At 45.0% G+C, this 57,671-nt stretch carries 60 protein-coding genes and 3 pseudogenes (1 of these 63 running past the window's edge); 24 read left to right on the top strand and 39 right to left on the bottom strand.

The window, feature by feature from the left end:
• The 6 genes in view from ABF87_RS08175 to ABF87_RS08155 are tightly spaced (at most 43 nt apart) and all read left to right on the top strand, a layout consistent with a single transcriptional unit that may run on beyond the window.
• A protein-coding gene (locus tag ABF87_RS08175; RefSeq protein WP_160828646.1) for a conjugal transfer protein TrbH crosses the window boundary here: on the top strand, positions 1-397 show its 3' portion. The gene continues 74 nt to the left of window position 1, outside the view; the window shows 397 of its 471 coding nt (coding positions 75-471); the start codon falls outside the window, past its left edge; it ends in the stop codon at positions 395-397.
• A gap of 9 nt (positions 398-406) precedes the next feature.
• On the top strand, positions 407-1,807 hold the full coding sequence (locus ABF87_RS08170; RefSeq protein ID WP_160828645.1) for a TrbI/VirB10 family protein: 1,401 nt from the start codon (positions 407-409) through the stop codon (positions 1,805-1,807).
• Positions 1,808-1,822: 15 nt separating this feature from the next.
• On the top strand, positions 1,823-2,623 hold the full coding sequence (gene trbJ, locus ABF87_RS08165) for a P-type conjugative transfer protein TrbJ (RefSeq protein ID WP_160828644.1): 801 nt from the start codon (positions 1,823-1,825) through the stop codon (positions 2,621-2,623).
• A gap of 23 nt (positions 2,624-2,646) precedes the next feature.
• Positions 2,647-2,823 carry a hypothetical protein gene (locus tag ABF87_RS14675; RefSeq protein ID WP_164503192.1) on the top strand — a complete coding sequence of 59 codons (177 nt, stop codon included), beginning with the start codon at positions 2,647-2,649 and terminating at the stop codon, positions 2,821-2,823.
• A 43-nt stretch (positions 2,824-2,866) separates the two neighbouring features.
• Positions 2,867-3,964, top strand: coding sequence for a P-type conjugative transfer protein TrbL (gene trbL / locus ABF87_RS08160; protein ID WP_160828643.1), 1,098 nt, complete (start codon positions 2,867-2,869; stop codon positions 3,962-3,964).
• The gene (locus tag ABF87_RS08155) at positions 3,961-4,380 is read left to right on the top strand and encodes a conjugal transfer protein TrbN (RefSeq protein ID WP_160828642.1); all 420 of its coding nucleotides are present in this window, start codon (positions 3,961-3,963) and stop codon (positions 4,378-4,380) included. The genes trbL and ABF87_RS08155 overlap by 4 nt, the downstream gene beginning before the upstream one ends.
• 48 nt (positions 4,381-4,428) lie before the next feature.
• On the opposite strand, the gene ABF87_RS08150 is transcribed toward ABF87_RS08155, so the two are convergent.
• Positions 4,429-4,830, bottom strand: coding sequence for a hypothetical protein (locus ABF87_RS08150; RefSeq protein WP_160828641.1), 402 nt, complete (start codon positions 4,828-4,830; stop codon positions 4,429-4,431).
• Positions 4,831-5,259: 429 nt separating this feature from the next.
• Here ABF87_RS08150 and ABF87_RS08145 point away from each other — a divergent pair, with 429 nt between their 5' ends.
• A complete protein-coding gene (locus ABF87_RS08145; protein WP_160828640.1) occupies positions 5,260-5,862 on the top strand; it encodes a hypothetical protein in 603 nt (200 codons plus the stop codon).
• A 78-nt stretch (positions 5,863-5,940) separates the two neighbouring features.
• Here ABF87_RS08145 and ABF87_RS08140 read toward each other — a convergent pair whose 3' ends face one another.
• On the bottom strand, positions 5,941-6,504 hold the full coding sequence (locus ABF87_RS08140; RefSeq protein WP_160828639.1) for a recombinase family protein: 564 nt from the start codon (positions 6,502-6,504) through the stop codon (positions 5,941-5,943).
• Between the two features lie 128 nt (positions 6,505-6,632).
• Here ABF87_RS08140 and ABF87_RS08135 point away from each other — a divergent pair, with 128 nt between their 5' ends.
• The gene (locus ABF87_RS08135; protein ID WP_160828638.1) at positions 6,633-6,959 is read left to right on the top strand and encodes a WGR domain-containing protein; all 327 of its coding nucleotides are present in this window, start codon (positions 6,633-6,635) and stop codon (positions 6,957-6,959) included.
• Here ABF87_RS08135 and ABF87_RS08130 read toward each other — a convergent pair.
• The 5 genes from ABF87_RS08130 to ABF87_RS08110 all read right to left on the bottom strand — a co-directional run bounded on the left by ABF87_RS08130 (position 6,925) and on the right by ABF87_RS08110 (position 10,250).
• Positions 6,925-7,293 (bottom strand): transcriptional regulator, encoded by a 369-nt coding sequence (locus ABF87_RS08130; protein ID WP_160828637.1) that lies wholly within the window; start codon positions 7,291-7,293, stop codon positions 6,925-6,927. The genes ABF87_RS08135 and ABF87_RS08130 overlap by 35 nt on opposite strands.
• Positions 7,290-7,664 (bottom strand): DUF6516 family protein, encoded by a 375-nt coding sequence (locus tag ABF87_RS08125; protein ID WP_160828636.1) that lies wholly within the window; start codon positions 7,662-7,664, stop codon positions 7,290-7,292. The genes ABF87_RS08130 and ABF87_RS08125 overlap by 4 nt, the downstream gene beginning before the upstream one ends.
• A 270-nt stretch (positions 7,665-7,934) precedes the next feature.
• Positions 7,935-9,311, bottom strand: a complete 1,377-nt coding sequence (gene chrA / locus ABF87_RS08120; protein WP_160828635.1) for a chromate efflux transporter — start codon at positions 9,309-9,311, stop codon at positions 7,935-7,937.
• Between the two features lie 374 nt (positions 9,312-9,685).
• On the bottom strand, positions 9,686-10,027 hold the full coding sequence (locus ABF87_RS08115) for a type II toxin-antitoxin system PemK/MazF family toxin (RefSeq protein ID WP_160828634.1): 342 nt from the start codon (positions 10,025-10,027) through the stop codon (positions 9,686-9,688).
• Positions 10,014-10,250: a CopG family transcriptional regulator gene (locus ABF87_RS08110; RefSeq protein ID WP_160828633.1), complete on the bottom strand. Its 237-nt coding sequence runs from the start codon at positions 10,248-10,250 to the stop codon at positions 10,014-10,016. The genes ABF87_RS08115 and ABF87_RS08110 overlap by 14 nt, the downstream gene beginning before the upstream one ends.
• 169 nt (positions 10,251-10,419) lie before the next feature.
• Between ABF87_RS08110 and ABF87_RS08105 the strand changes: the two genes are divergently transcribed.
• Entirely contained in the window at positions 10,420-11,379 is a 960-nt protein-coding gene (locus ABF87_RS08105) for a tyrosine-type recombinase/integrase (RefSeq protein ID WP_160828632.1), read from the top strand.
• Positions 11,380-11,403: 24 nt separating this feature from the next.
• Here the strand turns inward: ABF87_RS08105 and ABF87_RS08100 are convergent, their stop codons facing one another.
• Together ABF87_RS08100 and ABF87_RS08095 are read right to left on the bottom strand one after the other, a co-directional pair.
• Positions 11,404-11,667, bottom strand: a complete 264-nt coding sequence (locus ABF87_RS08100; protein WP_160828631.1) for a Txe/YoeB family addiction module toxin — start codon at positions 11,665-11,667, stop codon at positions 11,404-11,406.
• Positions 11,664-11,906, bottom strand: a complete 243-nt coding sequence (locus tag ABF87_RS08095) for a type II toxin-antitoxin system Phd/YefM family antitoxin (RefSeq protein WP_160828630.1) — start codon at positions 11,904-11,906, stop codon at positions 11,664-11,666. Before ABF87_RS08095 ends, ABF87_RS08100 begins: the two co-directional genes overlap by 4 nt.
• Before the next feature lie 312 nt (positions 11,907-12,218).
• Between ABF87_RS08095 and istA the strand changes: the two are divergent.
• Positions 12,219-13,585: pseudogene (gene istA, locus ABF87_RS08090) on the top strand (IS21 family transposase); the annotation flags it as partial.
• Positions 13,578-14,387, top strand: a pseudogene (istB, locus tag ABF87_RS08080) (IS21-like element helper ATPase IstB). The pseudogenes istA and istB, both read left to right, overlap by 8 nt.
• A 319-nt stretch (positions 14,388-14,706) precedes the next feature.
• On the opposite strand, the gene ABF87_RS08075 reads toward istB, so the two are convergent.
• The 7 genes from ABF87_RS08075 to ABF87_RS08045 all read right to left on the bottom strand — a co-directional run bounded on the left by ABF87_RS08075 (position 14,707) and on the right by ABF87_RS08045 (position 23,979).
• On the bottom strand, positions 14,707-17,841 hold the full coding sequence (locus ABF87_RS08075; RefSeq protein WP_160828627.1) for a CusA/CzcA family heavy metal efflux RND transporter: 3,135 nt from the start codon (positions 17,839-17,841) through the stop codon (positions 14,707-14,709).
• 1 nt (position 17,842) lies between these two features.
• Positions 17,843-19,432 (bottom strand): efflux RND transporter periplasmic adaptor subunit, encoded by a 1,590-nt coding sequence (locus tag ABF87_RS08070; RefSeq protein ID WP_160828626.1) that lies wholly within the window; start codon positions 19,430-19,432, stop codon positions 17,843-17,845.
• A 24-nt stretch (positions 19,433-19,456) separates the two neighbouring features.
• Positions 19,457-20,779, bottom strand: a complete 1,323-nt coding sequence (locus ABF87_RS08065; protein WP_160828625.1) for a TolC family protein — start codon at positions 20,777-20,779, stop codon at positions 19,457-19,459.
• 198 nt (positions 20,780-20,977) lie between these two features.
• Complete coding sequence (locus tag ABF87_RS08060) at positions 20,978-21,364, bottom strand: hypothetical protein (protein ID WP_240143597.1); 387 nt, start codon at positions 21,362-21,364, stop codon at positions 20,978-20,980.
• Positions 21,365-21,433: 69 nt separating this feature from the next.
• A complete protein-coding gene (locus ABF87_RS08055) occupies positions 21,434-21,787 on the bottom strand; it encodes a hypothetical protein (protein WP_160828624.1) in 354 nt (117 codons plus the stop codon).
• Positions 21,788-22,137: 350 nt separating this feature from the next.
• Positions 22,138-22,521 (bottom strand): hypothetical protein, encoded by a 384-nt coding sequence (locus tag ABF87_RS08050; protein ID WP_160828623.1) that lies wholly within the window; start codon positions 22,519-22,521, stop codon positions 22,138-22,140.
• A 582-nt stretch (positions 22,522-23,103) separates the two neighbouring features.
• A complete protein-coding gene (locus tag ABF87_RS08045; RefSeq protein ID WP_160828622.1) occupies positions 23,104-23,979 on the bottom strand; it encodes a LysR family transcriptional regulator in 876 nt (291 codons plus the stop codon).
• 332 nt (positions 23,980-24,311) lie between these two features.
• Between ABF87_RS08045 and ABF87_RS08040 the strand changes: the two genes are divergently transcribed.
• Both ABF87_RS08040 and ABF87_RS08035 read left to right on the top strand, forming a co-directional pair.
• Complete coding sequence (locus ABF87_RS08040; protein WP_160828621.1) at positions 24,312-24,512, top strand: hypothetical protein; 201 nt, start codon at positions 24,312-24,314, stop codon at positions 24,510-24,512.
• Between the two features lie 210 nt (positions 24,513-24,722).
• Positions 24,723-25,622, top strand: a complete 900-nt coding sequence (locus ABF87_RS08035) for a sulfotransferase domain-containing protein (protein ID WP_160828620.1) — start codon at positions 24,723-24,725, stop codon at positions 25,620-25,622.
• Between the two features lie 237 nt (positions 25,623-25,859).
• Here ABF87_RS08035 and ABF87_RS08030 read toward each other — a convergent pair.
• The 9 genes and pseudogenes from ABF87_RS08030 to ABF87_RS07990 form a co-directional block, all read right to left on the bottom strand.
• Positions 25,860-26,175 (bottom strand): annotated as a pseudogene (locus ABF87_RS08030) (IS1595 family transposase); the annotation flags it as partial.
• A gap of 122 nt (positions 26,176-26,297) precedes the next feature.
• Positions 26,298-26,963 carry a protocatechuate 3,4-dioxygenase gene (locus tag ABF87_RS08025; protein ID WP_160828619.1) on the bottom strand — a complete coding sequence of 222 codons (666 nt, stop codon included), beginning with the start codon at positions 26,961-26,963 and terminating at the stop codon, positions 26,298-26,300.
• A 152-nt stretch (positions 26,964-27,115) separates the two neighbouring features.
• A complete protein-coding gene (locus ABF87_RS08020; protein WP_160828618.1) occupies positions 27,116-28,231 on the bottom strand; it encodes an NAD(P)-dependent alcohol dehydrogenase in 1,116 nt (371 codons plus the stop codon).
• 30 nt (positions 28,232-28,261) lie between these two features.
• A complete protein-coding gene (locus tag ABF87_RS08015) occupies positions 28,262-29,806 on the bottom strand; it encodes an FAD-binding oxidoreductase (protein ID WP_160828617.1) in 1,545 nt (514 codons plus the stop codon).
• Between the two features lie 12 nt (positions 29,807-29,818).
• Positions 29,819-30,763, bottom strand: a complete 945-nt coding sequence (locus ABF87_RS08010; protein ID WP_160828616.1) for a hypothetical protein — start codon at positions 30,761-30,763, stop codon at positions 29,819-29,821.
• Between the two features lie 12 nt (positions 30,764-30,775).
• Positions 30,776-31,108: a cytochrome c gene (locus ABF87_RS08005; RefSeq protein WP_160828659.1), complete on the bottom strand. Its 333-nt coding sequence runs from the start codon at positions 31,106-31,108 to the stop codon at positions 30,776-30,778.
• A gap of 74 nt (positions 31,109-31,182) precedes the next feature.
• On the bottom strand, positions 31,183-32,004 hold the full coding sequence (locus ABF87_RS08000) for a class III extradiol ring-cleavage dioxygenase (RefSeq protein WP_160828615.1): 822 nt from the start codon (positions 32,002-32,004) through the stop codon (positions 31,183-31,185).
• Positions 32,005-32,028: 24 nt separating this feature from the next.
• The gene (gene wrbA, locus ABF87_RS07995) at positions 32,029-32,628 is read right to left on the bottom strand and encodes an NAD(P)H:quinone oxidoreductase (protein WP_160828614.1); all 600 of its coding nucleotides are present in this window, start codon (positions 32,626-32,628) and stop codon (positions 32,029-32,031) included.
• A 626-nt stretch (positions 32,629-33,254) separates the two neighbouring features.
• Positions 33,255-33,587, bottom strand: a complete 333-nt coding sequence (locus tag ABF87_RS07990; protein ID WP_160828613.1) for a WGR domain-containing protein — start codon at positions 33,585-33,587, stop codon at positions 33,255-33,257.
• 118 nt (positions 33,588-33,705) lie between these two features.
• On the opposite strand from ABF87_RS07990, the gene ABF87_RS07985 reads away from it, so the two are divergent.
• Positions 33,706-33,966, top strand: a complete 261-nt coding sequence (locus tag ABF87_RS07985; protein ID WP_160828612.1) for a hypothetical protein — start codon at positions 33,706-33,708, stop codon at positions 33,964-33,966.
• Between the two features lie 207 nt (positions 33,967-34,173).
• Here ABF87_RS07985 and ABF87_RS07980 read toward each other — a convergent pair whose 3' ends face one another.
• From ABF87_RS07980 to ABF87_RS07925, 13 genes are all read right to left on the bottom strand, one after another.
• Positions 34,174-35,445, bottom strand: a complete 1,272-nt coding sequence (locus ABF87_RS07980) for a Y-family DNA polymerase (protein WP_160828611.1) — start codon at positions 35,443-35,445, stop codon at positions 34,174-34,176.
• A gap of 59 nt (positions 35,446-35,504) precedes the next feature.
• A complete protein-coding gene (umuD, locus tag ABF87_RS07975) occupies positions 35,505-36,122 on the bottom strand; it encodes a translesion error-prone DNA polymerase V autoproteolytic subunit (RefSeq protein ID WP_160828610.1) in 618 nt (205 codons plus the stop codon).
• Positions 36,123-36,206: 84 nt separating this feature from the next.
• Positions 36,207-36,617: a hypothetical protein gene (locus ABF87_RS15010; protein ID WP_240143596.1), complete on the bottom strand. Its 411-nt coding sequence runs from the start codon at positions 36,615-36,617 to the stop codon at positions 36,207-36,209.
• 224 nt (positions 36,618-36,841) lie between these two features.
• On the bottom strand, positions 36,842-38,989 hold the full coding sequence (locus tag ABF87_RS07965) for a zincin-like metallopeptidase domain-containing protein (protein WP_164503190.1): 2,148 nt from the start codon (positions 38,987-38,989) through the stop codon (positions 36,842-36,844).
• 4 nt (positions 38,990-38,993) lie between these two features.
• Positions 38,994-40,562 carry a recombinase family protein gene (locus ABF87_RS15005; protein ID WP_160828609.1) on the bottom strand — a complete coding sequence of 523 codons (1,569 nt, stop codon included), beginning with the start codon at positions 40,560-40,562 and terminating at the stop codon, positions 38,994-38,996.
• Positions 40,498-40,809, bottom strand: a complete 312-nt coding sequence (locus tag ABF87_RS15000) for a hypothetical protein (RefSeq protein ID WP_160828608.1) — start codon at positions 40,807-40,809, stop codon at positions 40,498-40,500. The genes ABF87_RS15005 and ABF87_RS15000 overlap by 65 nt, the downstream gene beginning before the upstream one ends.
• A gap of 166 nt (positions 40,810-40,975) precedes the next feature.
• The gene (locus ABF87_RS07950) at positions 40,976-41,431 is read right to left on the bottom strand and encodes a hypothetical protein (protein WP_160828607.1); all 456 of its coding nucleotides are present in this window, start codon (positions 41,429-41,431) and stop codon (positions 40,976-40,978) included.
• Complete coding sequence (locus ABF87_RS14670; RefSeq protein WP_164503189.1) at positions 41,415-41,723, bottom strand: hypothetical protein; 309 nt, start codon at positions 41,721-41,723, stop codon at positions 41,415-41,417. The genes ABF87_RS07950 and ABF87_RS14670 overlap by 17 nt, the downstream gene beginning before the upstream one ends.
• A 28-nt stretch (positions 41,724-41,751) precedes the next feature.
• On the bottom strand, positions 41,752-42,033 hold the full coding sequence (locus ABF87_RS07945; RefSeq protein ID WP_160828606.1) for a hypothetical protein: 282 nt from the start codon (positions 42,031-42,033) through the stop codon (positions 41,752-41,754).
• 9 nt (positions 42,034-42,042) lie between these two features.
• Positions 42,043-43,797, bottom strand: a complete 1,755-nt coding sequence (locus tag ABF87_RS07940; RefSeq protein ID WP_160828605.1) for a type IV secretory system conjugative DNA transfer family protein — start codon at positions 43,795-43,797, stop codon at positions 42,043-42,045.
• Positions 43,798-43,825: 28 nt separating this feature from the next.
• The gene (locus ABF87_RS07935; RefSeq protein ID WP_160828604.1) at positions 43,826-44,479 is read right to left on the bottom strand and encodes a vWA domain-containing protein; all 654 of its coding nucleotides are present in this window, start codon (positions 44,477-44,479) and stop codon (positions 43,826-43,828) included.
• Between the two features lie 14 nt (positions 44,480-44,493).
• Positions 44,494-45,474, bottom strand: coding sequence for a hypothetical protein (locus tag ABF87_RS07930; protein ID WP_160828603.1), 981 nt, complete (start codon positions 45,472-45,474; stop codon positions 44,494-44,496).
• Positions 45,475-45,478: 4 nt separating this feature from the next.
• Positions 45,479-45,793, bottom strand: coding sequence for a hypothetical protein (locus ABF87_RS07925; RefSeq protein ID WP_160828602.1), 315 nt, complete (start codon positions 45,791-45,793; stop codon positions 45,479-45,481).
• Positions 45,794-46,102: 309 nt separating this feature from the next.
• Here ABF87_RS07925 and ABF87_RS07920 point away from each other — a divergent pair, with 309 nt between their 5' ends.
• The 5 genes from ABF87_RS07920 (at position 46,103) to ABF87_RS07905 (ending at position 51,423) form a co-directional block, all read left to right on the top strand.
• The gene (locus ABF87_RS07920) at positions 46,103-46,423 is read left to right on the top strand and encodes a hypothetical protein (RefSeq protein ID WP_160828601.1); all 321 of its coding nucleotides are present in this window, start codon (positions 46,103-46,105) and stop codon (positions 46,421-46,423) included.
• Between the two features lie 93 nt (positions 46,424-46,516).
• The gene (locus ABF87_RS07915; RefSeq protein ID WP_160828600.1) at positions 46,517-48,154 is read left to right on the top strand and encodes an ATP-binding protein; all 1,638 of its coding nucleotides are present in this window, start codon (positions 46,517-46,519) and stop codon (positions 48,152-48,154) included.
• Positions 48,155-48,160: 6 nt separating this feature from the next.
• On the top strand, positions 48,161-50,248 hold the full coding sequence (locus ABF87_RS07910; protein ID WP_160828599.1) for an ankyrin repeat domain-containing protein: 2,088 nt from the start codon (positions 48,161-48,163) through the stop codon (positions 50,246-50,248).
• A 247-nt stretch (positions 50,249-50,495) separates the two neighbouring features.
• Complete coding sequence (locus ABF87_RS15275) at positions 50,496-50,627, top strand: hypothetical protein (protein WP_275689457.1); 132 nt, start codon at positions 50,496-50,498, stop codon at positions 50,625-50,627.
• A gap of 37 nt (positions 50,628-50,664) precedes the next feature.
• The gene (locus ABF87_RS07905) at positions 50,665-51,423 is read left to right on the top strand and encodes a hypothetical protein (RefSeq protein WP_160828598.1); all 759 of its coding nucleotides are present in this window, start codon (positions 50,665-50,667) and stop codon (positions 51,421-51,423) included.
• A gap of 1 nt (position 51,424) precedes the next feature.
• Here the strand turns inward: ABF87_RS07905 and ABF87_RS07900 are convergent, their stop codons facing one another.
• Positions 51,425-51,880, bottom strand: coding sequence for a hypothetical protein (locus tag ABF87_RS07900; RefSeq protein ID WP_160828597.1), 456 nt, complete (start codon positions 51,878-51,880; stop codon positions 51,425-51,427).
• Positions 51,881-52,039: 159 nt separating this feature from the next.
• Between ABF87_RS07900 and ABF87_RS07895 the strand changes: the two genes are divergently transcribed.
• The 5 genes from ABF87_RS07895 (at position 52,040) to qatD (ending at position 57,380) form a co-directional block, all read left to right on the top strand.
• On the top strand, positions 52,040-52,672 hold the full coding sequence (locus ABF87_RS07895; RefSeq protein WP_160828596.1) for a recombinase family protein: 633 nt from the start codon (positions 52,040-52,042) through the stop codon (positions 52,670-52,672).
• A gap of 139 nt (positions 52,673-52,811) precedes the next feature.
• Positions 52,812-54,572 carry a P-loop NTPase fold protein gene (locus ABF87_RS07890; protein WP_160828595.1) on the top strand — a complete coding sequence of 587 codons (1,761 nt, stop codon included), beginning with the start codon at positions 52,812-52,814 and terminating at the stop codon, positions 54,570-54,572.
• Complete coding sequence (locus ABF87_RS07885; RefSeq protein ID WP_160828594.1) at positions 54,572-55,378, top strand: hypothetical protein; 807 nt, start codon at positions 54,572-54,574, stop codon at positions 55,376-55,378. The genes ABF87_RS07890 and ABF87_RS07885 overlap by 1 nt, the downstream gene beginning before the upstream one ends.
• Positions 55,372-56,634 carry a Qat anti-phage system QueC-like protein QatC gene (qatC, locus tag ABF87_RS07880; RefSeq protein WP_160828593.1) on the top strand — a complete coding sequence of 421 codons (1,263 nt, stop codon included), beginning with the start codon at positions 55,372-55,374 and terminating at the stop codon, positions 56,632-56,634. The genes ABF87_RS07885 and qatC overlap by 7 nt, the downstream gene beginning before the upstream one ends.
• Complete coding sequence (gene qatD / locus ABF87_RS07875; RefSeq protein WP_160828592.1) at positions 56,625-57,380, top strand: Qat anti-phage system TatD family nuclease QatD; 756 nt, start codon at positions 56,625-56,627, stop codon at positions 57,378-57,380. Before qatC ends, qatD begins: the two co-directional genes overlap by 10 nt.
• Positions 57,381-57,671 lie beyond the last annotated feature (291 nt).

Here is a 57,671-nt window from a genome sequence, read left to right as displayed (position 1 = left end):
TGGCAATTTCATTCAAAACCCATCGCTGCAAGCTAGTCAGTCCATGGCAATGGATGCCGCAGCCCAGATTGATCGGCTCTATCCGGCTGCCACGACGCAATTCTCGATAGCTCATGCAGTTAATGATGCTTTTGGGCAAACGCTGGTTGAGAAACTGCGGGTTTCAGGATTTGCCGTGCAGGAAATCCCTGAATCATCGATTGAGCAATTCTTGTTTGTCGCCCCTCAATTAGATGCAGAACACAAAGCCGGTCTTCGGTTGAGCTACATCGTGGATCAATCGGATGATCTCTATCACGCCAATCTGATGATTGGAGATACGCGCTTGTCGCGTGCATTTGTGGCCCGCGCCGACAGTATCCATCCCGCCGGATTATGGGTTAAGAAAGAAGAGTAGGGGGACAGAATGTCAACGCAATCGAACCTCCTATCTCAAGACCGCGCACCGGGTAATATTGTTAAATCTGCCGGGGTTCGGCGCGTCAATAATCTGCCGATCGTCATATTTGGCGCAATCATGCTGGTTTTTATGCTGCTCATGATGATTGTAGCGATGAATCGCGCAGCCGAGCGCAATCAGCCACCCCCTGACACTACTCAAGATGTGCAATCGAGCCAATCGTTTGCCTCACTCATCGCAAAAGATTATGTCGGCGGTATGATCGAGCCTAAAAACCCACCGGCAGTACCGGATTCCAAAATGCCCCTGCCGGGGCTCATTATCGAGCGGCCCGCTGATCTGGATCGACCTCCGTTGCCGCCTGGAGTAGGCGTCCAACCTTCCAATCCAGCACAAAACCCAGATCTTGCACACATCCGCATGCTCAAACGCCAGCAACTGGAAGAGGCCATCAAGGCTAAAACCCAGGTCAATGTCGTTGCTCCTCGAAGCAGCACATCCTCACCCAATACCACACCGACGCGCGATGAAATGCTCGCTGAGATGGCCTCTGTGCGGCATCAGATCGATTCGACGTTGCGTGAGGATCCAACGACGGCGTATCAGGCGCGTTTGGCTAAATTGCGCATGAATGGTCATGGAAATAGGGGAGATGTGAGAGGCTTGGGAGCGGGGAGGGGAGAGGAGGTTATGGATGATATGGCACCCCGCTTGGTGGATGATGAGCAGAAAAAACAAGCACAGGATTATTCACGCTTTGATTCGACTGATGGTGAAAAACGCTGGACATTAAATAGTGACGTGCAAAAACCCGCATCGCGCTATGTATTACAAGCAGGATTTGTAATTCCGGCCACCTTGATCTCCGGTATCAATTCCAGCCTGCCGGGGCAGATCATGGCCCAGGTGAGTCAACACATCTATGACTCACCCGTGGGTCGCTGGCGCTTGATACCGCAAGGATCCCGGCTGGTTGGCACCTACTCCAGTGATGTGGAATACGGCCAGGCAAGGGTTTTGGTTGCCTGGCAGCGCATCATCTTCCCAGATGGCAAGACGATGGACATTGGCGCCATGCCCGGTGCTGATGGGCTGGGGTATGCCGGATTTAACGATCAGGTGAATAACCATTACCTTCGAATCTTTGGCTCAGCACTGATCATGTCGGCGATTGTGGCGGGTTCAACCTATAGCCAGCGCGATGCGGGAAGTACGTTTGGACGGCAGAACGCTGGCAGCATCATGAGCCAGGCACTGGGGCAGCAATTAGGACTGGTCACGGCCAATCTGATTCGCAAAAACCTCAATATCTCACCAACGCTCCAGATCAGGCCGGGATATCGATTCAACATCATAGTAACCAAAGATCTGAGATTCTCTAAACCGTATCAGTCCTTTGATTATTAATACAGGAGAATGCCAATGGTAAATGCTGGAAGTAAACCCATTCGATTCATCATGATGCTGCTGGTCATCATGAATGCAGGGCTTACATCAAATGCTCGTGCAACGGGGATTCCTGTCATCGATGCGGCCAATATCGCTCAAAGCATTGTTACCGCAACAGAAAGTGTGGATCAAACCCTTATACTCATAGATCAATACAAAAAACAGCTCGAGCAATACGAAAACATGGTCAGAAATACCTTAGCGCCTCCAGCATATCTTTGGGCGAAGGCCCAGTTCGCAATGAACAAACTCATCCACCTGACCAACACGATACGCTATTACGAGCAGACCTATGGAGGGATAGACGGTTATATGCAGCGGTTTCGTAATGTCGAGTATTACCGCAGCTCACCGTGTTTCAGTGTCGAGGAAAAATGCAATGAAGCAGCCTGGAAATTACTGCAGGACGGTCAAAATACCAGCACCGATGCCCAGAAGAAGGCTAATGATGGGCTTCTGACCGGTTTGAGTGAGCATCAGAGTCAGATGCCGGTTGATGCTGCGCACCTGCAATTATTGCAACAGAGAACTGAAACAGCCGAAGGGCAGATGGCAGCACTGCAATACGCCAATCAACTCGCGGCATTCCAGGCTAATCAGCTGTTACAGATGCGTCAGATGCTGATTGCGCAGCACAATGCACTGAATACACAAGCCCAGGCTGAAGTGGATCTGAAGGCTATGCAGCAGGCTGCGCGGGGAGTGGCGATTAAGCGATTGAGTCCTGAGATACTACCTGTGGGTAGGAGTTGGTCGGTTAGAGATGGGTTTTAATAAATTAGCTCAAGGAGAAGACAATGAAAATACGTGATTTAAGCATTGCAGTGGTGGGGTTATCGGCTTTTTTGCTGTTATCGGGTTGTTATAAGGATGGTGATGGCAAGCTGGAGATGAAAGAGCCTAAGAAGGAGTTGAGTGAGATGCCGGAAAGGAAGAATTGGTCTGTTAAAGATGCAGAAGGCTTCGGCGAATAAATAGCAGTAATCAATTACATGTAACTCAACCTGGGGATTACAAATGCAAAAGTTTAATTTAGGCACCGTTTTAATCCTATTTTTCTTTATGTGCTTATCAACAAGCGCATTTGCTGAGTTGTCTTATATAGATCCAACATCCAATCAAAGCGTGCTGGATCAGGTAGTGCAGAAATTTGGCGGAAAAGTTAGATCATGGAAGAACATTATTCAAGCTGCAGCAGAACGTTTATTCTGGACGCTAGTTTTGATTTCCATGGTATGGACTTTCGGCATGATGTTGTTACGCAAAGCGGATATAGCTGATTTCTTTGCTGAGTTTACGCGCTTTATTATTTTTACGGGACTGTACTTCTGGCTGCTTACCAACGCAGTTTCAGGACACAATATCGCCGGTACAATCATCTTGTCGATGGAAGATCTAGGAAGAACTGCAGCAGGATTACCTCAAGGTGCAAGTCATTCCAGTGTCATAGATACCGGTGTTTTGATCTGGACTCAGGCCACAAATAATCTCACCTTACTACAACCTGTAGATAGTTTAATCGCGATGATTATCTCGCTGATCATCCTAGTTGTTTTGGCCGTCATTGCGGTCAATATGCTGCTATTGATGATTTCTTCCTGGGTACTGATGTATGCGGGGATATTTTTTCTGGGATTTGGTGGGGCACGCTGGACAACGGATATTGCCATCAATTACTTTAAAACAGTGCTGAGTATTGGCGTTCAGTTATTTGTAATGCTGCTGATAGTAGGTATCGGTAGCGATCTGTTGACCAGTTTTTACACCAAGATGGGCAAGAATGTGCTCAATTATGAAGAATTGGCGGTGATGCTGATTTTTTCGATTGCGTTTTTTGTGTTGATATCCAAGTTGCCGCCATTATTGGCGGGGATTATTACGGGCAGTTCCATAGGATCGAATGGTGGAATTGGTGGTTATAGTGGGGGCAATTTCCTAGCAGGGGCAGGGACTGCGGCAGCGGTTGCCTCTTATGGCGGGTCACTGGTTGTCAGTCGGGTTGCAGCGGCTACATCTTCACGATATGGAACGGAGGCTTTGAGAAATGCCATAGAGAAAGGCCAGGCATATGAGGCAGCAAGAGGTGGGAATATTTCGGGTGGAAGAGACTTATGATGGATTTGCCTCCGGACATGCAGGAGCGTGTAGTTTGTTCGGTCGCTGCTGCTATCAAGTATGAGATACCTGCCAATATCATGCTCGCCATAGCGGAAAAGGAGGGTGGTAAACCTGGGCAGCGGGTGCGAAACAGTAATGGTACGTATGATTTCGGCTCGATGCAGTTCAATACAGCATATTTAAAGGATTTATCCAAATATGGCATTAAACCTGATCATGTGTCAGCTGCGGGTTGTTATGCTTTTGACTTGGCCGCTTGGCGTATACGGCTACATATCAGGAATGATCAAGGGGATGTCTGGACTAGGGCAGCGAATTATCATTCACGAACGCCAAAATATAATGCGACGTATCGGGCTGACTTGATAGCTAAGGCAATTAAGTGGGCGGAATGGTTAGAGAAGAGGGATTGATAAATTGCTTAGCTTAAGTTATTAAGCAGTTAGGTTGATCTTCGGAGTTTATAAATATTGAGGTATATGGAATTCTGTCTCCTCCCTTTTACCGTTTGGGGTTTTCTCAGACCCACACGAGAATTGAGGTTGAACAAATTCTATTTTTTGATTAATTCCATTGGTTACGTCATACACTACAATATTACACGTTGCAGCTTCATCGGTAATATTTACAATTGTTTTATATTTTCTATCGGGATTAGGTTGAAAATAACCATAAACTGAACAGCTTCTCATTTCGAAAGACCTACCTTCGAAATAATCAGATCGAAAAGCAAATACTTCATGAGCAGATATTTTAATTTGCGGAATTTCTCTGACTGACTTATATGAAAAACCTGCGCTTCTACCAACGAGAGATCCATAAGAAGAATTTTTACAGGTATCTTTATTTATTGCAGAGACCACTACTGAGTTACTTATACCACGTGAACTATAACTGTATACATCAAGTGAAAACTCAGATGATTCAATGTTTGGAGGAAATTAATGAGTTGAAGAACAAGCAGATACTAAAATTATTATGGTCAAGCTAATAATTCGAAGAAAGCTCATAATTGGCCTAATTTCTATTAATTCATAGCTTTGATACGGTGCCAGATTAGCTGAGTTTAACCTTAAAGCGAGATTTCAATCCAGTCATTCCACAATTTTTGATTTTAATTTAAACAATTCCCATAATCCTGGATGTATTCTGCGTTCACCGGCTTCCCATCTATGCCATGCTCGCTCTGTGCAGTAGATTAATTCACCGGATTTTTATCGGATAACCCTATAAATTATCAAGCGTTTTTAATTAAATGCACATAATAAAATGCCTTCCGATAAGAGGGAAATATGCAAACAAACTTAAAAAAAATCCGCGTTAAATTTGCTACGGTCTATTATCACGAAGTAATTGACGGCCTTTATGAGTCTTCAGTAAACATGAGAAATCAATTAATGAAAAACTTACAACGGCAAGCTGCTGAAATAGAAGCGGACGATACGCTCGATCCAGACGATAAGGAGCAATTACTTAGTTCTTTAGATGATGAACGCTACATAGCTCACCTTACGACAGAACTTGCAGGAGAGATGATGATCGTTGCATTATTTAAGACATCTGAAATCTCCATAAAAGAAATGGCAATTGCAAGTGAGCTTTTTACGAAAAACCAAATCAATAAATTTCTTAAATTTTGTGAATGGGATGTAAATCTTAAGGAAAAATTATGCGATATAACTACGCTCAATAACTACAACTCATACGATGAGCTTAGGTTGATTAATAATTGCATAAAACATAGCGGTAAGGTTAATAAATCGCTTGCGAGTTATCCAGGGTGGATAAAAGGTAACAAGCTAGATGAACTGGATATGCATTATCACCGCCTAAAGGGTGGGGTCATTAAGTTTGTTAATGAAATTCAAGATGCGATCATAAGAAAAATTCCATGATTAAAGCAAATAGGGGTAAAACAAGCAGTTGTGTCACCAGCCGCCATTTGCTGGAGTTGCCTTGCAGCGTTTAAATGCCTAATTTGAGATTACAGGAGCCTTTTCAATTGCTCTATAAAGGGTTCGCACAGAAACATTGAGGGATTTAGCTACGATACTTATATGCTCCTGCCCTGCTAGCAGCTTTCTAGCATGTTCAATCTGTTGTTTAGATAATTTTGGTTTGCGCCCCATAACTACCCCGCGAATTTTGGCCGCCTCCCGTCCTGCTTTGGTGCGCTCAACGATTAGCGAGCGTTCCAGCTCTGCCATAATGCCGAGCATCTGCCACATTGCCCGGCCTGTCGGTGTTGTCGTGTCAATTGCTTCTGTAACCGATTGAAAAGCAATTCCCCGCGCTTTTAATTCATCCAGCAGAGAAATGATGTCGCCGAGCGATCGTCCTAGCCGGTCGAGTTTATAAACTGCCAGCGTATCGCCTTTGTTTAAACTCTTAAAACAATTTTGTAGTTGTGAGCGTTTAGCATTAGCTCCGGTGGCCGTATCTTTAAAGAATGATTCGCAACCGATGGCTTTTAAGGCGGCAATTTGTAAATCGTCGTTCTGTTCCTCTGTGGACACCCGAATATAGCCGATTTTCATAATAACTTCTGACACTAATTTATGTCACATTTTTTAGGCTTTTAAAATATTGTTTAGATAAGCTGATAATATGAAATGATTTAGATAGAGTCCTGGCGACAATTCAAAATTTAGATTGAGGCCGTAAAATGCTTGATTCAATATTATTGGAAGCTTGCAACCCTGAGCTAAATATCTGGCGTTCCTACCGTATAACCTTCGGACAAGACTTATTCGGTAGCTGGATAGTTGAACTGAGCTATGGTCGCATCGGCTCAAGAGGCCGAAGCAGAACTATCTTAGCTGAAAGCGAAACCCAGGCTATGGGCTATGTTGAACAATGCCTTAAAAAAAGGCAATCTGCCCCGAAGCGTATCGGGGCTAGTTATAGAATTAAGCAATTATCCAGACAAGGAAATACGAGTAAGCTGCTGTCAAAAATTAGCGATGAATTCCAATCGGCAAATCAAGATTGATTTTTTCATACGGAACATGCGGGGTAATTGTTCCGCTTTTATTTTTAGTCAGTTCTACTAACCCAAAACGAGCCATATTATTAAGGGTACGGGAGAGATTAGATTTTGCCCGGCCTGACATATGCTCAAGTTCTGTTATTGAATTTGGCTGCTGCTCGATAATAATATCAAGCAATTTACGGTTTTTTTTAGAAAGCACCTGAGCTAGGCTCTCTATTGATGTGAACCATATTGTAGGTTCATCGCAAGATGGCTTTATTTCACCGCGGGCAATAGCAAGAGTTCTTTCTTTCATCTCTTCATAACTGGCAATGCCAATTTTTAAAGTCTTCATGTTGTAATTCCTCTTTCCTTCATTACCCTGTCTACTTCGTCCCAGAAATCAGCAAGTAAATCTGCTGCATTAGTGTATTCATAGGGCTTAATCGTTCTCATTCGATGAATATGGTCATGTTTGGCAGCCCTAACTCGTGAAATTCCCCGTTTCTCACTAACAGCATGTGCATTATCGAACCCAAGTAACCGCTCTCCTTTGCCGTCATGCAGAGTTAATGAATAACTCAGCCCGTGGGGACGTTCTTCTGTATAAGGGACGCGATGAACAACAAATTTAACCCAGTGCTGATTAGCAGGGTCAATAACCATAATTACACCATTAAGCTCTAATAGTGTTTCCAGTCCATAATCTGATTTCGGTTCTGTCATTCGCGGATAATGTTATCACCTGATGATAACATTATCAAGTATATTGCTCTGCCCAATTTATTTTTGACAGAGGATATAATGCGAAGTGTCGGGAAGACTTGATGGACAAGGCTGTTAAATGGGCGGATTGGTTGGAGAAGAGGCATTAATATTTGATTCCAGTGCTCGCACCGTCGACCGGCGCGAGGGACATAAGCTGCAAGCCGAAATGCTATTCCGAACCCTAGCTCGGTGATTATTTATTTGGCTATTCCTTCTGCTAAATGCTTCTTAAAGAAGAATTAATTTTGCACCTAAGCCGATTATTCCACAAAGGCTTATTACTTCAAGAACATTCCTCTTAAAACGAAATAGCGCAATCGCTGCAATGATTGCAATTGATACTGATATCCAATCAAACTCTCCATTAAATCCCTGCGGCCAAAGAACATGATAGCCAAAGAACATGGCCAAATTTAATATAACCCCAACAATGGCTGCTGTGATTGCTGTTAGCGGTGCAGTAAATCTCAAGTTATCGTGGGTTGATTCGACTATTGGCCCACCCGCAAGAATAAACATAAATGAGGGTAAAAAGGTGAACCAAGTTACTATGATGGCAGCCATCGAACCTGCCATAAATAGCATATCTGACCCTAAGAGCTCTTTTGCGTAGCCACCAATAAAAGCCACAAAAGCCACTACCATAATTAAGGGGCCAGGGGTTGCTTCTCCAAGTGCTAGCCCATCTATCATTTGCTCAGGTGTTAGCCACCCGTAAAATTCAACTGCTCCTTGATAAATGTACGGCAAAACTGCATAAGCGCCACCAAAGGTTAACAACGCAGCTTTTGTAAAGAACCACGCCATTTGGGTGAAGTCATGATTCCATGAATAAAGCACCGTCAAAAATAATATAGGGATTAGCCATAACAATAATCCTGTTACGATGATCGAGCTAAGCCTTATCCAAGAAAATTTTGCATGTTCTGGAGTTGGAGTATGGTCATCAATTAGGGCTGCACCGTAAGAAATACTAGCTTTCCCATGTGAGTTATTTACACGAAAAATTTGTGGTCTATATATTCCTCCGATAAAACCTATTAGAGTAGCAGTAGCAACTATGAAGGGAAAAGGGATTTTAAATAGAAATATTGCGATAAACGATGCTATAGCGATAAAGAAAAGAAAATTGTTCTTGATAGTTCTTGATCCGATCCGATAGGCAGCTTGAAACACAATCGCAGTTACTGCAGGCTTGATTCCATAAAATATTCCCGCAACTAGGGGAACATCCCCGAATGCAATATATATCCAGGAAAGGGCGATTAGGATAAAAAGAGAAGGGAGAACGAATAAGACCCCAGCAATAATGCCACCCCACGTGCGATGTAATAACCAGCCGACATATATAGCAAGCTGTTGAGCTTCTGGCCCTGGCAACAACATGCAATAGTTCAGCGCATGGAGAAATCTTCTTTCAGAAATCCAATGCATACGTTCAACCAGATCTTGATGCATAATTGCGATTTGACCGGCTGGACCTCCAAAGCTGATAAGCCCGAGCTTTAACCAATACCAAAACGCTTCAGACAAAGTTACATTTTTAGGCGGAGTTACATCGCGATTTGAGGAATTATCAGAAATATTTGTATGTGACTCGTCCATAGCTTCTCCTTGGAATTATCCAAAAAAAGCAGGCCTTGGACGAAATTGTCTTAGAGTGGGGAGGCTGCTGAATCCCCGCTCGAATTATAGCATTAAAAAACTGAGGTTAAGCAGACACTCAAAAATGGGTGGCATGGAAAAGATTTTGTTCAAATAAATGCTTCATTCAGGTTTAGTTATAATTTCCGCAGTTTAGCCAATTACCAAATTGTCGGTTTCAGCTAGCTTACAATGATCAATAGCAATCGATATTAACAACGAAGAAATTCTTTTCCAGCTATATTTTTATTTAAAACCCCTCAGCTCAGCTATCAGATAGATCCTCTGAATATTCGAAGTATACGCAAACACATTCGCCGGGAATTTAAGAATAGCTACAAATCAAATATAATTGTTAAAGCTTGTTTGATCACTTGGAGATATTGATTCTCAACCTTTCCTTGCTTCTTGCCAATTCGGGAGATATCAATTGCACGCAGTTGTTTGAGATTGATATGACGATCCTTATCTAATCCATTATCATTTGTTGGCGTCAAATTTACTGCAAATGGCCACGACTTATGATTGGGAAGCAACGGTGCCACAATCAAAGTTTTTGATTGTATATTCACCAGATCGCTTTGAATGATTACGCACGGTCGCAGTTTTTGAGTTTCAGCACCGAGAGATGATTCCAAATCCATCCAGTAAATATCAAGTTGCTTAAACTCTGTCATTTGTGAGTCCGTCCGATAGAGCTGTGTCCCATTCTTTTAATTCTTCCTGATACTCAGAGTCCGCAGCTTCTTCTTGGTTTGCTTTTAGCAAAGCTTGCTTAAGATGATTCATTCGTTCCTGCTTTAGTAGCTCATTGATATATGCACTACGATTTTCACCAGCAATATTATTTAAAAAGATAAAACTTTCATCATCCAATGTAATGGTTGTTCGATGTGTCATAGTATTCTCACATTAAAAAAGGATATCTTTTAATCATACTATGAGGTGTTTCAATAATACAATCTATCAATTCGAATAATGATATTTAATATGTGATAATGTCCTTTATCACATGTATGAATGATAGTAAAATTCACTCATCCCGATTGCATTTTGTCCTAACCAAAGAATGTCCAGTTTAATTTCTCTGACAAAAATTTCCTGCCCGTCACTGGTTACCGCATCCGGTGAACGAGCCAGACTTCGATTTCTGGAATTCTTTGCGTCCAACATTCGCAATTCTCATACTCGCCGTGCATATGTTCGAGCGGTTTTGGATTTTTTGAATTGGTGCCAAACCGAAGCTCAAGTTGCTGCATTGATCGATATTGAGCCATTACATGTGGCCGCATGGATTGAACTACAAACCAGACGACTATCCGCTCCCAGTGTCAAACAACATTTAGCTGCCATACGTCATTTATTTGACTGGTTGGTAGTCGGTCAGATTGTAGCAACCAATCCAGCATCCTCTGTCAGAGGCCCTGCTCATCGAGTCAAAACGGGAAAAACTCCCATCCTAGATAGTGAAGATACCCGGCAATTATTGAACAGCATCGATGTCAGCAAACCTTCCGGATTAAGAGATCGGGCGCTTATTGCACTGATGGTCTATTCCTTTGCACGAATTGGCGCTGCTTTAGCGATGAAAGTTGAGGATGTTTATATACAAAATAGACGGTTATGGGTTCGTTTGCATGAGAAAGGTGGTAAAAGGCATGAAATGCCCTGTCACCATAATCTGGAAGAATATTTAAGCGCCTATATCAATGAAACCAATTTGCGTGATGATCCCAAGGGTTTCTTATTTCGCACCATTGGCCGAGGAACCGGACAATTAACCTCCTCCCCTTTAGTACAAGCAAATGCGCATGCCATGATACAAAGGCACATTATCAAATCAGGCATAGCAACAAAAGTAGGAAATCACAGTTTTAGAGCTACCGGCATTACTGCGTACCTGAAAAATGGCGGCACTTTAGAAAAAGCAGCAATTATGGCCAACCATTCGAGTACTCGAACAACACAACTATATGACCGACGCCACGATGAAATGACACTCGATGAAGTAGAAAGGATTATGATTTAAAATTTTCGAAGGGATTCTTTCTTTTCATTCATAATGTGTCCACATTCGTAATACCTTGATCTTCTTATCTTCTGAATATATCTGATATATCAGACGATGTTGAATAGTGATCCTTCTTGAATATGCACCTGATAAATCACCAATAAGCTTCTCATAAGGTGGTGGATTTTGGAATGGATTCTCTTCGAGTAATTTTAATAATTCAACCACTTTAGGCTTCAATCCAGCTTGACTGATTTTGTTTGCATCTTTCTGGGCTTGTCTGGTGAACAAGACTTCCCAATTCACCAATCCAAATCCTTAGCGCATTCAGATAAACCAGACTCCATGCTCTCTTTGATTGATGCCCGCATTCCTGGAATCGATAGTAAATACAACGTTTCATTAATCGCGGTCCAATCTTCTTCTGAGATCAATACTGCATTATTTCTTTTGCCTGTAATGACAATTGGCTGATGTGTTTCAGCAGCTTCATCAATAAGAGCGTACAACTTAGTGCGAGCCTCGGTGGCTTTAAGTATGTTCATAATAATTCCTTTCACTAACACGTTATCGTACGGTATAACGTACGATAATGCAAAAGTTTTAGCGAAAAAGACTTATTTTTCCTAAATACTCCAGAGCTTTGTCCTACTTGTGCTGACGGGGTACAGCGTCGGGCTCCACTCTGTCGGACTAAAAACTCGCATGTGCCTTAAGTCACATACAACCAGAATTTGAACTATTAATCTATGTTTGATGGTGGAAGATTCATTTTAACTTCCGACGATAGTATGAAACTAAGTTTAAATATACTCCGAGTAAAGAAGTGGTTGAAAGCGCCAAACGACAGCGCGGTTAAATATCAGAGAGCGAAGAAGCCTGGCAAGTTGACACTATTTGAATCCAGGTTGCTGTTGGCGCTAGAAGCGGATGCACGTCGTCCGAAGAAGGATCGGCGCACAGCGTTGATGCTGTTCAAAGAGATATTGAACGAAGGCTATACGGGCGGTTATAGCATTGTTTGCGATTTTATCCGAGGGTGGCGTAATCAAGGCAGTCAGAGTAAATCAGTGTATGTGCCGTTGCGGTTTGCGTTGGGTGAAGCCTTTCAGTTTGACTGGAGTGAAGAGTGGCTGGTGATTGGCGGCTTACACCGCAAGGTGCTGGCAGCCCATATCAAGCTATGCGCCAGTCGTGCTTTCATGTTGTCGGGTTACCCGTCACAAAGCCACGAGACGTTGTTTGAAGCCCACACCCGTGCATTCTCAGCGTTTGGAGGCGTGCCGAAACGCGGCATTTACGACAACATGAAGACGGCCGTGGACAAGGTGTCCAAAGGCAACGGGCGAGTAGTCAATACGCGTTTCTTTGCGATGACGGCGCATTATCTGTTTGATCCGGATTTCTGCAATGTTGCTTCCGGCTGGGAGAAAGGTGTCGTCGAGAAGAATGTTCAGGATATGCGCCGCCGCCTTTGGAATGAAACCAAACAGCAGCAGTTCAGTTCATTCGATGATCTGAACCGATGGCTTGAGACATGCTGCCGCGCGTTGTGGTCTGAAATTCAGCATCCGGATTACGCGGGTATTACCCTAGCCGATGCGCTGGAGCAGGAACAATTGTACTTGATGCCGATGCCAGCACCGTTCGATGGCTATATCGAAGTATTGGCGCGCGTATCCAGCACGTGTTTGGTCACATTGCACCGCATCGTTATTCCGTACCTTGCCGCCTGGCCAACCAGATGGTAGCCGTTCATCAGTATGCCGACCGTATTGAGATCGTTCATAACAATGCTGTAGCAACTTGTCATACCCGTTTGCTGGATAGCGACCAAGTCAGTTATGACTGGCAGCATTATATTCCGGTCATTGAGAAGAAACCGGGCGCCTTGCGCAACGGCGCGCCATTTGCTGAATTACCGGCGCCCCTGTTGCAGTTGCAAACAGCATAGCGACGTAGAGAACGTCAACAGGCTGATCGAATCATGGCAAAAGTACTAAGTCTGGTACCAATGCATGGGCTCGAAGCGGTGCTAGTCGCCGTTGAGCTGGTGTTGGAATCCGGTGTGCCCAGTGCTGAGCATGTCTCCAATGTATTGGCACGCCTGAAACAAACCGACATGCCGGCATCCGTCGAAACGACACTTAAGCTCAATGAAGAACCGCAGGCCGATACAGCACGCTATGACCGCTTGAACAAGCAGGGGGTGCCGTATGTCTGACATACCCGCACAATTCAAGGCGCTGAAATTATATGGCATGGCTAGCTGCTATACCGAGCTGAGGCAGCAGTATACGCCAGACCGGATGGCTGATCTTGATTCGGCAGACCAGATTTTGTCTCAACTGTTCCAAGCCGAGTCAACCGAGCGCAATATCCGTTCCATCCGCTATCAGACCCAAGCCGCCAGATTCCATGTGCAGCGTCACTTACAAGGCTTCGACTTCAGTCAGTCCAAAGTCGATCAATAACTGATTTATCAATTGGCCACGATGGAATTTACCACCGCCGCACAGAATCTTGTGCTGGTTGGCGGCACCGGTACGGAAAAACGCACCTGGCTATTGCCATTGGTACTTCAGGCATACAGCATCACAATAAAAAGGTGCGATTCGGAAGCCGCCATTGACCTGGCTAATAGTCTGGAGCAGGAAAAATCCACCGGCAAACAAGGCAGGCTTGCCCTGCGACTGTTGCAGATTGATCTGGTTATCCTTGATGAACTGGGCTATCTGCCATTCTCACAAGCCGGAGGTGCTTTATCGTTTCACTTGCTCTCCAGGCTTTATGAACGCACCAGCGTAATCATTACCACCAACCTCGCATTCGCAGAATGGAGTAACGTTTTTATCGATGCCAAAATGACCACCGCGCTTCTGGATCGACTCACGCACCATTGCCACATCATTGAAACCGGCAATGAGTCTTTCCGATACAAACAAAGCGCTGTCACTGCAAAGATTAGAATCCAGCAGCGAGAAAAAGAAAAATACTCTTCAGAAGAAAATCTGGCTAATTTGTAGTCAATTAAAATTAAACTAAAAATCAACAGGAGGCAAAAACCAACTCAGTCCGGTCCACTTATCCACAGAAGCGTAGTAACCTGCGATTTGTTTCCCCCTGGTCATTTTTCAACCGTAATGGGTGATCAATTTTGAATCGGTATCAACATCTAGTACTTCATGACCTGGTTGAATACTGGCTTGCGCAATCACTGCGGACTTTAGTGCTTCCTCAGGAAATAAGTGCCGCATGACCGGATCATACCAACGCGTCAGCCAGTGAAAATGAAACGCTGGGATATAGCGAGGATCTTTTTCATCGCGACCAATCTCCTAATTTTTACGTTTTAAGTGAGCGTCGGATCGAAATTTCCTTAACCAGCACATAAATGGCAGGAAAAATAACCAGTGTCAGTATCGTCGCCGAAACCATGCCGCCAACCATCGGAGCTGCGATCCGCCGAGTCAACTCGGAACCCGTGCCACTACTCAGCATAACGGGCAGCAAACCTAGAATACTACCGGCAATAGTCATCATGACAGAGCGTATCCGCGTTACAGCGCCCTCAGTCACTGCAAAGTAGAGGTCTTCAATGGTGACTTTTTCACCTGTGGCTTGGCGCTTTTTCTGCATCTCAGTCAGCGCCTGATCGAGAAACTCCAGCATCACCATACCGGATTCAGCCGCAATGCCAACCAAACCTATGAAACCTACTGCCACCGCGATACTGATGTTGTAGTCGAGCCAATACATCAGCCAGATACCGCCGACCAGAGAAAAGGGAACAGATAGCATAACGATCATGGTTTCGGTCAGTCGATTGAAATTCAAGTAGATCAGGACAAATACAATGAGAAGCGTAACTGGCACCACTACTTTCAATTTCTCGGTTGCACGTTCCATATATTCAAATTGTCCGCTCCAGGTTGCATAATAACCGGGCGGAAATTCTACTTGTTCGAGCACAGCCTTTTGTGCATCAGCAATATAACTGCCGATATCTCTACCTCGAATATCAACAAAGATATAAGCAGCTAGCAATGCATTTTCTGTACGAATACTGGAGGGCCCTTGGATCAACTTGATTTGAGCCAATTGACCCAACGGGATCATGGCTCCATTCATAGTTGGAACTAGCACTTGCGTAGCGATAGCTTGGGGTTCATTTCTAAATTCACGTGGATAGCGCACAGTCACACCATAGCGCTCACGTCCTTCCACCGTTGTGGTAATCGTTTCTCCCCCAAGCGCCACCGTAATGACTTCGAGCAGATCCCCTATTGCTAATCCATAACGTGCCAGCGCCATACGATCGGGTTCTATATCGAGGTAATAACCACCGGTTGTACGCTCTGCAAAGGCGCTAGTGGTGCCGGGTACAGTTTTTATAGCCGCCTCAATCTGTTTGCCTAACTTTTCTATTTCACCGAGATCACTGCCGAAGACTTTGATACCAATCGGCGTACGAATACCGGTCGCCAACATATCCGTTCTATTTTTGATAGGCATAGTCCAGGCATTGGCTACCCCAGGAATTTGTAGTGCCTGATCTAATTCTGCAACGAGTTTTTCGAGCGAAATATTAGGCCGCCATTCACTTTCAGGTTTTAAGTTAATAATTGTTTCTGTCATTTCCAAAGGTGCCGGATCAGTAGCGGTATTTGCACGTCCCGCCTTACCAAATACTGACGCAACTTCAGGAAAATTTTTGATAATCTTGTTCTGCGTTTGCAACAATTCTGCTGCTTTTGTAATAGAGACACCAGGGAGTGTCACGGGCATATAAAGCAAGGTCCCTTCATTTAAAGGCGGCATGAACTCAGTTCCGAGTTTTAAAGCTGGATAAATAGTCAATGCCAATACTGCAATGGCGAGAACAAGAATACTTTTCTTACTCCTTATAATCCAGGGGATGACCGGTTCATACAAGCGGATCAGCAGCTTTCCCAATGGATTATCCTGTTCACGCGGAATACGACCTCGGAGCAATAACAACATCAGCGCTGGAACCAAAGTAATGGAAAGTAGAGCCCCGCCCGCCATAGCAAAGGTTTTGGTAAAAGCGAGCGGTTGAAACATACGCCCTTCCTGGGCTTCGAGTGCAAATATCGGTAGAAATGACACAGTGATAATCAGCAAACTGAAAAATAGGGTAGGACCGACTTCTTGACATGCTTTGATAATTGCATTCCTGCGCTCAGAAGCAGGAGCCTGGGGCTCGAGCCTCGAAAGATGCTTGTGAGCATTTTCGATCATTACAATGGCTGCGTCGGTCATTTCAGCAATAGCCAGTGCTATGCCTGCCAAGCTCATAATATTGGAATTGATACCCAAATGAAACATAACAATAAATGCGATGATTACGCCAATTGGCAATATAATGATTGCAATCAATGCACTGCGGACATGCATAAGAAATGCCACGCATATCAGCGCCACGATAACGACTTGTTCAATCAATACTTCATTAAGCGTTGCAATAGCTCGTTTGATTAATTCGGAGCGATTGTAAACCGGCTGAATTTCGACACCCTCCGGCAAGCCAGGTTTGAGTTCGTCGATTTTTGCTTCTACATTGTGGATGACATCGAGCGCATTTTCTCCATAACGCGCTACTGCGATGCCAGAAACAGCTTCGCCTCCGCCATCGAATTCTGTGATCCCGCGCCGCTCATTCGGTGCCAACTCTATGCGAGCCACATCACGTAGCAGCACTGGCATACCTTCATGTGCTTTTACCACCAAAGTTTCCAAGTCGCTGATGCCGCGCAGATAGCCTTTACCACGCACCATGTATTCGGTTTCTGTGAGTTCGATCACCCGCCCGCCAACATCACGATTACTCTGAGCAACAACATTGATTACCGTTCTGAGTGAGATGCCATAGGCTTGCAATCGTCGCGGATCGACTGTGATCTGATAGGTTTTCTGGAATCCGCCAACGCTGGCTACTTCGGACACTCCGTCTACCGCAACCAATTGAAAACGTAAAAACCAATCCTGGAGACTGCGTAATTCATCCAATGTGCGGTCTTTAGCGGTAACAATATATTGATAAACCCATCCTACCCCGGTTGCATCCGGGCCGAGCGCGGGTCTGACGTTTTCCGGCAATTTGTTGGCAGCAAAGCTTAGGTATTCCAGTACTCGTGAGCGAGCCCAGTAAATATCAGTCCCATCTTCAAAAATGACATAGACAAACGATACCCCAAATGCAGACAACCCGCGCACCACCTTGGATTTAGGCACACTCAGCATCGCTGTAGTCAGCGGGTAAGTCACTTGATCTTCGACTACTTGAGGAGCCTGTCCCGGGTATTCGGTATAGACGATGACTTGTACATCGGATAGGTCAGGAATTGCATCTACCGGAGTTTTTGAAACAGCATATACTCCCCAGGCAATGATTGAGAAAGTAGCCAGTAATACCAAAAAAACATGCCGTACTGACCATTCGATAATTTGCTTAACCATGTTAATGTTCTTGGAGCGGGCCGAGATTGTGGCCTGCAGCAGGATATATGTGGGTAATTACATATGCTCCAGGAGATTCCTCAATAAATTCAAATATTACCTTTTGTCCAGGTTTTAAAGAACTCAGCAATGAAGGATTCTTTAAGCTGAAATCCATAGTCATGGACGGCCAATTAAGGCTAGGGACTGGGCCATGCGCAAGCTTGATAACACTTCGCGAGGAGGCTATTTCTTTAATGATTCCACCCGCTTGATGAACAGTATTTGTACTTGCTGTAGGCTTACTGGAACTGACGGTCATTAGCTCGTCTGTTCTGAAATTATGTGAAGCATGACTAAAATTGCTTATCGCCGCTTTCATATTACTTTCGGCATCAATTAGAAAATTAGCCTTAACCACCACAAATTCACCGGCTTGAATCCCACCTAGTACTTCAGTAAAACCATCCGCGTGCATACCCAGCTTCACGATACGCGGTTCATATCGGCCTTCTCCGAGATCAACCAGCACCATCCGGCGTGTTCCGGTATCAAGCACTGCCGAATCGGGAATTGTTAATACCTTATTGCCAGTATGAAATGAAGCAAATTCTACGCGGGCATACATATCCGGCCTGAGCAAACCGGCGGGATTGTCAAGAACGATACGCACAATGGCTGTACGCGTTTCCGACGTTACTTTAGGGTAGATAAAAGTAACGTCTCCAGTAAATATTTTTTCTGGATACGCATCGACTCTGATGGTTACCTTCTGCCCAGGATGAATCATGCTTAGATCCTGTTCAAAAACGTCAGCTAACACCCACACATGAGAGAGATCGGCAATTTGATAAAGCACTTCTCCAGGTGCAAAGCGCTTTCCTTCAATAGAAGGTTTTTCCAAAACGACACCATTGGCTAAAGATCGCAATGTGACATATTCTTTGGCAACACCTTCACGCTGCAAGCGCTGTAATTCAATTTCCGAGATATCCCAATTGCGCAATCGTTGGAGTGCACTTTTAGCCAGCCTGTTCATAGTGGCCTTGACATCTGGATCACTGTTTGCAACTGCTTGCAACCCTTTCTCAGCAATGAGATATTCCTGTTGCGCTGTGATCAGCTCAGGACTGTATACATCCATCAATATTTCGCCTTTCTTCACCGCTTGCCCGGTTGTATTGACATAAAGCTGATGAATCCATCCTTCAAATTTAGTGACTAAGGTATATAATTTGCGTTCATCCACTTGTATTGTCGCAACCGCCCTGACGGTGCGGTTAAGCTGGCGCATTGATGCTTCTTCAGTTCGCACACCTAATTTTTGAATTTTTTCTGTACTAATCCTGATTAAGGATTTATCAGTTTGGGATTCTTCGCCTTCATAAACAGGCAAATAATCCATTCCCATCGGATCTTTCTTGGGGATGGGAGACGTATCGGGCAGTCCCATCGGATTACGATAATAAAGAATCTTTTTATCAAAGTTGTTTGTTTGGTGAGAAATAGCTGTAGTCGCTGTCTGGGATTGTTTATGACCCCACCAGAAACCAGCGGAAATCGCGGCTACCACTGTGATGCCCGCAACGATAAATTTTGCAAGGGTATTCATAGAAAACTCCATAATCGGTATCAGTTAGTGTTGTTTCTTGCCGATCAGTAAATCGATTTCTGCAAGTGCCTTGTTGTAATTGGCTATTGCGGAGATAAGATTGGTTTCATAATCAAATACGGTCATCTGATTATCGAGCAGGGTCAGAAAATCAATGCGGTTTACTTGATAAGCAGCTAGTGCGGACTCAACTGTCAGTTTTGCTTGGGGTAATATGGCATTCTGATAGAGCTTGACCGATTTCAGGCTTTGCTCAGCGGTCGCTACTTGTTGACGCAACCTTGCCGTGATTTCATTGCTTTGTGCTTGATACAAATTGATTGCTTGGTCGCGCAATGCTTGAAATTCCATGATACGGGGTTCAATCTTATTACCACGCCATACGGGCAAATTAACAGCCACCGTCATACTGACCATGTCATCGCGTCGAGTGCCATCGAGCATATTGTCGCGTTGTCCGTATGAAAGACGTACATCAAAATCTGGGTAATAGGCTCTGCGAGCTAAATCAATGGATTTCTCGTTACGTGCAATTAAGCTTTGTAATGCCAGCAGTTGTGGACGTTGCGCTATTGCCTCTTGTTGCATCGATTCGAGAATCAACGGTACTTCATGAATGTGCAATATCGCTGGAACCGGAACCTCACCCTTAGTGTTACGCCCCAGAGCACGAATTACTTCCGCTTCGAATATGGGTTGCTCGCGGGCCAAGCCCAGCAATCTATCCAGCATTCTTGATACTTGTGTCTGTGCTTTAAGCACATCCGCCTGATTGCCCTGTCCTACTTGATAGCGTCCTTCAGCAATGCGCAGAAAATGTTCAAGCGTTTGCTTATTTTTTTCAACCAGTTTGATCATCTCCAGCGTTAGCCCAAGATTAAAATAGGATATTTTGAGATCGTGCATCACACGATTGACTGTTTCATGGTAACCCTGTTCGATAGCTTCAGCATCTTTACTGGCGACCTCTTTACGCAAGCCACGCTTTCCAGGAAAAGGCAATCGTTGAGACAAACCAATCATTTTCATTGTCATGTCTTCACGGTTAAATGGGGACGATGCCAGAGGCGCATTGATTACCCCTGCTTCAAGCATTGGATCGTCCAACGCTTCTGCTGGCGCTATGCGCTGCTGAGCGGCTTCGCGTTCTTTTAGCGCCGCGCGAATTTCTGGATTATTTTCGAGGGCTTCCACCACCAAACTTGGTAGCGGAGTTTCATTACGAAAACTGGCTGAGTGAGAATACACACCTGAGCCAAATGTGTTTGTTGTAATATCTTCTCCTTGTGCAATAGCTGCACTCACAAGCGCAATCAGGGCAAATGCGCTCAAACTGACGCGGATCATTGCAGCCTCCAGAGAGAATCTTTTTGTTGAACAACAATATAAATGACGAATATTATGAACATGCCTATCTCCTGACTGATAAGGTCTTTTCTTAGTTGAAAATGAAGATACGGATACGCGCGATATCTATCGCTCTACTTCAAAGAGCGACAGAAGGTAAGCGAATAGATATTTTTTGCCTAAATTACAGGCGGATTTTTAGAAGGAAAGATACAAGGGAGGTCGTTGCAGTTGTTCCGGTATGAATGAAATGAGACCGGAATTCAAAACAAACACGGCAGAAGTTTTATAAACCGACATTGATACTGCACAGTTCGGTACGATCGGTGTGTTGCTGTATGCATCACAAGAGGTGTCATCACATGCAATGCTGGCTAGCACATGATCTATTGGATTTTCAGTTACTTGCTTATGGCAGTCAGCATGATGATGATCGTCGTTAATATTTATTGCTAATTTTGTACCATGATGACCGTTTAATTTTTTTTCCTCTGCGCATACCGACAGCACAGCCGCCGCAGCACCCTGAACTGGGAGCCATAGCATGAAAAAAAGCAGTAACCAATGGTATGCACTTGATCTCATCTTTTGTTCAATTTAGATAAGTATGAGGAATTTGTTTGAAATAAGTTAAGTTAGTTCACTTCACAAATATTATTTTATTTCTGCAGCTATTTTCCGATGAGAATCAGCCAAATTCATATTTTCGTTTACAGCTTCTCCATAAACATGAAGCAAAGCCTTGCACATGGATTCCATATCTAATCCTCGTCTACCATACGTTTCTCTGTGTGCTTCATATTCCGCTAGCATTTTCTTATGTTCATCAACTTTTGACTGCATCTCTTTTGCAGTATCTTCATAATGTTTAGCAAGGGAAATATGGTCAGCAGGAGTTCTTGCCTTTCTGATTTCCTCAAACATATCCATCCGAACTGGAGACATATGTGTACATGCCGTCACCAGCCCAATAGTAATTAATGCAAATAAACTCAACAATACTTTCATTTTATGCTCCTTTTGATCACTTTCGTTATTCATCTTCTGTTTGATACTAAGTTTAAGATCGAATCAAACCACAATAGATGAATTTGATCAATAATAATCCATCTATACAAATATTCACTGCTGATGTAATTAATTCTCCAATTGATCTCACAATGTTATTAATTGGATTAGAAGCAGATTCTGGTATAAATACTGATGTCATATTGTAATAATATGATTTTATAAGCACTAGCTCTTGATAGTATCGCTATTGCGAGTTGAGTCATATAATAGCAAACCAATAACATCAATCTTATAATTTGCATATCGCTATTGATTTGCGGATTTTCAAACTAAAAAATCTGTTTTTGTTAATACCCTGCAATAGTCACCGGGCAGTTAGGGTTATGTTTTATCAGACAAATACTTTCACACAAACTTATTGCGCATGCGCCTATCTGTAATTTTTTTTGCAGGTCATAATCTTGATAAGTTAGGCACTTATTAACTCCTTCGACAAATATTTGAAACGCTGCATTCGTAGTCAAATCGACATACTGCCCTGTTAAAGCGGAATATTCTTCGAATCGTATTAAGTCCATTTGATAATTTTGATGTGAGGCGATTTCTTCAAATATTTTCCGAAGCATTACTTCGCTAATTCCTTTCGGACATCGCGGCGCGATCAGCGATGGATTCTTTCTGCGGTCAACAATACTGCGGTGTATAAATCTCTGCTTTTGGTCTTCAAACATAACTAACTCCTTACATTTAAAATTATTATTGCTTCGGTACCAGATTAGCACTGAATTACTTCAACTTCTTTCCCAAACTCAAAAGTGCATAATCGATTTAAAAAAGCCTATGATCGGTTATTTCGGGCTTGCTTATAATATTTTTTTGCAATGAATTAAATACGTGAATAATTCTCATTTTGGATAAAGATAGGAGAGTATAAACTTTCTTACTCGTGTTTTACATTTAATGGGATGTGATAATGGAGATTGGTGAGCATAAACAAGTGGGGTATATTTTTTCAAATCAAGCCGCCATTGAATTCAACCTTAAAGCAGAGTTTTTTAAACAAAAGAAGCTTTATAAAAGGAATTGAAATACATGAACAGCAAACCATTGGTTCTCAGGGAAGGCTCCTGTGATATAGTGAAAAATGTATCAAAATATCATTAAATCTCTCGGAACGAACAACTGGTCAATTATATTGCCCATAAATTAAATAAGACTGATTATTAGATATAATCCCTTCGGCTAGTAAATCGCAATCCAATATTTTAAATGATAGGAATTCTAGGTGGCGGAGCTTTCATTTTGACTTCCTGCTAAATCTTGTTCAAATGTTCCTGCAGGAACTTAATGAAGTGCTGTGTTTTTGCAGGCAATAACCGGGTTTCCGTAACGGCGTAGACGGAGGCCGGAGTCCCATGCCAATTGGGAAGTATTCGACGCAATCGTCCAGAGGCAAGATCATCAGCGACGATTTTCTCCATCATCATGATGATGCCCATATCGAGTGTTGCCAAGCGGCAAATCATACCGACACTGTTGAGCGTGAACCGGCTACTAATTGAAATTTTAGCGGTGTGCTCTCCATCATGCAGTATCCACGTACCAGTCTTCATGAGACCTAAACACTCATGGTGCGCTAAATCGGCTGGTTCGGCAGGCTCTCCCGAGCGCTCAAGATAACGAGGCGAAGCGTAAAAGTACACAGGGAGCACAGCCAATGGACGTGCGATCAATTGCGAATTCTCAGGTTCTCCGATGCGGATTGCCACATCGAAAGGCTCACTCACCAGATCGGCTCGCCTCGACGTAAGATCTAAATCGAAAACAATGCCAGGATAGAGTCTTGCAAATTCGACGATCAAAGGTGTTATATAGGAAACGGCAAAGTCTACAGGCAACGAAGCGCGTAGCACCCCGCTGGGCTGTGCGAGCATTTCGCCGAGTTGTTCGTGAGCGAGCTTAGCTTCATCGACGATGCGCTTACAGCGCTCGAAATAAATCTGACCAGCCTCGGTTAATGTGATCCTGCGCGTTGTGCGATGCAAAAGACGCAATCCGATCGTCTTCTCCAGCGCACTGATCCGTCGCGATAGGGTTGAGTTCGGCATCCCGATAATATCGGCAGCCCCGCGAAAACTTCTAGCCTTGACAACTTCCACAAACAAGGCCATGTCATTCAAAAATTCCATTTCTTTGCTCCATTAGTGGAGCAATCTTATCCATAAATCAATCTTTATACTATATAAGAAGCATTGGATAATTCTACTATGAAAAATTTGTTGTAATCATCATGGATAAATTGCATGAGAAACATCCACAAGATTAACCATTCGGTTCATGTTGACCTGGAGCTGGCTCTATTACACCGGCACCAAGAGGAACTAAATAATGCACATGCTTCGCTGAACCAGCCTCCATTCTGCAGGATATTCGAAGCTTCCTGACCTTATCCATCAAATAGGGGCAAATTAATCTCAGCTGTAAAAGAAAAATTTTTATTAATTTTTTAGGGAGTTATTTCATGAAGCGTATTATCAATATAGTTATTATTGCTTTGCTAGTTACACTGATAACGGCGTGCGGTCGTCCTACGGTGACGATTAATGAAAGAGAAAGGGAAAATTATGAAAAAAAACTTGCTGGTAAAAAAATAGAATGTCCATACGGACTGGATGCTAATGGATCATGCCTGAAAGAAGGTGATGATGGCATCTGGTATTAATGGTTGTTATTCTTTCTGTAACAAAAATCAGCATCTATTTTTTAGCTAGATTTGCGCAAATCCTTAAATAATGTGGAAATAGGTTTCTTACAACTTGGTTTAAAAGTCACAATTATTTGATCTTTGTACTTTCTTTACTTTACCACCTAGCGAACTGCAGATAGGCAAATGTTTAAATTTATACTTTTTCTGAAAAGGATATGAGCAAGAATGTATAACGTAATTGAATGGCCGGTAAAATCTAGAGAACTGCATAGTAATCATTTTGACTCGACAATTTGGAATGATATTCAATTCAGATCTGATGATATCATCATTGCAACCTATGCTAAATCAGGCACGACTTGGACCCAACAAATTGTGGGGCAGTTATTATTCAGTGGTGACCCAGATTTAGAAGTAGCGGAAATGTCGCCATGGCTTGATCTACGTGTTCCTCCCAAAGCAACAAAATTACCTCAAATAGAGGCGCAGAAGCATCGCAGGTTTCTAAAAACGCACTTGCCTGTCGATGCGCTAGTTTATTCACCTAAAGCAAAGTACATTTACATTGGCCGCGATGGACGAGATGTCCTATGGAGTTTATATAATCATTATTCTAACGGTAATCAAGCTATGTATTCGGCATTAAATGATACTCCAGGGCTGGTCGGGCCTGCTTTCACGCCTCTACCAACAGACATTCTCAAATGTTGGCATGACTGGATGGATAACGACGGTTACCCTTTCTGGCCATTTTGGGAAAATATTCGCTCCTGGTGGAAGATTAGAGAATTACCTAACCTCTTGCTCCTTCATTTCAATGATCTCAAACGAGATATGTCGGGAGAAATGCGCCGAATTGCACGCTTTTTGGATATTACTATTAATGAAGACAGATGGCCATATATAGTCGAATATTGCTCATTCGATTGGATGAAAAATAATGCGACGAGAAGTGTGCCGCTAGGTGGCGCGTTCTGGGATGAAGGTGCAAGAGTATTCATTAACAAAGGTGTGAATGGCCGCTGGAATGATACCCTAACTGCGGAGGATTCAGCCCAGTATGAAGCCCGCGCAGTAAAAGAATTGGGACTCGAATGCGCACGCTGGCTCGCAGGAAAATCCTAAATATCATATTTCTCTAATTATTTATTGGTCAACGGCAATTGAATTTGACCCACTAGACTTTTTAAACGACAAATTAAAATTGACCTATCTCTTACAATTTTGACCTAAACCCAGGTTTGTTCAGGCTCTGACGCTTGGGCTATTCATCCCAATGTTATTCCATTATTTAATCCACAGCTATGACGCGTCGCCAATTGCTGAGAAGGGGCTAAAGGCTGCACGGCTTTATGCAAATACAGCTTTGGAACAATATGACACAATTTCGGTAGGAACCTTTCCTTGGCGTTCAAAGACACCAAAGACGATCGTTTCGCCATACGCTCCACGTCCTCTTATGCTTCGAACACGTTGCGCGCCGTAGTGCGATTCACAACTTATGCAGAACCTTGCAAGGGCAACTCAAGCTCATAACACTGAGTAATTCGCTGTCGTACTTTAAGGAAATAATGTTATTGATCGATCGGCTAGAAATACCATTAAATTGAGCTGTGCTAGTGGCCGTGAAATCCAGCGAAAAACATCGAATAAGTTGCCTGAATTTAACTTCTCTGATTTGAGAACGAAATTAATATCTATTTTTAACATTTATCTCAGTAAGTTAACACACTTTAATAAGTGCTTAACTTCCTAAGACCTTTTTTATTATCCATAATCAATTCCTCGTGTGTGTATTAATTAACCTCTACATACGATATTGAATTCAGCCACCATGAAATCGGGTTCCTCCGGCGTTGGCGGACTTAGCTTTACAATCAACGCTTCTGGATTGAATGCGCTTTGCAAGAATGGATCCGTCTTATGGTACGGATCTCCCTCGAAATACATTTGGGTGATCAGTTCGTCATGGCGGCCTCTGACGTCAAAATGAATATGTGCTGGCCGTGTTCTGGTAGGTGTAATGGGATAGGGCGGCGGTTTTATAGTTTTGAATTGATAATACCCATCGGTATCAGTTGTCATTGCGCCAAATCCTTCAAAATTTGGATCGAGCGGTGCCGGGTTCGTGTCGTCAGGATGAGCATAGCGTCCCACAGAATTGGCTTGCCAGATCTCAACATCGGCTCCCGCGACTGGTTTACCTTGGGGATTAAGTACTCGTCCCTTAACAATAAGAAGCTGCCCCTTGGCGCGTCCCGAACCGCCGGGCACTCGTGTTAGATCTCCAGTGCGATTAGGCTTGCTCATAATGGGATAAAAAGGTCCTAAAATCTGATCTTGTGTTCTGTTCAATAGCATCTGGGCAAAAGCAGAGCCAGTAGGAGGTATTATGCCTGCAGCGAATAGCGCTGCCGATGCTTTCAGAATAGTACGGCGACTATGTAAAGGTTTATCAGTCTTCATATTGACGGTTCTCAGAATGAGATAACTAAAGGTAAAACGTATTAATAATGTGAAAATCTTTCAATGCTATTCGCATAATCTATTATTTAATCCGTTAACAGATCATGATTTCGCTGTGCTCAACGAAAAACAGAAAGATGCTCAGGCTTCCGCTAAGATGCTAACCGAATGATTGGCTTAATCGTAATGCCTTTTTCACTATCCTCAGCAGCCTGATTAATCTGGTCGAGGGTGTAAAACTTCACCAGCTTATCAAAGGGAAATCTTCCCTGCTGATAAAGCTCAACCAGTGCAGGAATGAAAAGATCGGGTTTGCTATCCCCTTCAACGATACCAATAATGCGCTTGCCTGCCGTCATCACCCCATTTACATCGAAGCTTGCTTCTGTACCTAAAGCCGGTGCGCCGACTATGCCGCATGTTCCCCGAATAGACAGTGCATCAATGGCTTGACGCAATACGGCTGGGCGTCCACTTGATTCCAGCGCAAAATCAGCACCGCTGCCGGTAATTCTACGAACCGCTTCGACAGGATCGGTTTCTCGGCTATTGATGGTATGGGTTGCACCGAGTTCCATCGCTAGAGCTAAGCGTGAAGGCACTACGTCTGCTGAGATGATGGTCGTAGCACCAGCAGCTCGAGCCGCCATTACGGCGCTGAGTCCTACTGCGCCACCGCCAAATGCGGCGAAACTGCTGCCCGGACTTACCTTGAGTGCATTCATAACGGCCCCGGCGCCAGTCTGAATGCCACACCCTAGCGGTCCAAGCAGCTCCAAGGGCGCATCTTTCGGTACTTTAATAACATTTCGCTCATGCACGAGTGCAAATGTGCCAAATGACGACTGTCCAAAGAAATGATCATGAATCTGTTCGGAAGTATTTCCTGTCGTAAAAGTTGACGTGCTGCCGTCTTCGCGTGCGCCATTGAAATTCAAAGCATAAAAATTCTCGCAATAAGTCAAATCACCATGTAAGCAAGGTTTACAATGACCGCACCACATATATGTCAACACCACGTGATCACCAACACCGACTTTCTTCACGTTACTGCCGATTTGCTCAACTATTCCTGAGCCCTCATGTCCCAGCACAATGGGAAGCGGCACATCATAAAGCTGATCGCGTGCAACCATATCGGTATGACACATTCCTGTTGCTACAATGCGCACACGTACTTCATCGAAATGTGGTTCATCCTGCAATAGTTCTTCTATCTGGAAAGGCCCGCCACACTGGCGGATAACTGCTGCCCTAATTGTTTTCACGTGCACCTCCGCTTTGTTTTTATTGGATAATTAGCGTATGCCTGATTTTCCAGGCGCCAGGATGCCATTGGGGTCCAGTGCTTTCTTCAGCGTTTTATGAATGTTTCTCTGCACTGGGCCATAGGTATCAGCAACTTTATCCATGAATGCAGTATTGACGCGATAAGTTCCGTATCCTCGGGCGGAAAACTCAGTCAACAATTCATCGAAACACTGATAAGCCGCTTTGGTCTGTTCAGGATCAGTCTTGTCATACAGCACGTCGACGATATGATGCATATCACGCATGCCAACGATAAATTCGCCTGAATAATCTAGGCCGTATTTTGCAAGAATCTGCTTGGTCAGCGCCATTTGTTTGAGGGTCTCGCTACCTCGCGCTTGCGACACAGGTGCGAACCACATCGACCCACCACCTTTACGCCAGTTATACAACGAAAATTCTGTAAGGGTCATCTCTCCACGCATGAGCTTGGCGCGATAAATAAAAGCGGGATCCTCCGCCGCTTCCTGCTCCGTCAGAATTTTTGCCTTGCCGGACTTGCCGAATGCCTGTTTAACGATTTTCCAATTAACATCAATTTGCTCCTGCGTGCCATAGAGCGCCGCGTATACATTCCAAATTCCTAGTTTGTGATCTTTCATGATCCGATAGACTGCTTCATCCGGGATTGAACCTGGCCCGGACACATAATCACTACGATTAGCTTTTACCGGTGCTTCATACAGTGCGTGAGCAATGACCACGGCGTTCGGAATAACCCCACTAATACGCAGCGGCCGGATCGTTTCCACGATCTCAACGATGTCTTCTTCATGTTGATATTGGATAACGAACGGCTTGAATGCCGGTGGTTCGGGCATCAACCAAAAACCGAATTTGGTGACGATGCCATAATTGGATTGCGTAAAAATGCCATCCAGATAAGGGCCATAGCCCCATTTGAAAACCTGCCAGGTATTGGAGTTGGGCATCGAGCCCATGCCGGTACGCAATACTTCGCCATTCGCCAGCACCACTTCCATACCGCAAGCAAACAAGAAATGTTCGCCATAAGGTGTATAGCCAACGCCCCGGTCCAGCGTATTGCCCACCGGCCCGGCAATGGCTGAGGGTGCAGGCATCGACAGCCATAAACCCAGCTTGTGCTCTTTGATGTAATCATAGAGCTGCTGATAGGTAACGCCCGGCTCAACCAAAGCAAAAGCCAAATCTTTATCGACTTCAAGGATGCGATTCATACGTTTGAGATCAAGCACTACTTGACCACGCTCTGCCGGAGCTGCCGAGCCATAACCCAGGTTTTTGCCAGTGGAGATCATCCAGATCGGGACTTTATATTGATTGCAAATCGCAACGATTTTCTGGATTTGCTCGACGGTTGTGGCCAGTAGCGCCGCGGATGGCGTATGATCGGCATCAGGAACCGGCATCATCGTCTTGATGTAAGGGGCAAGCTGTTCCGCGCTGGTGAGTACAGAAGCATCGCCCAGTACTCTTCGAAAATCACTAATGGCTGCATCAAAGTTTTTTTCCGATACACCTTTAGGCAATGCGATATATTTACTGGTCATGCGGTATTCTCCCTACACGTCAATTACAAACGAAACAAAGCTTTTCTCTGACAGTTCGTGTCTATGATGATTGCGCTGATCAGACCGATACACAAATGCGCGGCTGGAACAAGTTTGTTGGTGCATTTTCACACCCAATGCCGTTGCTACAACCGCAAAGCCAGTGGCTTCAATCCAATCATCAAACCGGGGATGATCTATGGCTACGTCACTTAATACTCTATTCGAGAAGTTAGAAGAACTTGCCACTTGAGAGAATAAAGCTTTCGTTTTTTCTGATGTTTTCCAGCCGATTAATTGGCTGGCTTCTTCGGGAGACATACCGCTGCAATGTATGTGAGTTGCAGGTTGATCAGTTTGCCAGTAGGACGAAAATTCAGCCAAGGAGGTATTTTTTAATACGCCATCTCCAATAGATTGTTCCAGAAAATTTTCTACAATAGAAAAATCGTGCTGATTTTGGCTAAGCGTGGAGGCCAGCAATCCGGCTGCGCTGTATTCCGGTGAGGCAACAGTCCAGACATGACGCAAGGGGATGGTTTTATTGTTGGATGTGAATATGTGAGAACCCAATGCAAGCAGACGTCGCCCAGAATTTCGAATTAGTTCATTGAATATAGCGGCGTTTGCATAATCCATGATGGCTATCCAACGCATATTGCATGATTGTGCTAATAAGTCTCCAATGTGCAAGGGGCTGATTAATAATTCATCTTCAAGTTGAAAAGTGGGTAATGTGCCATCAAGGTAATTACCATACAGAGAGCAAGCAGCTTGTGCTCCTCTTGCAAATTCTTCGTCGATGGGGGTATTCCCCAGCAATAGATGGCAATTTCGCACATTATCTACAAGCGCTTGATTGACAGATGCTGCTTGAGAAATTACGGGAATACCCAAAGCCAATAAAGTTCCTCCAGTAAGCACGCCTTTAATGAGGCTACGTCGAGTTTCATCCATGAATGCAACTCCTTAATGTTTAGATTGGGTTTGAGAGATGAATTCTGATAGTTTTGCCAGAGACTCATCGTCAATCTCAGCATAGCGGAAGGCAGGCATTGCCCGATTTCCATTACGAACAATTTCGCGAATATAGGCTGCAGGAAGTTCACGATTTCGAATCTGCGGCCCCACTTGAACCTCATGACAATAAGCGCAAATTTTGGTATATATTTCTTCCCCATCCTTCCACGCAAAACCAGTATTAGGTTCATTTTCTGGCGCTGACCATGCGTTGCTTATTGCAAAAAAGATAAGTATTAACATGAAGGCCCATCGCACATTTATGCTTTTTATTCTTTCCATGCTGATCCTCCTAAGAATTTCAGGGATTAACAAGTGAGGTTTTGTATTTACTATAAATAAAGTAATTTTTTCGATTACTGCCACAAAAGACTGGTTACTTTCTTGCCCATGATGTCCTGATTAAACACAACTTTCGCTATTGGGGTCTCGGCACAGGCAATACCGTAGCAAACATGCAACGGTAATAAATGGTCTTCTCGAGGGTGGCAGTAGCGTGCAGAGGGAGCTTTTTGCCATTCGATTAATCTTTGCTCACGCTCATCTGTAGATAACTCTTTGTCTGTACAAGTTTCTATTAACCAGCTATCGAACTCATGGTTTTCTTTATCACCATCATTACCTTTTGAAAAGAACCGCTTTAAATTGTGAAATGACATTCCTGAGCCCACAATCAGAATATTTTTGCCTCGCAAAGATCTGAGGGCTTTTCCGATATTAATGTGCTGTTTCGGGTCTAAATTCTTAAGAAGAGATAACTGAACACAGGGAATGTTTGCAGCTGGATACATCAGCATAAGAGGAATATACATGCCGTGATCAAAGCCTCGTTGCTCGCTCACTTTTGCTGGAATTCCGTGGGTTGCTAGCAATTCAAAGATTTCTTTAGCGAGCTGAGGCTGACCTGTTGCTGAATATTGAAGTCGATACGCCTCCTCAGGGAAGCCGTAATAATCATAAATCAATCCAGGGCAGTTGCCGCCCGTAGTCGTTGCCTGATCTTCTTCCCAATGCGCGCTAATAACAAGTATTGCTGAGGGCTGATCCAAATCTTGGACTATCTCTTTAAGAAAAGTAACCATTTTCTCATGAGCTTTATCTCCTAGAATCGGCAATGGCCCTCCACCATGCGGTATATATATAACCGATGAAAGTTTTTTTGATGATGGACTATCCATATACTCATCCTCCTTAGCAACTGCTCAGGTTAATTTCTGAGTTATGGTTGCTACATGAGAGCCTTGAAAACGAGCAATTTTTAATTCATTATCTGAGGGCTGCCTACTGCCATCCCCACCAGCAAGCGTTCCAGCTCCATATGGAGAGCCACCAGTTATTTCATTCATATTCATGATTTCCTGGCACGAATATGGGACTCCTACGATGATCATGCCGTGATGGAGTAAAGTGGTATGAAACGAAGTTATTGTAGTTTCTTGCCCACCATGCTGGGTTCCCGTGGACGTAAATACGCTGCCTACTTTGCCAATCAGACCACCGTTAAGCCATAACTTCCCTGTCTGATCGAGAAAATTTCGCATTTGTGCGCACATATTGCCGAAGCGCGTAGGCGTACCAAAAATAATAGCGTCATAACTTGCTAACTCATCAACAGTAGCAATAGGTGCTTCCTGATTGAGCTTGGCTCCTACTCTCTGTGCTACTTCATCAGACATGAGCTCTGGAACACGTTTAACGACAACCTCAGTATTTTCCGCGCTTCTAGCACCTTCAGCGACAGCATAGGCCATCATTTCGATATGCCCATACATGCTGTAGTAAAGAACGAGAATTTTAGTCATGCTGTACCTCCTCATTTCACAATTCAGGATAACTTATGTTTATATGTTCAATTCTATTCTTTATTTCTGACAGATCTTAATGCTAATTGTTAAAAGGCTTTGTTAGTTTTACTCCTCAATCATACATAGAGCAATAGACATAAGCGTTTCTGACAAATTTATTGGAAAAGGATCATACCTAAAGCAGTTCGCTTTCAAATCTTACCAATACATAACTTGCCGATGAATTGCACTGAATTTCTTCCTTTTATCAAAAGGTAAAAATTTCGTTCGTAGCCGCAAACTATGTTTTTAAGAAATGTTTTTACTTGATTGACTTCGAGGAGTTTCTATGAGTACAGATATAGCTGAGTATTTCTTAATTGCGATAGGAGTATTTTTGGTTGTGTCAGTGATTGTTGGACAAAGTTTGAGATAAATTAATTACAAGAGGATTTTTATAGAGAGAGATTAATTTTAGCAGTGCAAATTCCTATCTGAGCTATTGTGTCTATAAAGTGCTTGGTAGTGAGTATGATGCTTGATGACCGCAATGGCCTAAAATATTAAGCGAATCGTTAAACAATTACTTAAGGGGCTGTAGTAGATTAGCTTAACAACTAAGCTAATCTACTACAGCCCCCAAATCAATCTTCATTCGACGACTGGAATTCACCGCTAATTTTTGACAGCAGCTTATTTGTATTTTCTTCCCATTCTCTGGGTAATTGCTTAATTCTATAGCTCGCCCCGATACGCTTCGGGGCAGATTGTCTTTTTTTAAGGCACTGCTCAACATAGCCCATAGCTTGGGTTTCGTTTTCAGCTAAGATAGTTCTGCTTCGACCCTTTGAGCCGATACGGCCATAACTCAGTTCAACTATCCAGCTACCGAATAAGTCTTGTCCGAAGGTTATACGGTAGGACCGCCAGATATTTAGTTCAGGGTTACAGGCTTCCAATAATATTGAATCAAGCATTTTACGGTCTCAATCATGGCTTGACATCGCTCTTAGCTTCCTTGCCGTTCATGGCATTATCAAAAGATTTAGCATTAATATGAGCGAGTCTGTCCTTGGTGTAAGTAACTTTTAATTTTTGGCAGATACTGATAACAAATATTACTATAAGGCCTTGGATAAGGATGAGGCTCATATCATGCAAAATATCATCTTTTCTAAAAGAAATTCCCGCCTGAATATTGGCTTTGTCGAGCAGGCCCAGCAGCTGCTTGTTGCCATGGCAATTGGTTGCGGTGGTTTAAACCGCCAGCACCAAACCATTGTTATCTACTACTGCATGCTGCTTATAATCAAATACCGATTTGCCGCTTTCTTAACCCAACGCTCTTCGTGCTAACCACACTGGTCACTTACCGCTTTATAAGCAGGCCAGGTTTTAGGTTTACACGGACTTTATGACTATACCTGTCAATATCCTATTGCAGGTATTTAGGCCTAGATACAATGACTGACTATTCCCACTGGGAGATCAGGAAATCACTGAAATAGCGGGCACTGTTGTATCAAAATATAACATCCTGTATGAAAAATAAATATTAGATAACTATGGTACACAAAGCAATTCATCCCAATTGGTTGTATATTCCTGACTGATCTTTTCTCGCTTCATCATCCAGCCCTGCTGCATGCCCTCGGATGTAAGGCGAATCGTGCCAGTACCCATCCGGTGATTGATGTGGTCTACGACTTCAATTAATTCTTGAGAGGTATAGCCTTTTGGTAGCAGTCCAAAAAGATCAGTTTGCCTTGTTTGAGCATTCACCAGTCCTGATAGCCTAACCCCTGCTTTTTGATACTCGAACCCCCGACGATATATTCTTCTCAAGCCCCACAGTGCGGTTTTGGTCAGAAGTATCGTGCTGTCAGTGTGGGTTGGCAGAGGGATTGTCGTCTCATTCCAATAATTCTCTTGCGGTTTGTTGAACCGGCTGGTATTGATGAATACGGATACTGCACCGGCATATGAGCGCTGGCGGCGCAGTTTTTCTGAAGCACGGCGCATATAAAGGGATACAGCTTCCTCTAATTCCGATAATTGCGTGACCCTCACTCCAAACGATCGCGAACAGACGATTTCCTTTTTTGGTGTTACCTCCTCCAATTCAATGCATGAAGTGCCATTGAGTTCCCGGATGATTTTTTCCATCACGACAGAGAATTTATTCCTCATGATGATTGGAGAGGCACATTTGAGGTCATAAACGTTCTGGATCCCATACTGATGAAGCTTAGGCGCGAGACGCCTGCCTATCCCCCAGATCTCCCCTACTTCGATTCTTTTATACCAGATATCTTGTTCGAAGGCTGACATGGCGGTGAAATCACATACCCCATCGAGCTGTGGGAATTTTTTAGCGATATGGTTAGACAATTTGGCCTGTGTTTTAGTAGCAGCGATCCCCACACAAACTGGCAAACCCGTCCATTGTTTTATTGTCTGCCGAATGTCCTGGCCATACTGCGCTAGATTCGAAAATCCAGTTAAATCTAAGAAACATTCGTCAATCGAATAAATTTCTTGCCGGGGACTGAACATGTTCAAAATAGTCATCACTCGATGACTCATGTCAGCATATAACGTGTAATTGGATGAGTAAGCGATGATGTTATGTTTACGGGCCAGATCTTTGAGTTGGAACCAGGGCTGTCCCATTTTGACGCCCAGCGCCTTGACTTCATTACTTCTAGCTACAGCACAACCATCGTTGTTGGATAGCACTACCACTGGTTTGCCTTCCAGATGCGGGTTGAAAATACGCTCACAGCTGACGTAAAAATTATTGACATCGATGAGCGCGATAGCACGGCGGGACATAGTTTATCCTGCTAATCAATGACTAAGCGAACCTGACTGACGGAAAAATATTAAGATTCTTATTTGAATCGTCGGAACGATCCAATAATTACGCCGAAGATCTCAAATTGCATATCCGGGCGGATATAAAGGGGCCGATAAGCTCCGGATGAATTAGCGGGCATGAGCCTTGGCATTTTGTTTGCGCCATGATCATAAATTTTGATCGTAAACTCCCGATCGACCACGGCCAATACGATATCGCCAAGCGCCGGTGTTTTTGAACGATCGACGACAACCTTATCGCCTGGGAGCAAGCCTACATCGATCATCGATTCCCCTTTGATTGTGACAAAGAAAGTGGATGCAGCGTGATCGATCAAAAATTCGCTGACATCAAGGCTTTTCTCGACGTAATCGTCGGCAGGGCTCGGAAATCCTGCGGCAACTTTTGTTGAAAACAGGGGAAGATGGGTGGGTTGCTCATTAATAATGGGGCTGAAAAACTCTTCCACATTGATTTCTGTATCCGCCAACTCGCTTTCTGCCTTCGACCGTTTGCGTTGCAAGGCTTCCAGGAAATTCCTGACGACCCCCGTCTGACTCTCTGGTATGCGCATGATTTTTGTGGGTTCACCAAAAGTGCCCTGGCCGCTCGGCCGACCTGCTTTTTCGCGTTTTCCGCCATGAGTTGACATATCAAAAGCTCCATCTTGAATAGTGTACTATATTCAAGCATACCATCCTAAATGATGTCAACCGCGTAGCAGTAAGTAAAATCTTCAGCCTGATACTTTGATCAACCTGGGCCAGCGGTCATGGATCCAGTGATATTCTGGCGGTGTCTCTTCTGTGACAATATAAACTCTTTGCTCACCGTTTCTTTCAGCAACTAATCCTTGCAGAAACATGTTTGTAGCAAGCGTGATCCAATGGGATTGCTTATTGTGATCTTTTTCCAGAAAGCTCTCGATGGGGATTAGTACAGGCTTCGGATGCCAAGGCTTCCATTTGCCCATTTTGATGGAATCCAATCTCGCCCAACCGCCATTGGGGAATTTACCGATGGCTTCTTTCTGGCGCCTGCCCCAGGTAATCCACGTGACCCCTCCTCCCCGTAGTTTTATTGGTAACCTTGCATCAGGCTGAGGAAAGTAGATTTTATGATCTTGATATTGAATACCGCCGCACATTTTAAAAATGTCAGGAAACTTGAAGGTTAATTTTTAAGCATCTGAAATCATCATCACCCATGCTCAATTTAAAGCACTTATCCACATCTTCATCCACTATTTTTGTGGATAACCTTCATCACAACCTATTAGAGCCGAACACCCCTGCCTTTTGATTTAATTATTCCATCATTTTCCGTCATAAAACTTCTCGGTTTCCGGTAGCAACTGCTGATCTCCCTGGATTATCTGACCAATGCGCGTTTTTGTGCAGTTTCCTGCCTTAACTTGGTCGGAGTCTGAAGATTTTCCACACGTGTATTTCGTAGCACGCGCTCCACAACGGATCCGACTTGTCGCTTGACCGCTTCGAGCTCAAGCACACTTCGGTTAGCCAGATCATTGAAGTCACTGAAATTAAATTCTATTTGCTCACCTGGTGCAAATAGAGGAAATACCGCTACCCCATCCACGAGCTGTGCCGCTTCTGATGCTTTCTCTCTGCCTGGGTTTTTGTTCTGGGTTGACTCCAGGTGACGATCATCATCTCCTGCAATGATGATGGGCTTATCTGGATAGGCATCATGTAGATCTTGCGCTACTTTGGGCAGATTGCCGGAATCAAACGCTGCGATGACAGGCATTTCCAACGCCTGAGACAACGTATCCGCTGTGGCATAGCCTTCGGCAATGATAATGGCAGAGGCTGTGTCGATAGTTTTATCCCATGCCAAACCATTGTTCCCTGCAATATGAAAGGTGTGCTCCTTTTTGCTTCCGGCCGCAAAAAGCTTCGTACCATTGGCTTGTATCGTTTGCACGCTCCAGATCGAACCATCAACACCCTGAGCAGACAGTAATAAATCACCGACGGTCAATACCAGACACTCAGGATGATCTTCACGCAATTGTTTGGCTTCGTGCCAATTGCTGGCAATTTTGATGATCGAATCAGCTGGTAAATGATCCGCATTCTGAGGCACGACCTTTAAATCCCCTGCCCTAGCGTGCTTTTGAGCTAAATATGGATGACTGGCATCGGCAAGGGGTGCGATAGCGAGCAATTCTTGAATGGCTTGCGCAATTTTGATGTGCTGGGCATGATGCTCGGCTTCTCTGATTTGCAATTTGATCGCGGCCTGGGCAATGAGTTCTGCTTTTTGCTCATCCGTTAAAGAATATCCTTTCGCTTTCCAGCGTGTCTCAACACCAGTTCGATTGTTCTTGAAATACCCTGCTGGGCGGCCGTCCAGATGGGCTACATAAAATCCGGATTTTTCATTTCGCTTGTCTCCTGTTACTTTGATTCTGTGAGTCTGGCCGTCCATCATCGGGTGATTGCCGTCCACTTGGCAACCTTGCGCATGTAATAACTCGGCAAACTCAACTATTGGATCTATAGCCGGTTCTGGCCGCAGAACTACGTTATCGGGTAACCAGGGTTGCAGAGCTTCGATGTCGGCATCGGGCCCCACATACCAGGCTTTAGCTGATTTATCCCAACGTGCTCCGGCAAGCTTGGCAAATTCTTTGTCTTTATAAGGCACAATCAAATATTGGCGCATACTCCCCTCCTCTTGCTTGTCGGATTGCTGCAGCATGGGTTTATCATGCTCATAGGATTGATTAACTGGATGTGTGTTGATGGTCTCCCTAACTTCCCTTTCTTGTTGATGTGCTAATGCGAGCACAAATTCCCGGATTTTTTCTGCATCAGCTGCAGTACGGAATATCTCGAGGGGATCATCCTGCAGGGTTTTGATCCATGACCCTACATAAGCCACGTGCTGCGCAGGATCATGGCCAATGCCCAGTTCTGCGCCTAATATCATGCTTGCAATCTCGGCGCGCAGTTCTTCACGGCTATATCCTTCACTGCCGAATGGATGGGAAAGATCACGATTCAAGCGTGATTCGTGACCACTCCAGTGGCCTAGTTCATGCAGGGCTGTTTGGTAATAACCAGCCGCTGTGGGAAATTGATGTTTGTACGGCAGATGAATGCTGTCGGTCGATGGCCGATAAAATGCGCCATCGATCTCACCGTGATGGATAATGGCTTGAGAGCGTTCCAATAAATCTTCTGACCGCTCGAGTGGATCCCAGTCAGGAGCCTTAATAACCAATTCTGGCAGGTTATCGATTTGCTCCGCGTTAAATACAGCGGCATAAAATACTTTGGGACGCTCAAGTTTGACGTGCTCTTTGATGGGCTGGGCATCACTGTTCAGGATCGGCACGCCCTGCTCATCGGTTTTTATCCGTTCTTCAGTAAATAGCCAGTACTGCACGGGTGTGCTTTTTTCTCCTTTTCGCACCTGTGCCCCTACCCCCTCTGCCTGTTTATAGGTCAGCCAGCGTGGATCAGTGTATCCCCGGCTGATCAGGTTCAAACTATTAATGCCCCGCCATTTGAATTTTCTTACTCATAAGCTCTCCTAACACCTTGAAGGGTAATGGGGTTTCAGCGGTTCTAAGTCCTGTTTTTCGGTGATATTGGAACCCACCCGGAAAAGCCAGTTTCAGCACGGCGCGGCGATCGCACAATCGCCCGGAATCCCAGAGCTTATGTGGGTTCGAGATAAAATCCAGGGCGGTTCTAAGTGCCGCATCGAACGAGCGCATTGGACGCATGGATTGGCCGGATTTTTCGACCAGCACGGCCTTATCGGTTTCCAGTTGCTTGACCCGCTTTTCATACGCCTTGACCATCGTTTGGCTGTCCGCCTCAACCAATCTATCCATCAATTGCTCGATTTTCTCATCCAGTTTGCGTACCTCGCGCACCATTGACTGCCCGCGCTGCGTAATCTGCGCCTGCCGGTAACGCCACCATGTTTCGAACATCTTGGTCGCGACTTTGAATAGCGGCGGTGAAGGTTCCAGCTTGTGTAGCAAGCTTACAAATTCGCCTTCGAGCTTTTCGCGGTTGATGGCCTTGCCGTAGCTTTCACAGCCTTTGGCGAAGCAGTAATAATACGGATAATATTTGCTACGCCCCTTCGTCCAGCAGGCAGTCAAAGGATTGTCGCAATCGCTACAACGCACGGCACCACGTAGTGGGAAATCTTCATTCAAATCTTTCCGTGCGGCTATTTTGGGTTTCTCCTGCATGCGTTGCTGGATTTTTTGGAAGGTTTCCAGCGAGATTAACGGTTCGTTGTGTGCCGGGCGCAACGACACATTCATGATGTCCGATTGGATGTGGCCGGCATAAATCACCCGGCTTAAAATTCGGTTGACATGTTCGTTGCTGACTTCGCCCTTGGCGTCTGTGGGAAACTCGGGAAACTGCTCAAAGAATCGTTTTACCTCTGCCCTGATTTGGAAGCGCCCGCTGGCATAGCCTTCCAATCCTTCGGCCACGATACTGGCGAGCGGCTCATCTCTCACTAGAACTTTGCCATGGCCCGGCTTTGAGGCGTACTTATAGCCAATCGGCGCAAAATGCACCCAATAGCCGTTCAGCATTCGCGCCCGTCTTCTGTTGCGGGTTTGTTCGGCATTCTTCTGGCGATGATGTTGCGACACGCTGGCAAGCAGATGCTCGACCAGCACCGAATCCGAATCTTCGCCGAATTCGATGCTGGGCGAAGCCAGTTTCGCCCCTACGCTGGAAATTGCTGTGCGCAGATGGATATGCGCTTCCACCCCCCGCGCAAGCCTGCTCAGATCGTCGATGATCACCGTCAGATTGTCTCTGCGGTGCGACCTCAAGTATTTAAGCATTGCCTGCATGCCGGGCCGGTCAATGAGCGAACCGGATTGGGAATCCTGAAACACTTCGACCACTTCCAGATTGCGGTAGCGGGCAAACTCGCGGCAGCGCGTCGCTTGCGAGGCTAATCCATCGCCTTCTTTCGTCTGCCGCTTGGTAGATACCCGGCAATAAATCACAGCCTTATCCATTCCGACTCCTTTCGTTTTGTGTACCAGCGCTTCGATTGCGTTTTTGCTCTGCTTCATCGTCTTCTCCATCCTCATTGAATGCCTTGCACAATGAAGGCGGCATGAGTACATGCACGGCATCCATATCCAGATTGAGATCTACCATCATACGCATGATATCCCAGAGAATAGTCAGTAATTCATTCTCCTGCGCGGCGGTCAGTTTCAGATCCGCCAAATCTCCACGGTATATATCATAATCCAGTGTGGGGACGGGAATGGCTTCCCGTTTATTTTCGTTCTGTTCTGTCGCATTGTTATTCATCTTCGTCTCCCTGATTTGTTCAAGGCCCTGCCTTGAAAGTTATTCATTCATCGTTTCGTGTCCCTCTTCGTCGTTTAAAAAATATTCAACACGAACAAAAAGAGAACATATTCTTTTAAAGCTGGCAATAAAAAACGTACCTCGTGCATTCAATTTCCAAAACTATTTAGCGTTCCAGTCCACGCTGTTGCTGCCTTTTTTCCTCCCAATCCTCGTGCATGGAGCGGTCGGATCGCTCGAATTGCTGCTTTGCCCGTTGCCGCTCCAGATCATTGAGCCGTGCCTCACGTTGTTCACGCAGCCATGCGCGGTTAAATGTTTCACGAATGGGAATCTGCTCGGATTTCGGGCGCAGCTCTGGAAACGGTTTGTTCAGTTTCACCATCTCGGAGCCGCGTCCCGTGCGTTCGCTGTCCCCGCGCCGCTGTGCTTCGGTCAGCTCCATCACTTTCATTTGCCTGGCATAGTATGGATCGCGTACCTGATCGAATTCCCGGCGGGATGACGGTGCTCTTTGAAAGCTTGCCGGGGTATCGCTCCCCAGTTGTGGATGCTTGCCGGAGAAGCTGGTCGTTCGCGATGGCAGCTCCCCGTCATAGTTCTTGTCAACGTTCCCGGCCATAATCGCGGGTTCGGGTGTTGTTCACCGGCTGCCGATTGGCACGTTCTTCCTCATAGTCCTGCATGCGCTGTTCGCGTTGCTCGCGAAGCGTAATTCGACCGTCTATCGGAATGCTGTCCAGTACCAACTCAGAACCGCGCCCGTCCTTGTGTTTCCACATCGCGCCGATCCGATTCCAGTATTCCTTGCCATCGCTTGTTTCGCGCACCGTGTAAGCAATTTGATCGGGTTTGCGTCCCGTATGCGATTGAGTGCCTTCATTCGGTGCATCATTTGAGGTTCTGTTGCTCATTTTTTTCTCCTGTCGTTGTGATTAAAATTTACTGCTTGTCTCGTTTATCGATGATCACGATTACCGGACAGTCATCGCCAAAATCGCGTTCAAGCAACCCGCCGCCCCCTAGATAGAGGCAATCGTTGTAATCTCTGTATGCCCCGTAATCTTTATATGAGTACCACACGAGCAAATGTGGGCCGATTGGCGAGATCATCAGTGCGGCAATCAATAGCAAAAACCAGTGACGCAACAGATAAGCCAAGCTTCGGAGCAGCACTGATAGCCATGAGAAAGAGCGAAATTTTTGAGGTGAATACATTTTCATTATTTACTCCTAGAGACGCAGTTTGATTTTTTTACGAAATGGTTTGCCGTGAAATGGATTGATGCCTACTTGCGAGCGCCAAGGCTCGATCTCGGCGTACGATACAGGTTCAAACAAAATCGGGCGGTGTTGACGCACGAATAAAATACCTTCCTTCATGCGCCGTATTTCATCAGGGGTTGCAAGCAGACGGCCCACTTCGCTGATGGTTTCGTTTAACCCGAGATGCTCGATGGATCGGTTGCCACTCATCGCCATGACCGATTGCTCGCCGAGCATTTGCTTGGAGATCATTTCCAGTGTTTTGGGCGAACGCTGACCGGGAAGAAATTGTTTGATCTCGGTTTCACTCATCAGCGTATCGAGAGCTGTCTTGCCGTATACTCGTTCAAAGGCCGCAAGATCTTGAAAGATAAGATGAAGGCGAAGCCCATACGATCTACCCCATGTCAGCAGGCTCTCTAAGCCATTGATTTTATAGTTGCTTGCCTCATCCAGAATACAATATAGGGGACGTTCTTTATTCGGATGACGTTTCATTGCAGTCAGACAACACCATTGCATCAAGCCGACATACGCCTTGTATGCCTCCATACGGCTGGCGTCAGCCACGATGAAAAGCGTAGTCGGTTTGTCGCCTTCCTTGAGATCGTTCATGCTAAAGGTCGAGCGGCCCATGGCAAGCGCTAATCGCCCGAAAGCGAACACACTCAAACTTTGTTGAGCACCCGTTACGAAACTTAGATAAGTTTTTTTATCACTGTCTGAAATCAATGTAATGAGGTTGTGTGCTTTGGCTCTGACCAACTTCGCGAATTCTGCGACATCCCGTGGGTCATGTACCTTTGCCCATTCGGTATGCTCGATGGGGAAAGGTCCATCCGGATGTGGTTTGCCTTCCATATCTACGCCCGCTAGCCATCTTGCAGTATCTTCCAAGCGTTGAGGGTTCTCTAGCAGCAATGCAACCGATGAAAGCGTGGCATCGTGCAAATCCACCATACACTCGGACAAACTTCCCAAGCCAATCAAGAAACGGCCGCCTTCACGGAAGTAGGAATTATCCGTCTCTTTCTCTCCCGGCTCTGGTTGAATTTGCATTCCCAGTTCACGTAGATCGTCATTAATGTCCCGCAAACCTCCAGGACGCGTCAGATCGTCGGCAATAATATCGAGCGGATTATACGAGTCACTTTTTCCAATAATTTCTGACCATAAATTCCCAGGATTGAGTACTCGAACAATTTCGCCACGTGCTTCCAACGCAGATTTACACAAGCAAGATAATTCTCCTTTGAAATCAGCCACTACCTTGCTTTTCCTGGTGCTCATGATGTTGGGAACAACGTTATAAATGCCTTTGCCGGAACCTGCTGGTGCGACTGTCATCGCGTTACTGGCGAAATCAAAAAACAAGGCAGGCCGGGGGCCATCCAAAGCGCACCCCCAGAATGGGCCGCGCCTATCTTTGGTCAATGCGTCTTTGTATTCCTTGACTTTAGCCCATGCGGAAGTTCCCTTCTGTCCCGATACCTTGCGGCTGCCGAAAAGGTCGATATAGTGCGAGAGATTTTCGAGCAGCCGGATTGCGGTGTGTAGGCAAAATAGCCCTGCCATGAAGTGGATGAGCGCAGAAAACCAGTCTACTACGCGACCCGCCATCATCGGCAGGGGTAGACTATTTGACCAGCCCACCAACAATACGGTAACGCACAAAAGTGTAAGTAGGCTGGTAGGATGTTGATTGTTGGAGTAGTGGCTCATGATAATGAGGGCTGGAAGTTATCCAATCTTAAAGATTGGAACGCGCTTCGAACGTGGCTCCGGCTTTTTTCATCCATGCCGACCATGCATCGGTGATGTGTTTTTTCTCAAGCCGTTGCAACGATCCTTTGGCTCCTATCCCGACCCCGATAAACTCGACATGGCATCCCTTCAAAATATCGGGCGTTGGGTTAGGTAATTGTTTTTTATCGACAACAAACTGCTTGGCCGATATTTCAGCCGAATGTTCGACACCGTCGGTAAAAACGATCACCTTCGCATTGCCGGACCCACACTGGAATTCCCGGTAAGAGTCCTCGAAAAAAGACATCAAGCGCGTTTCATTCTGTGGATTCTTGGCAGCTTCTTCGGCCTTTGCGGTAATGGCCTTCTCCAGCGCCAGCCCCACTTGCGAGGGCCGCATGCGCATCGATAGTTTTACGCGCTTGGTTAATTGGAAATTACTCAGACCGCCGTCGCCAAACGTCATCACAGCAACGCTGTCGCCCATGTTGAGCTCAGTCACTGTGTTCTTGGCATGTCTTCCGGCAGTATTGCGAAAAGCTTCTACTTCATTGGGGTTGGATGACGATTGATCCAGTACGAAAGTTATATGTGTCGGTTTCTGGGCATATGCGACACCGCTCAAGGCAGTGAATAAGAGTAAAGTCGTCAGTTTCATTTGTTATATCTCCTCTATTTAAGAATGCGGTCGATGACGCTGCGGATATGCTTGACATTTTGGGTTCTGAGAACATCGATGCGGGCCTGGATAACGGATAAGTCAGGCTGTTTGCCGAACAAGCGGCTTACCGCTGAATCCGGCTCGTCTATGCGGGTAAACAAGGCGGGATTGGCTTCGATGGCCGCCTCGGCACGCCGCACGTACTGATCGACCAGACCGGCTGCCACAATGGCCGCATGATTTCTGTAAAAACTATCGTTACGCTTTTCGAGCTGGGCAAGCTCAGAGGTCATTTTGCGAGATGCTTTGATGTCGAGTTGCATCTGCAAACCAGCCCTTCGAGAGACAAGATATTTCGACAGGGCGCGGAAAATGGCGTATGCATTCGTGCTGATCACATTGATGCATTGACCGCCCACGAAAAGGCTCATCACGGAAATTCCCATCACTCCAGCGAGAAACAAAGGAGCAGCAAGTATCAGATTGTCTTGCAGCCAGGTGATGAGGGCTTGTCCTACATTGTCGGCGTTGACTTGCTCTACCGGCAAACCAAAGATCGTATCGAGGGTTCCGCTGGTGGTGACGGCTATCACGCCGGGGAAAAGTATTATGCCGAGGAACAGACCGCCAGCGAAAACATACAGCGGCGCGAACACTGTGCTTAAATTTTTGATCAATCGCACCGACCACGCATCGGGGTTGTTCTCGCTGATCCAGTGATAGGTCAGCATGGCGATGACCGCTGTCATCGAGAGCAGTCCAGCCGAATGCTGCACGATTGGATCTTCGATGCCAGCCAGCAATCCACTGAATACCCCGTAGGCAATTGCCACTTCCACCCCGGTGGCACTCAGGAAAATAACTATCGAGAAGATCAAGGGAACCAGTTTCCACAAACATTGAATGGCCTCCCGTTTGAGCTTGTTTATGGTGATCACCACGATAGCAAATTGATGTTCGGTTATCGCGACGCAAGGTTTTGATCCATTCATAGTGCTATTCCTCCCCATCGTGGCGCTGGATCAAAGCGCGAATGGTTGGCGGGGCTGAGGCTGAGATGACGGAAGAATGATCGTCCGGATAGTCAAGAGATAGAATCAAGTGAACATTGGTCATGACACGCCGTGTTAAATCGTCTATTTCCTGCTGTTTCGCTTGCAAAGCTTGCTGATGCTCAGACGCAAGCGATTGATAAAGCTGGATGTATTGTGCATCGCCCGGCGGATAAAGATCCGCGAGGCTTTCTTTAATTTCCTGAATAGCCGTTTCAATAGATGATGGCGTAGGATTAAAATTTTCTGGGGTTTTCATGTTTTTCTCCCGTATGTAGAATCTTGAAAAACTGGTGGGCTTTCCGGTACTCATGGCCGTGCTTCCGAATTAAATTTTCAAAAAACAATTCAATTTTAGGGGGAATTTTGCGTACGAGATGTTCGTAGATACGTACGCGTTTTTGTACGGCGCACACGCAATATTCCGGTTAGCCGCGGTGCAGATTCGATAAATTAATATATATAATCAGTATGTTGATAAAATCTCTTGCGTGTAGGAAATGTCTCATGCTATGGAAATGCAGAACCTGAAGGCAGGCTGAAACGCTATAGGAAGGGAAAATGAGCAGTGACACGGAAAAGATCACATGGCTCAGACTCATTAAAGATCAAAGTCAAGGATGACAAAGTCACCATCACATTTAATGCGCAAAACTGGGATTACATATGTACCAAATTATTAATCGCAGTAGCCCTTCATGCTGAAGACCGTAACATTCCAGTCGCTAATCACATGCAGGATGCGCTAAAGCTCAAACTCATGGAAATATCTCCTTCACAAGAAAGCTTTGATGAATTTATGAACTTGTGTGAAAGGCTGGCTGAAGCTGATAAATCTGGGAAATATTCATCTGGCACTGGTAATCCTGATATAGGTGAACCCAAATAATTTTATTTTTCCAATCTGGAGAAATTAGATGAAAAGTATGTTCATCCGTTTTTTTGTTTAAACTACTATCCGAAATCATTTAGGAAAGTAGGTGTGGAAAACAAAAAAAAGGAAATTAATAAATACAAAGCAGAATCTATCGAAGCTCAGAAATACCGAGATCTTTTTGAAGAAATCTTAAAATGCGGTATCCGTGATTGGGTAGAAAAGGATGGGAAAAATATTCCCGATCTTAAGCACCCCATCGATCCATCCTACTCACGGCTTGATTTCATACATCTCCATGGCTTTTTAATTGATTGGGTAAGTCAAGGGAAGCATCGTAAACCGGTGAGTGAAGCGAGGGAAAAAGAACGCAGACAAGATTTTCGAAATGAATTAAATAAAAGAGCCGCTGGGCTAGCTGAAGTTTTTCGTTTAGGAAGAAATAGAAACATAAAATCTGGACGAATAAAAATTGGAATTCAGACTGCTGCCGAATTTTTAGATGTAGAGCTTATCCATTTACTGGCTGAATTCCTTAAAGATTGTGAAAGTAAAAAAATACAGCTTTTATTACATTCTGAATATAAGGGCACCATAGAAGATTTTCTTCGTGAAGCTCCTAAACTGGTAAGGCAACTGGAATCAGAATCAGCGCAACTCATTGCACAGGATCATCAAGAGCAACCATCTGAACAAACAACCACAGAAAGTGGACATGGGATTGATCGTGTTAATGATAGAGAAAAATGGCTTGATCCCTATAACTTTGATGCGCTTCCTCTTGAAGGCCGAGACGATGAGCGTAAATCACTCGACAAATTTATCAAAGATGACGGTCAATTCAAAATTTGGGCCATTGTAGGCCCTTCCGGTGCTGGAAAAACGCGACTGGCTTCCCAATGGGCATATGAGTCGGCTGCACTGAAAGATTGGAATCGCCGCTTTCTGCATAAAGAGGATCGAACCGAACCTGAGAAATGGTCGAACTGGATACCTGATAAACCGACATTGCTCATCATCGATTATATGTACGGTTTTGAAGCAGTGATTCAGAAATTAATGCATCACCGCCTAGAATCTGATGTACCAAAAATAAGACTACTCCTTATCGATCATGTATTTTCAGAACCATTGCACAGCGACAAACGCTGGGGATTTTCCGGCGATGGATCGAGCCTTAACCGTAATGAGAAATATTTTTTTGATTTAAAGCCGCTTGATCTTATACACACACAGGATCAAGAAGAAATCATCAAATCTGTCATTGCACATCGTTCTGGGTTTGATAAAAAAAGTGATCAAGTTGATATAGCTCACAAATATCTTCAAGAAACACAAGGCGCATATCACCCACTTTTCGCAGCGCTCGTAGGTGATGCAATAATTAAGTCAGGCAATGATTTCAAGATATGGAATCGCCGTGAACTGATCAATTACTATCTTTCAGGCGATAATCGTCTACCTTGGAAACGTGGAGATGATATAGGGCGATGGGCATCACACTTTATTGCGGTAGCGACGGCACGGCGAGGGATGCACTATAGTAATCTTATCGAGGCGGCGGGCAATTACACCCCCTCTCCTGAGCATTTTGACGGAGTGAAAGAAATTTGTCAGAAAGTTGTTGCAGATAACAATACAGAAATTTTAAAACCTTTTGAGCCCGATATCCTTGGTGAAAGTTTCTTTCTGAAATTTCTCCGATTTCTCGAAGACTCCCCCAAATATCAAGTTGAATTTCGCTAGGTATTCATGGCGGGAGTTGAAGCCACGCAAACAGAAGATGCCGCGGAATTTATTGCTTTCATCCAACGTTTAACACGGAACTTACTTAACGATGACCAGAGTCTGAAAGAAACGCGAGCGCTGTGGCATACGCTTTTCAATTTTATGAATCCATCAGATTTTGGAATAGCTAAGCCTATTGAGTGGGCGGTAACCGCTGGGATTTTAGATATCGTTGATGCATTACAAGATCAGTTCTCTGAAAAAGAAGAAATAGTTTCTTTATTCAATAAAATCGATCCCGTTGTCTTTTATCAGATTATTGGCGAAGATTTTAATGCAGCATCTGTACACTACTACATTCTTCACTTCGAATTAATGCACAAGTTTATAAAAATCCCAGCCTTAATCTCTAAGGAAATCTTTTCATTGCTTTATTTTTACTTATCAAAGGAATTTAGCGGAGAAACGCTACTCATCATCGCAAGTTTTAATGGGTTTAATAAATTTATATATGGACTGATTAATTATGGTGGAATCAACAAGGACGCAGTGCTCGACAACGGTATGAATTCGATCATGATTGCGTGCATGAAGGGAGATATTAAAACTGCAAAGTACTTACTAAATGTAGGAGCAAACTTACATGCCATTGATAACAAAGGTCTAACGGCACTAATCTGGGCTAGTGGCAAAGGACATACTAAATTAATCAGATTGCTGCTCAACAAAGGAGCAGATATTAATACTACTGACAAAGATGGTCGCACGGCACTTTTCTGTGCTAGCGTTAACGGGCACATTGAAGCGGTCAGATTACTTCTTGAGAGAGGAGCAAATAGTGAAATCCCAGATAAAAAAAGTCTTACGGCACTTACTTGGGCTATTGTTAGTGGGAACATGGAAATATTCAAATTACTACTTAAAAATAGCGCTGAAGCAAGTCCAATCTCACTTATGTCTGCTTCAATCAGCGGTCATACAGAAATGGTTAAGTTGTTGCTTGATAAGGCAGCAAAGATTGATGTTGATGCTATAGGGGATCGAACATCGCTAATACTAGCCAGCGAAGATGGTCACTGTGAAATTGTTAAGCTGTTGCTCGAAAAAGGAGCAGAGATAGATGCTACCGATAAGAAGGGTCGCACAGCGCTTATCTGGGCTAGCGACAATGGCCATGCTGCAACAGTGAGAATTTTACTCGACAAAGGAGCAGCGATTAATTTTGCCGACAAGGATAATTGTACGGCACTTATCTGGGCCAGTGCCAACGGTCATACTGAAGCAGTAGGGATTTTGCTCGATAGGGGAGCAATGATTGATTTTATCGATAATGAGGGTAATACAGCACTTATTAGCGCCAGCCGCTACGGTCATTATGAAACAGTTAGAATCTTGCTCGATAAAGGAGCAAATATTGATGCCACCGATAATGGGGGTAGTACGGCACTTGCCTGGTCCAGCCTCAACGGTCATATGGATGTAGTCAGACTGCTTCTGAATAGAGAAGCAAAGACAGATGTTACTGATGACGAGGATTGTACGGCACTTATTTTGGCCAGCGGCAACGGTTACATTGAAGTAGTGAAACTGCTACTCGATAAAGGAGCAAATATTGATGCCGCAAACAATATAGGTTGTACAGCACTTATCTGGGCCAGTGGCAACGGTCATACTGAAACAGTCAAAATCCTGATCGCGAAAGGAGCAAATATTGAATTTACGGATATCGAGAACCGTACAGCGCTTATCTGGGCCAGTGGCAATGGTCATACTGAAGCGGTCAGAATCTTGCTTGATGAGGGAGCAAATATTGATTTTGCCGACAATGAGGATCGTACGGCGCTTATCTGGGCTAGCGACAACGGACACACTGAAGCGATCAGGTTATTGATTGATAAAGGAGCGAATATTCATATCGCTGACAACGAGGGTCAAACAGCACTTATTTGGGCGTGTCTACGTAACCATATTGAAGTTGTTAAATCGCTATTGGATCGAAAGATCAAATTTGACGTATTTTATAATGAAGGACAAACGGCTTTATCAATTGCTAGAGCGAACGGACACACAACAATAATCGAACTATTGATTGAGTATGGTGTTGAAAATTAGATTTTTTACTCTTCATTTTAAGTTGATATTCTAAGGCAAACTATCAATCAGACACTTATATCACAATCTTTCGATTTCGACTTGTCCTACATTTCTTTATTTTTTTTCAATCCCTATTGAATACAAAAGAAAATGGTTATGATCGCAATTAACCACTTATTAACCCGTTCCTGTTAATGTAAAAAGGCGATTTTTATAGGCAATGTTGTGCCTTGCACAATTTGATATTAACCGGGAAGCAGGGATAATGGGGAATATTGTGCCTGGAATTTCATCGACAGTGATTCAGAATAACGTAGTTATTCTGAATATTTGGTATGCGGTAGCATACCGCGCCACTCTGACCTTATGGCTCTGCGACGGAGCCGCCAATGGTTAATAAGTCGACTGATGAAGAACTGCGGACTTCAGGTGGATTGACCAGTGTTTTTCTCGATTGTGATACCTGTCTGTCAGACGACGATTTCAATCGTCTGCGTCATATGGAATTTATCGAAAAAGACAACCAACTGCTGGTTGGTCAGCTTTCAGGTACAGTCACAGGCATGATTGAGCGCGGTTCTGTCGCCAGCAGAAATTCATCCAGGCAAGCTGAAGAAGAACGTAAAACCAAGGAGCGCCAGACCTCTCAATTTGTTGAGATAGCCGCGCAACTCCGCGCATCCATCGAACGGATGGAAGCCGATATCAAAAAACTGACCGCCTTATTCGAGAAACGCGACGGGGATGCGTGGCGTGAAAAACTGGCGCTTAAGATTCTGGATGCGGATGCAATCCCGCAACAAGAAGTGGGTGAAAGTATTCAAGCCTACCGCAAGCGGCTGGAACGCCACCTGATTGACGAAATGCTCAACCCGGACGGTACGATCAAGGACAAATACAAAAACGATCCGAAATATAGCGACTACGCAGAATGGGCGCAGAAACAATTTCACCTCACCAGCGCCAAAGCGATTGTTGCTGAACTGGATGATGACTATACCAGCCCGCAGCGCAAGTCACAACTCCTCGATGAAATGAAACAGCGTGGAGATAACCAAGAAATGGTTTTTGCAGATCGTCTTTTTAACAATTTGGATACAAAAGCATCTGTTCGTGATGATTGGGACAGTCAGCATGATGAAGAGCTTTCACAGACACGCCCTTCCGATGCCGTTTTAAAGTTTATGTCGTAAGCTACTGGAATACCGGGTTCGTATTAGCTGCTCGTTTGGCAATGACCGCAACCTTTTCACGCACGTTATCTATAAAAAATAATCCTTGCGTTCCTCCTCGAACATGAAACGAAATACCGGCGGCAGGCGCATCGTTTTGCTCAAAGAAAAACTTGATATTCGTCATGCCATGCTTCTTGAAATCTCTGGTCAGCACAGTTTTAATCTGATCGTCCGTTACACCCGACTGGGTTCCCATTCGCACAGAAATCCCTACGCCATTCGGATTCTTCTCAGACCATTCACTTCCGGCAACAAGCACACACGGCTGTTTCCAGCAGGTAATGTAATCTTCCTTGGCTGATAACAACGTTTCCTGCGCAGACGCAGCATTGCTGCCAACACCTACGAACAGGATGCCAATCATCACCCATTTACCGATAAGTCTTTGACCTATCGATATCTTTCGCTGTGACAAAAGGGAACCATTTTGTCACAATTTGCATATCTTTTTATTGAGCGAAAAGCAGCCGATCTTGCAGGCTTTTTGACACGATTGTTCCATTTTGAATTGACGGGAGGCGGTTATGAGGATAAGTCAAAAGGGTTCCTTTTTGTCTATCGTTAAGGAAATGAAATGTACAAAGAGCACAATCACGCTATCAAAAATTTTGGCTGCATCATCGGTTATGCCCGCGTTTCGACGGAAGACCAGCATCTTGATCTTCAGATCAATGCTTTGAAGCTGGCCGGGTGCAGCGCCATTTTTGAAGACCGTGGCGTATCGGCCACTGCCAAGCGGCGACCTGGCTTTGAAAAAGCGCTATCCCATTTGCAGGCGGGTGATGTTCTGGTGGTGTGGAAAATGGATCGTGCCTTTCGCTCGCTTAAAAATGCGCTGAACATTCTGGAGGAATTTGAAAATCGGGCGATTGAATTTCGGTGCCTGACCGAAGACATCGATACGACCACACCAATGGGAAAATGCATGTACCAGATCCGTCATGCGTTTTCGGAGCTGGAACGCAATCTCATTCGCGAGCGTACCAAGGCGGGAATGGAGGCCGCGCGGCAACGCGGAGCGCATCTTGGCAGGCCGAAGAAGCTGTCTCGTTGCCAGATTGCCCGTATGCAAAGCCTGCTACAATATCAGCCTAATATGACTCCCGTACAGATTGCAGGTCAATTCAACGTTTCTCCGCGTACGATCTACCGCGCTCTGTCCCAATTTTCTCATATAAAGGAAAAATTGATGACCAGCACCAGATAACCAGAACGAAACTTACTGTTATCACACTTGCATGCGCATGCAAGGCTAAATGGGATCATTTATCAAGTTCCGAAAATTATATTACCTATCTTGCAAGACGGCACATTTAGGTATTATTTGTTCATAGGGGAGGAAGTATATGTGGCGCGATAGTGAAAGCGATCAGGATTTTCTGAACTTCACCGAGCTTGCAGATCAGATTGCAACGCTGGCTACCAGCCCACAGCTGCTTCCTGTATCTATTGGTGTGTTCGGCACTTGGGGGACAGGTAAATCTACGGTCTTGGCGCTCGCAGAGAAGCGCTTGCTTATATCCGGTCTGGATCCCATCATAATCAAATTTGATGCATGGCTTTATCAGGGATTCGATGACGCCAAAGCTGCACTCATGGAAGTGGTTGCTGATCGTCTATTGAATGAAACTGCCGCGAAAGACACTCTATATCAGAAAGCTAAGGGTTTCGCAGAACGTGTAAACTACTTTCGAGCACTCGGGATGGCCGCCGATTTTGGCATAGGCATGGCGTTTGGTGTGCCCCCCGGTCTTCTAACTAAGGCAGGCGGCGCAATAACTTCACTTATTGCCGGCACGGGCGGAGCAGATGATGCTGAAGCGCTCAAAGACGCTCGAAAAACCGTTGGAGCGACATGGTCAGAACTCGTCGGCCCTAAAAAAGAGCGAACTCCGCCAAAAGAAATCGACGCCTTTCGGCAGGAGTTCGGCGAGATTATTGAAGGACTCGAACGTCCACTTGTACTTTTCATAGACAACCTTGATCGTTGCCTGCCTGATGTCGCTATTGGCACTTTGGAAGCAATTCGGCTTTTCCTCTTTATCCAAGGAACTGCATTCGTCATTGCAGCTGATGAGGACATGGTTCGGCATTCTGTAAGCAAGCATTTCAAAGACATAAATTCACGACACGTGAACGACTATTTGGATAAGGTCATACAGGTGCCGATGCGTGTTCCTCAGGTCAGTAATGAGGATGTTCGCGCATATATGTATTCTTTGTTCGTCGAACTACATGCACCTAGCAGACTTGCGGATGTACAGAAGTACTTGCTTGATGCACTTCAGAATAGCTGGTCTGGTAAAACATTCTCAAAAGCTGAAATTAACAGCCTTGCTGGGAGCCCGACAGATCTCCTCGATTCACTTTCAGTATGCGATAGGCTTGCGTCCATTTTGACAACCGCTCCGACGATTGGCGGGAATCCTCGTATCGTGAAGCGTTTGCTAAATGCGATCACCCTTCGCCAATCACTTGCACGCAGCAGAGGAATGAACGTTGACCTGGCAACTTTGGCCAAATTAGCCGTGTTCGAAAGAAGCACCGATGGCAAAGCCGCCAGCGCACTGTATCGCCTCGTAATGGAGGACGACAAGGGCGGCTTGTTGCTGTGTCCAGACGCAAAGCTAAAGGATAAGCGTCCCGAATTGCCTGTCGAGTGGAAAGGTTATGAGGAATTCATCACGAGCTGGCGCGAAATGGAACCTGCTTTTGAAGACGCCAAGTCGTTACGGCCAGCTGCATTCCTTAGCCGCGATGTCATGGCACCTTCCTTCGCCAGAACAAGTCTCTCAGATACGGCAATGAACACATTGGCTGCGTTGCTTTTGGTAAACAGTGTCAACTCACCTCAAGGAAAAAAACTTGCTGAAGACTTGCCTCCAACTGATAGAAGAGTAGTAATGGGAGAAATCGTTGCTCACCTAAGAGAGCAAGATTTCTCCAAATCCCCATCAGGTATTCACGGGGCAATTATTCTCGCTCAGTCGTCAACCGACGCCCAAGCAGAGCTAAAAACTTTTGTCGGTGGGCTTACCATCTCCAATATGCACAAAGCGACAAAATATCTGCTCGAAAATGCAAAGATAATAGAAGGAGAGAAATAATGGGAACATCACAATCCAAGCCGTCGGCAAGACCTGGAAGTCCCTTGGTTCCGTCTTGGGCAGCAGCAGATCCACCTCCTGCAGATGCAGCAAATCTACCCCAACTGCCTCCCGCAGATGAGACGCAACAACCGGATGAGATCATCCCACCAAGACGGCACGCCAACTTTCGCCGGGCACTAAAGCAATTCATGCGATCTGGAAATCGAGACGACGCGAGGCGAGCACTTGGACATTATTCAAGAGGATCAGCAGGCAGTGGGTCAGGTGGCGCTCAACGAATGGCGAGAGCGTCGAAAGTGGGTGGAGGAGTTATATCTGCCCTCTCGAATGCCGTCGCTGGCAACACCGTTGCGTCAAACGGATTTGACCTCGCCAGCCTCACCGGCCGGCCCGTCCAAGATGCAATCAATGAGATCGTCGATGCATTCTGCCCTCCAGGGATCATTGATGAGGACATCTTGAGAGCATCCATCGGTGAAGCGCTAGTTGAAGCACTTGATGGTTTGGACAAATTTGATTTGGCCGCATTAGATGATCACGCTGTAGTAGTTGCCACACGAGCTTTCATCGCCGAGATGGTGTTCAGCTCGATTTCCGCTGATCAGGGACAATCAGTAGGCAGCGTATCACCACAGGAAGCAGTAATCCGTGAAAACGATCTGCGGATCCTAGTTTGCGAGGTAACAGACGCGAAGGCAACCCCAGCATTACAGCAGGCGGGTTCATCATTGAGCCAGACTCAGGTTGAAGGACTAATTCATTCAATCGTCGAAACTGTGTTCGGGGAAATGTCGAAATGGTAGCGACACGCGTTATTGCCACCCCTAACGATTCCGATGCCATGACCGCAATGCGAAAGGGAAACATCGGTGTTGCACTTTACCACGCCGGTACAACTCAGCTTCCGGGCCTGGGAAGCAACTTATCTCAGTCAGTAGTAAAACAGCTTCCCCAACCTCCATCAGTGGAGGCTTGGGATTTTTTATCAATAGCACTTGCTGTTTTCGCAGCTGATCGATTCGTTTTGAGAGCCAACGCAGAAGATGGGTGGACCAGGGTCATTGCACTTGATGTCGCGGTTTCTAACCCCGTCCCTTGGATACCGCACTTAAAAAGACTTGCTGCTACTCTCCGATTCCTAACAGGAGATATATGGCAGCTATCTTTGCGTAGCGGCGGGATTTCGCCTCCCACATTTTCTCCCCGAATGACTGATCGCGATGCAATCTGCTTATTTTCTGGTGGCCTTGATAGCCTTCTGGGGGCTATTAAACTCCTTAATGATGGCAAACATCCTTTTTTGGTGAGTCAAGGCTCACCAAAGGAAATTTCACCGCAGAAGTATCTCGCAAATGCCTTGAAATTAGATAGTTATCGGTTTGATGGTCGCGTTACCGAAAAATGGCACCCTCCCTATGAGGGATCGACTCGTAGCCGATCCATAATATTCTTCGCATATGGGATTGTCGCCGCTTCCTCACATGGTTTGAATGAACTGTTCATCCCTGAGAATGGGCTTATTGCGATAAACCCTCCCTTTACGGCACGACGCTTTGGTTCCCTAAGCACGCGAACAACGCATCCTTACTTTCTTGAAGAGCTGGAAGTAGTGTTGCGCGCAGTAGGATTAGACATTGCGCTTACGAATCTATTCGAAGGAATGACTAAGGGAGAGATGCTGGCTGGAAGCAGTCGCAGCGACATCGAGACACTCGCTGCCGAGTCTTATTCGTGTGGAAAAGGAAAGCGAATTAATATGCAGTGCGGCAGATGTATACCATGTCTCATTCGGCGCGCCTCGTTCCAAGCAGCTGGATTGACAGATCGAACAAAGTACAAGGTTATGAATCTATCCGGTTCCGCCCAACATGACGATGTTCTCGCGGCCAGACTGGCTACCACTCGTGTGGCACGCCTTTCATCAGAGGATATCGCACGCTGGGCCGGAAAGGCGGGGCCGCTCCCCATGGATATTTTTCGCAGAAAGAATATAACGGACGGCGTGGAAAGAGGATTTGCAGAGTTGGCTGGTTTTCTCGATGGAGTAAGATGGCTTTAATAGACTTCCACTGTCACCTAGACTTATTCTCCGATCCGCATCGCGTCGCTCAGGAAGCAACACGGCGCGGCATCTATGTTCTCTCGGTGACAACAACTCCAAGTGCATTTCTTGGCACAAAGGCACTGGCCCCTCCGAATAGTCGAATCCGAACAGCCTTGGGTCTACATCCCGAGATCGCTGTGGCAAGGGAGAATGAACTTTCTCTATTCGAAAAGCTTTTGCCATCTACGGCTTATGTCGGAGAAGTTGGCTTAGATGGTTCCCGGCAGCATAGAGATACGCTTGATCGTCAGGGAGCAATACTTACCACTATCTTAAGCTTATGTGCCGCAGCGGGCGGTAAGACGATATCACTTCACAGTCGTGGTGCTGTAAAACCATTATTAGATATAATTGAATACGAACCCTTAGCTGGACGACCTATACTACATTGGTTTTTAGGAACAGAAAAAGAAATTTCTCGAGCAGTTGAAATGGGCTGTTGGTTTTCGGTTGGTCCCGCCATGCTGAGATCAGAAACAGGTCGTAAGGTAGCAAAAAAAATACCATTAGATCGTGTTCTACCAGAAACGGACGGACCGCTTGCGAAAATCAATCAAAAGAAATTATTCCCTTGGGATGCAATAGGTGTAAATTCACAACTCGAAACCATCTTGTCAATTTCTTCCGCTGAAATTGAAGACATATTTTCAATGAACTTCAAGCGTTTGATATCTTTATCTGGAAGGGATGAAATTCTATAATGTAGGTAAAGTCATATTCGTTGATTGCGAACAAATTTAGAATGCAATCGCGAATATTTAATCTCATAGTACATTCATCAAAACTCTCTGAAAGATATTCACTGAGCTACAGATACGCCCAATCACTTTTGTATGACGCCTCGTCAATTCCGTCTTACACCTCCTCCCGCTACGCGCAAGCTGTGCGTTGTACTACAAATGTTCCATTTTTCGTCCAACGCAGCTTGGCAAGGGAGACGCTGCGCTCTCCCGTTGCATCCCTCTAGCTTGTCGTCCCTGAAGAATCCTTTT

The organism is Nitrosomonas sp. JL21 (assembly GCF_009833095.1).
Classification (GTDB): Bacteria; Pseudomonadota; Gammaproteobacteria; order Burkholderiales; family Nitrosomonadaceae; genus Nitrosomonas.
This window is presented reverse-complemented; position numbering and strand designations above follow the sequence as displayed.

Excerpts from the sequence above, each read along its gene's own strand:
- ABF87_RS08170 (WP_160828645.1), top strand. The coding sequence starts at position 407 with ATGTCAACGCAATCGAACCTCCTATCTCAAGACCGCGCACCGGGTAAT.
- trbJ (WP_160828644.1), top strand. The coding sequence starts at position 1,823 with ATGGTAAATGCTGGAAGTAAACCCATTCGATTCATCATGATGCTGCTG.
- ABF87_RS14675 (WP_164503192.1), top strand. The coding sequence starts at position 2,647 with ATGAAAATACGTGATTTAAGCATTGCAGTGGTGGGGTTATCGGCTTTT.
- trbL (WP_160828643.1), top strand. The coding sequence starts at position 2,867 with ATGCAAAAGTTTAATTTAGGCACCGTTTTAATCCTATTTTTCTTTATG.
- ABF87_RS08155 (WP_160828642.1), top strand. The coding sequence starts at position 3,961 with ATGATGGATTTGCCTCCGGACATGCAGGAGCGTGTAGTTTGTTCGGTC.
- ABF87_RS08145 (WP_160828640.1), top strand. The coding sequence starts at position 5,260 with ATGCAAACAAACTTAAAAAAAATCCGCGTTAAATTTGCTACGGTCTAT.
- ABF87_RS08140 (WP_160828639.1), bottom strand. The coding sequence starts at position 6,504 with ATGAAAATCGGCTATATTCGGGTGTCCACAGAGGAACAGAACGACGAT.
- ABF87_RS08135 (WP_160828638.1), top strand. The coding sequence starts at position 6,633 with ATGCTTGATTCAATATTATTGGAAGCTTGCAACCCTGAGCTAAATATC.
- ABF87_RS08130 (WP_160828637.1), bottom strand. The coding sequence starts at position 7,293 with ATGAAGACTTTAAAAATTGGCATTGCCAGTTATGAAGAGATGAAAGAA.
- ABF87_RS08125 (WP_160828636.1), bottom strand. The coding sequence starts at position 7,664 with ATGACAGAACCGAAATCAGATTATGGACTGGAAACACTATTAGAGCTT.
- chrA (WP_160828635.1), bottom strand. The coding sequence starts at position 9,311 with ATGGACGAGTCACATACAAATATTTCTGATAATTCCTCAAATCGCGAT.
- ABF87_RS08115 (WP_160828634.1), bottom strand. The coding sequence starts at position 10,027 with ATGACAGAGTTTAAGCAACTTGATATTTACTGGATGGATTTGGAATCA.
- ABF87_RS08110 (WP_160828633.1), bottom strand. The coding sequence starts at position 10,250 with ATGACACATCGAACAACCATTACATTGGATGATGAAAGTTTTATCTTT.
- ABF87_RS08105 (WP_160828632.1), top strand. The coding sequence starts at position 10,420 with ATGTCCAGTTTAATTTCTCTGACAAAAATTTCCTGCCCGTCACTGGTT.
- ABF87_RS08095 (WP_160828630.1), bottom strand. The coding sequence starts at position 11,906 with ATGAACATACTTAAAGCCACCGAGGCTCGCACTAAGTTGTACGCTCTT.
- ABF87_RS08075 (WP_160828627.1), bottom strand. The coding sequence starts at position 17,841 with ATGGTTAAGCAAATTATCGAATGGTCAGTACGGCATGTTTTTTTGGTA.
- ABF87_RS08070 (WP_160828626.1), bottom strand. The coding sequence starts at position 19,432 with ATGAATACCCTTGCAAAATTTATCGTTGCGGGCATCACAGTGGTAGCC.
- ABF87_RS08065 (WP_160828625.1), bottom strand. The coding sequence starts at position 20,779 with ATGATCCGCGTCAGTTTGAGCGCATTTGCCCTGATTGCGCTTGTGAGT.
- ABF87_RS08060 (WP_240143597.1), bottom strand. The coding sequence starts at position 21,364 with ATGAGATCAAGTGCATACCATTGGTTACTGCTTTTTTTCATGCTATGG.
- ABF87_RS08055 (WP_160828624.1), bottom strand. The coding sequence starts at position 21,787 with ATGAAAGTATTGTTGAGTTTATTTGCATTAATTACTATTGGGCTGGTG.
- ABF87_RS08050 (WP_160828623.1), bottom strand. The coding sequence starts at position 22,521 with ATGTTTGAAGACCAAAAGCAGAGATTTATACACCGCAGTATTGTTGAC.
- ABF87_RS08045 (WP_160828622.1), bottom strand. The coding sequence starts at position 23,979 with ATGGAATTTTTGAATGACATGGCCTTGTTTGTGGAAGTTGTCAAGGCT.
- ABF87_RS08040 (WP_160828621.1), top strand. The coding sequence starts at position 24,312 with ATGAAGCGTATTATCAATATAGTTATTATTGCTTTGCTAGTTACACTG.
- ABF87_RS08035 (WP_160828620.1), top strand. The coding sequence starts at position 24,723 with ATGTATAACGTAATTGAATGGCCGGTAAAATCTAGAGAACTGCATAGT.
- ABF87_RS08025 (WP_160828619.1), bottom strand. The coding sequence starts at position 26,963 with ATGAAGACTGATAAACCTTTACATAGTCGCCGTACTATTCTGAAAGCA.
- ABF87_RS08015 (WP_160828617.1), bottom strand. The coding sequence starts at position 29,806 with ATGACCAGTAAATATATCGCATTGCCTAAAGGTGTATCGGAAAAAAAC.
- ABF87_RS08010 (WP_160828616.1), bottom strand. The coding sequence starts at position 30,763 with ATGGATGAAACTCGACGTAGCCTCATTAAAGGCGTGCTTACTGGAGGA.
- ABF87_RS08005 (WP_160828659.1), bottom strand. The coding sequence starts at position 31,108 with ATGGAAAGAATAAAAAGCATAAATGTGCGATGGGCCTTCATGTTAATA.
- ABF87_RS08000 (WP_160828615.1), bottom strand. The coding sequence starts at position 32,004 with ATGGATAGTCCATCATCAAAAAAACTTTCATCGGTTATATATATACCG.
- wrbA (WP_160828614.1), bottom strand. The coding sequence starts at position 32,628 with ATGACTAAAATTCTCGTTCTTTACTACAGCATGTATGGGCATATCGAA.
- ABF87_RS07990 (WP_160828613.1), bottom strand. The coding sequence starts at position 33,587 with ATGCTTGATTCAATATTATTGGAAGCCTGTAACCCTGAACTAAATATC.
- ABF87_RS07980 (WP_160828611.1), bottom strand. The coding sequence starts at position 35,445 with ATGTCCCGCCGTGCTATCGCGCTCATCGATGTCAATAATTTTTACGTC.
- umuD (WP_160828610.1), bottom strand. The coding sequence starts at position 36,122 with ATGTCAACTCATGGCGGAAAACGCGAAAAAGCAGGTCGGCCGAGCGGC.
- ABF87_RS15010 (WP_240143596.1), bottom strand. The coding sequence starts at position 36,617 with ATGTGCGGCGGTATTCAATATCAAGATCATAAAATCTACTTTCCTCAG.
- ABF87_RS15005 (WP_160828609.1), bottom strand. The coding sequence starts at position 40,562 with ATGAAGCAGAGCAAAAACGCAATCGAAGCGCTGGTACACAAAACGAAA.
- ABF87_RS15000 (WP_160828608.1), bottom strand. The coding sequence starts at position 40,809 with ATGAATAACAATGCGACAGAACAGAACGAAAATAAACGGGAAGCCATT.
- ABF87_RS07950 (WP_160828607.1), bottom strand. The coding sequence starts at position 41,431 with ATGGCCGGGAACGTTGACAAGAACTATGACGGGGAGCTGCCATCGCGA.
- ABF87_RS14670 (WP_164503189.1), bottom strand. The coding sequence starts at position 41,723 with ATGAGCAACAGAACCTCAAATGATGCACCGAATGAAGGCACTCAATCG.
- ABF87_RS07945 (WP_160828606.1), bottom strand. The coding sequence starts at position 42,033 with ATGAAAATGTATTCACCTCAAAAATTTCGCTCTTTCTCATGGCTATCA.
- ABF87_RS07940 (WP_160828605.1), bottom strand. The coding sequence starts at position 43,797 with ATGAGCCACTACTCCAACAATCAACATCCTACCAGCCTACTTACACTT.
- ABF87_RS07935 (WP_160828604.1), bottom strand. The coding sequence starts at position 44,479 with ATGAAACTGACGACTTTACTCTTATTCACTGCCTTGAGCGGTGTCGCA.
- ABF87_RS07930 (WP_160828603.1), bottom strand. The coding sequence starts at position 45,474 with ATGAATGGATCAAAACCTTGCGTCGCGATAACCGAACATCAATTTGCT.
- ABF87_RS07925 (WP_160828602.1), bottom strand. The coding sequence starts at position 45,793 with ATGAAAACCCCAGAAAATTTTAATCCTACGCCATCATCTATTGAAACG.
- ABF87_RS07910 (WP_160828599.1), top strand. The coding sequence starts at position 48,161 with ATGGCGGGAGTTGAAGCCACGCAAACAGAAGATGCCGCGGAATTTATT.
- ABF87_RS15275 (WP_275689457.1), top strand. The coding sequence starts at position 50,496 with ATGGGGAATATTGTGCCTGGAATTTCATCGACAGTGATTCAGAATAAC.
- ABF87_RS07895 (WP_160828596.1), top strand. The coding sequence starts at position 52,040 with ATGTACAAAGAGCACAATCACGCTATCAAAAATTTTGGCTGCATCATC.
- ABF87_RS07890 (WP_160828595.1), top strand. The coding sequence starts at position 52,812 with ATGTGGCGCGATAGTGAAAGCGATCAGGATTTTCTGAACTTCACCGAG.
- ABF87_RS07885 (WP_160828594.1), top strand. The coding sequence starts at position 54,572 with ATGGGAACATCACAATCCAAGCCGTCGGCAAGACCTGGAAGTCCCTTG.
- qatC (WP_160828593.1), top strand. The coding sequence starts at position 55,372 with ATGGTAGCGACACGCGTTATTGCCACCCCTAACGATTCCGATGCCATG.
- qatD (WP_160828592.1), top strand. The coding sequence starts at position 56,625 with ATGGCTTTAATAGACTTCCACTGTCACCTAGACTTATTCTCCGATCCG.